We start from the raw sequence: 57,671 nt of genomic DNA, 5'->3' as shown, positions 1-57,671 counted from the left end.
ACCGTCGTGGAAAGCTCTCTTGCCATTTTTAGTTGTCATCCCGATTTCGATTTGGACGAAGCAAGTCATCCCCGGGCTGTTTGTCGGGCTGTTGGTTGGCAGTTATTTGATGACCCCGTCCTTGCTTGGCGGGTTGCGGACGATGCTTCATTACGTTGTTGACAACTTAATGCAGACGAACAACATTCGCATCATCATTTTCTTGTATGTGTTCGCCGGTCTTGTGAGCATGATCAAATACACCGGCGGAATCAAAGGATTTGTCCATCTCGTCAGCCAAAAAGTGAAATCGGCCAAAACCGCTATGCTGCTGACGTGGATTTCGACGATGGTGACGTTTAGCGACCCCGATTTTCGCATCGTCACCGTCGCGCCGATCATGAAGGCGCTGCGCAAACGGCTCGGGCTGTCGTCCCAGCAAATCGGCTTTGCCATTGAGGTGACATCCAACCCGGTTGTCGCGCTCATCCCAATTGCCACCGCGTTTGTCGGCTATATGGTGTCGGTCATCGATAAGGCGCTTGATACGGCCGGCATCGGCGCGGAGCCGTACATCGTGTACGTCCGAAGCATTCCGTTTAACTTTTTCTCGTATGCCATTATTGCCGTCGGGCTCTACTACAGTTTTTTTGTCTATTCGCGCCAAAAACAAGCAGCAGTAAGCGAAAAGCGGAAAGAGGCGCCGATTCGGAGCTGGAACGAGCGGTTGGCGCTCGAAATGGCGGAAGAACAGCGGCCGGCTGACCATGAACCCAATGAAGCGCAAGGGGAAGAAGGGGACGCGATGCAGACATGCCCGCGCGCCTACCAAAAAGAAACGCCGGTCAAGCCGTGGAATTTGATCGTTCCGCTTTCGATCGTGCTTGTCTTGACGTTGTTTTTAAGCTGGTGGGACGGCCGCCGGGGGGCAAGAACGTTTTGGCAGGCGTTTTTGCAAAGCGATGCGCTCGGCGCGATGTTGGAGGCGCTGTTGTTTACCGTCATCATTACAGTTGCTTTCTTCCTTTGGCAGCGATTTAAATTGAACGATTTGTTGACGCATTTTGTCAAAGGCGGCAATGAGCTGATTTCCGTCATTTTAATGCTGGCGCTCATTTGGGCGCTGTCGGCTGTGGCGGAGGATTTAGGGTTTTCGCAATACATTACGGGCCATGTCAAAGAATGGATTCCGCCGTTTTTCGTCGCCCCGATTTTGTTTTTGCTTGGCGCTGTCATTTCCTATTTCATCGGCTCGTCGTGGGGGACGTGGGGGATGTTGATGCCGCTTGGCGTAACGCTAGCGAGCCAGTCGGGAACGAACATTTTGCCGGTCATCGGCGCGGTGTTTGCGAGCGGGACGTTCGGGGCGTTTGCGTCGCCGCTTAGCGACAATACGGTGACGCTTTGCACCATTTTGGATTTGCCGGTGATGGAATACGCGCGAACGAAGCTGATTCCGTCGTTGATCGCCGCCGGCATCGCCGCCGTTTTGTTCGGCGCGACATCGTTTCTTTTGCATTAACGCCGTTATCGCCCTCTTTCGCCTTCCGTGATACACTAAAAGAAAAAAGAAAGGGGAACGCTGATGGGAGAGGCGGAACGGCGGCTTGAGGAGCTCGGCCAATGGCGGGAGGAAGATCCGAAAGAACGGCTCGAGCAGCTGAATGAGCGGCTCGCGGTGGAGGATGCGTATTATCGGGCCGCAGAAGATGAGAGGGCGCGCGAACGGTATTACCGCCATCTGCCGCTTGAAGGGGACGGATTGATGTTGTTTGTCCGCTATCATGAACTGGCGGCGCACACCCATAAGCGGCGGCTGCCGTATTTTTTCAGCAAGGATGAGTATTTGTACACATGGGTCGACTTGCACCCGGACGGAACGGTGCGCAGCTTGTATTCCGGCGAGCGGAAAGATCCACGAACACTGATCGTTCAAGATGTGGAAACGATGAAGCGGCGTTATGAAGAGTTTCGTCAACTGTTGAGAAGGACGAAAAATGGATGGGGCGATGTGCACGAGCGGGTGAACACGATCGAGCAGCAATGGAAATTCAATGCGGAACATGTTGTCCCGCAGTCGTGGTTTGGCGCCCGCGAACCGATGAAAGGCGATTTGCATCATTTATTCGTTTGCCAGCCGGAGTGCAATACGATGCGGTCGAATTTTCCGTACGCGGATTTCCCGTTTTACAATCCGGAAGATCCCGACGAGCAAATCCAAAACCGCTGCGGCGTCGTCCATAACGGCTATTTCGAGCCGGAATACGGCAAAGGGACGGCGGCAAGGGCGATGCTTTACTTTCTGCTTCGCTACCCGAAGGCGATCGCGAAATCATTCCGGCGCAAAATCGATATTCCGCTCCTTGTCCGTTGGCACGAACAATTTCCGCCAACGGTGTATGAGCATCATCGCAACAGCGCGATTTTCTTCATCCAAGGCAACCGCAATCCGTTCATTGATTTCCCGGAACTAGCGGGAAGGATGGTGTTTCCGTTTGAGGGGGCGCTGTGAAATGAGATTGAGGGCGGATGTCCGCTTTTTGTTTCCAAAGAGCGCCTAATCGTCCGAGAGCGGAAAAACAGCGTGATAATAGGCAGAAAAGCTGTCTCCGAAAAACGGTCGTTTCATTTCGGGAGACAGCTTTTTTGCGGCTAAACAAAGCGTGAGAGAGGTCAAGCGGAAATCGTTTGTTCATCCGTTGCCTGGCGGTCTGCTTGTTTGCGGAAGTACGTTGCGACAATCGGGCCGGAAATATTGTGCCAGACGCTGAAAATAGCGCTTGGAACGGCGGCGAGCGGCGAAAAATGGGCGGTCGCTAAAGCCGCACCAAGCCCAGAGTTTTGCATGCCCACTTCAATGGAAATCGCCTTTTGTTTTGGCGGCGACAGGCGAAACAGTTTGGCAAACCAATACCCAAGCAGCAAGCCCAATCCGTTATGAACAACGACAATAAGAAAAATCAGAAGCCCGCTTTTGGCAATGGCCGCTTGGTTTTGCCCGACGACGGCGGCGACGATGGCAACAATGGCGATGACCGAAACGAGCGGCAGCGCCGGGATGCACGCTTTTACTTGCTTTTGGAACAGCGCCTGGGCGATGAGCCCTAAAACAATCGGAATCAGCACGACTTTAACGATCGACCAAAACAAGGCGGCAGCGGACACCGACAGCCATTTTCCCGCTAAAAGCAAAATGAGCGACGGCGTCAAAATCGGCGCTAAAATCGTCGAAACAGAAGTGACGGCGACCGACAGCGCCGTATCCCCTTTCGCCAAATACGTCATGACGTTGGACGCCGTCCCGCCCGGGCAGCAGCCGACTAAAATAATGCCGAGCGCCACCTCACGTGAAACCGGCAGAAAGTAAGCGAGCAAAAACGCGACAAGCGGCATGATGAGAAACTGGGCAACGACGCCGATTAACACATCAAGCGGACGCTTGAACACCTCTTTAAAATCGTTCGCTGACAGCGTCAATCCCATGCCAAACATCACGATGCCTAGAAGCGGCACGATATACGGAGCGATCCACGTAAATGCGCTGGGAGCGAAAAAGGCGAGCGCTCCAAACAGAAGCACCCAGATGGCAAAGGTGTTGCCGACAAAGTTGCTGATTTTTCCTAGTGTGTTCATTGAGCTTCCTCCTTGAGCAAAGATGGGAAAGATATACAAAAGATTATATACACTTTTCAGAAAAATTCAACTGATGAGGTGGCGAATTTTGAAGAAATGATGACAATGAGGAATGATTGTGAAAAAAGTCACTCCTTTCTTCTTTGCTTATGGTATGATTGGAATTGAGAAGAAGAATCATTATTGAATCACAGGAGAGACGGATAGAAAAACAGGGGGAAATGATCATGGTGCTGACTGATTTGCATAAAGGGGAAACAGCGGTCGTCGTCCGTCTGGCCATTGAGCAGGAGGCACTGAAACAGCGTCTTCTTCATCTAGGGGTGAAAGAAGGGAAAACGGTGCGGTTGAAAGCCGCGATGCCGTTTGGCGGACCGGTGATGATCGAAATCGATGGACAGGCGATCGGCTTGCGGCGCAAAGAGGCGTCATCGATCGAGGTGAAATAAATGTCCTACATCGCTTTATTTGGCAATCCAAACACCGGCAAAACGTCATTGTTTAACTGCTTAACTGGGTCTTATGAATATGTGGGCAACTGGAGCGGGGTGACGGTCGAGAAAAAAATCGGAGTGCTCCGCCAGCACGGGGTTTCGGTGGTCGACTTGCCCGGCGTGTATTCGCTTCAGCCGCTGTCGCGTGATGAAGGAGTGGCGACCGATTTTTTATTGACCGAGCCGTGCTCAGCGATTGTCAATATCGTTGACGCGTCACAACTTCAGCGCAACTTGCATTTGACGGTTCAGCTATTGGAATTTGGCCGCCCGCTCATCATCGCTTTGAATATGGTGGATGTCGCTGAAAAACGCGGCGTCAAAATCGATGCCGCCAAGCTGTCACGCCATCTCGGCGTCCCAGTTGTTCCGGTCATCGCCCGAACGGGAAAGGGGACAAAGGAGTTATCGCGCACCATTTTGTCGGCAAAAGACGGACACCATTCCCGCATTTTTATTGATTACGGCGTTGAGGTGGAACGCGCGATCCGCCGCATTGCCGAGCAGCTGCCGGACGATGTGCCTGGAAACAAACGATGGGCGGCGTTGCAGTTCCTTGAAGGAAACGAGCGCATCGCCGCCTATTTGCGCGGGCGGTTGGATCTTTCTCCGCTTCTAGAAGCCCGCGCAGAGGCGGAACAGAAGCTCGGATCTTCGGTCGCCGAACAGATTTATGAGACGCGTGACCGCTGGATCGGTGAGGCGATCGCTGTTGCGGCGATCGCGCTTGAGAACAAACCGTTGACATGGACGGAAAAAATCGATGTGGTTGTGACAAACCGTTATGTCGGGCTGCCGATTTTTTTGGCGCTGATGTATCTCGTGTTTATGCTCACGTTTAACTGGCTTGGGACGCCGCTTGCCGATCAGCTTGACGCTTTCTTCTCAGGGCCGTTCACTGATTGGCTGTCCCGTCTTCTCGACTGGGCGGGGGCGTCGCCGTTTATCAAGGCACTCGTTTTGGACGGGATTGTCGCTGGGGTCGGCGGGGTGTTGGTGTTTGTGCCGCAAATTTTCATTTTGTTCTTTTTCATTTCTTTGCTTGAAGACTCCGGATATATGGCGCGCGTGGCGATGGTGATGGACCGGATGATGGAAGCGATCGGGTTAAACGGCAAGGCGTTTATCCCGATGATCATTGGCTTTGGCTGCAACGTTCCTGGAGTGATGGCGGCGCGCACGATCGAGCAGCCGAAAGAACGGCTGTTGACGATCTTGGCGCTGCCGTTTATGTCGTGTTCCGCCCGCTTGCCGGTGTACGCCTTGTTTGCCGGCACGTTTTTCGTCCGCGAACAGGCGCTTGTCGTCTTTTCGCTTTACGTGCTTGGCATTGTAGTGGCTTTGGGGCTCGCCAAGTTGTTCTCATCGACGCTCTTGAAAAACGAAAGTTCGCTGTTTGTCATTGAACTGCCGCCATACCGCGTGCCGCAGGCGCTCACGTTATGGCGGAGCACATGGGAGAAAGGGAAAGGATTCATCCGCAAAGCAGGAACCTTTATTTTCGGCGGTTCGGTCGCCATTTGGCTGTTGACGTATATCGGGCCGCATGGGGTCGGCGTCGCGATGGATGACAGCTTTCTCGCCGCCATCGGCGGCCTCATCGCTCCGTTGCTTGCCCCGCTTGGCTTTGGCGCCTGGCAGGCGGGCGCGGCTTTGATCACCGGCTTTTTGGCGAAAGAAGTTGTGGTGTCGACGATGAATATTATTTACCACGTTCATGAGGAGAATGGGCTGAAGCAGGTGATCGCCTCCCATTTCACGCCGCTGTCGGCGTTCAGCTTTATGGTGTTCGTCCTGCTTTATACGCCGTGTCTAGCGACGGTGGCGGCGATTCGCAAAGAAACCGGGTCGCGGAAATGGACGCTGTTGTCAATCGGATGCGCGCTGACGGTTGCGTATGTCATTTCGTTTGCCGTCTATCAGTTTGGGCATATGCTTGGTTATTCATGAAAGGAGAGAGAATCGATGATCGTGAATCTTGTGATCGGCGGAGCGATTTTTGCCTACGCCGGCTGGACGCTGGTTCGCCACGTGAAAAAAAGCGCCAAAGGGGCGTGCGCGTCATGCCATGTGGCTGACCATTGCCGAGGCAGCTGCGGGACGGAGAGGTAACCCGTTCAAGACGAACGGATTCCTGACGATGATCGGAATCCGTTTTTCTCATTTTCCGACGAAAGACTTTCGCTTCCATGTTGTAGGATAGCCAAAAAATAAGCGGGGATACAATGGGTAAGCTGCTTCAACGGACCATCCGTTTCAACGGGCTCTGGAGGACAAAAGATCAGGCCGCCCTTTGTTTTGGCTGTTGGGTGTTGTTGCCTCAATGATGGCCGAAACACCGGGGGTAGAAAGCTTTTTTCGTTCAACCGTTGAAACTCAAGGGAAGACCGTGAGTGTGGAGGATAAACTTTTGACAATACCTAAAAATTGAGGATAGCGAAAAGGCGGCTTTGGATCAAGGTTCGCACAGTTGTGTAAAAACAAAGCAGCAAAAAACGACGTTGTGGTCCTGTCATCCAAGTTTACTGGGTTGGCGATGGAATTTCACGCAATAATTGAACTTGACCCGGCTTTGGCCCGCTCTTTTCCTCACTCTTTTCCTCACTCTTTTCGTTTTTGGATGGGACGGATGTAACTCTCTAATTCGTGGGCAAGATGCTGGATGCAATCATTTCCTCGGAACTTGGCATCCTCGACAAGGTACACTGTGAAATTTTCCGCTTCTTTATTGGTCATCGTGAACTCATATCCATTCAAATCAAGGAACGTGACGAATACGGTTAAAGCCGTCCGCTTATTGCCGTTGTGGAAAATATGACCTGTCGCGATGGAATGGTAATAGCAGCAAGCCTTTTCAATAATCGAAGGGAACTGTTCCTCCCCGAACAATTTCGTTTTCGGTCTTTCCAACATCCACGCGAATTTATCGGGGAATTGGATCCCCGCTTGTTCTGCATCGTCGTACATTTCCATGACCGTGTAATGGATAAATATGATTTCTTCCGCTGTCAAATAATAAACCATGTTTTCCTCCAGCTGCTCCTTTATCTATATTTCAAGTTGCGCAGCGCTTCGTCATATTTGGAGATCGCGCGGTTCATCGCCATCGCGACTTCAGGACGGACTCCTTTTGGAATTCGGTTTGCGCGTTTCATCACGATTTCCCCTCGTTCCTTGTCGTAATATATTTCGATTTCATCGCCTTTATTTAGGTTTAGCATCGTGGCTAAATCTTTCGGGATGCTAACGGACAAACTATTCCCGACTTGGCTAATCCGACGTGTATACGTTTTGTCATTCTTGCTTCCCAACATTTCCGCGTCCATTTCTTTTTCATCTCCTTTCCATAATATGGACAAAAAGGACGTTTTTATCCATAAAATTATTACTGTACCCGTGGTGCTAGTTGAGCGTCAGCGCTCAACCAGCCCTAGTGTGACCAAGGAATAAGCCAACAAGATGCCATCGAGTGCCACTTCAAACCCGGCCATGGAATTCGCTCGAATGTCGGTGATCCGGTATTGGTCTACGAGAATCGAAAACACCGTCTCGATGACTTTGCGTTTTTTTTGGATCCATTCTTCCCATGCCTTGGATGGGCCGTGCTTTTGATTGTGTCGAGACGGTGTCCAGAACGCGACTTGGTGTTCTTCGTACAGCTTTTCTCGAAGAGCGTGGCTGATGTACCCTTTGTCCCCAAAGTTGTAGGGATGAGGGATTTGAGTCATCACCGTTTCAGCGGCTTTGACGTCGTGGCAGGACGCTTCCGTCACGACATAGCCCATGGCCAGCCCTTGATTGGTCACTTGAAGATGCAGCTTGAAACCGTAGTACCATTGCTTTTTGGAAGCACAATACCCCATATCTGCGATCCCTCGAAATCGCTTGACGCGCTGCATTCTCACGGGATGGCACAACGGAAGAGGCAAGCTGTCGACGACCGCATAAGCATGGTGTTGGCCACGTTTCGCCAGCTCATGACGGATCCATTTGATGGCGAAACCAAGCGCCCGGCAGCGGCGGTTGTATCGGGAGCGTTCAAGAAACGAGCCGTTTGTGAACAAATTTCCCGTGACAAAACGATGCCAGGCTCGTTCGGAAGAAAAGCCCAGCAGCTTCCCCAAAAGGTGAACCGCCATGACCACTTCGTCTTCTTGCTTGACCAAGTGACGGTTGCGGCGATGAAGATACATTTGAATCAACGACAGTTGGGCAGAAACAAAACAGAAAATAGCGGCATATTGTTTTTGAAGTTTGGCTGGATCTGTAGTAAAATGAAAGTGCTCTTGCATGGGGGATCTCTCCTTTCGAATGTTGGGTGACACTTTCATTCTACTGGAGATCCGCCAGCAAGGGCTATTTTTATGCTTGATCAAGTTTATCTAGCACCACGGGTTACTGTATAAACAATTATAACAATGATCTTCCGAAAAGCAATACGGAATAATAAAAAAGGGCTTTTTGTCTTTCAACGAGAAAAACGCATGCCGCATTTGCAGTCGGGGGATCATTCCATTGAGGGTAGGTTCTTTGTCACTATTCAATGGATATACATGACGCTGTTTTTGTCGTTTCTTGTTTCAAAGAATGACGAAAACGAAAAGAAGGAAACGATATTCATCAAAATTTGTTTGTAGTTAGGACGAACGGACTATTTACATGGAATGAAAAAAACGGTAAAAATAGAAGTGAGGACATTAGTTTAGAAAAAAGAGAAAATTCTGTTTATCAAGGGGACAGCATTATGGTTTACGATGGAATCATTTTGTCGTTGTTGATCGGCTGGTTTCGCGGCGGAAGCCTGAAAGGGTTGGCCAACATGAAATTGCGCGGCGGTTGGCTGTTCCCGATCTTATTGGCGGTGCAGTTTGTGGTTTTTTTCCTGCAAGAGCGGGTCGCATGGATCTCGAGCATGAGCAACGGCATTTTTCTCCTCGTCTACATCACCGGGCTCGCGTTTTTATGGCTCAACCGCCATCAGCCGGGGTTTTCGGTCATCTTCGCCGGCGTCTTGCTTAACTTTATCGTCATGGCCGTAAACGGCGGACGGATGCCGGTATCGATCGAAGCCGCCCAATTTCTCGGCCGCGAATACATCGAAGCGTTAAAAGCCGGTCTGTACGGCAAGCACCAGGCGATCACATCGGATACGCTTCTGCCGTTTCTCGGCGACATCATTCCGCTGTCTCCACCGTACCCGCGCCAACAAGTCATCAGTATCGGCGACGTCGTGATGAACGTAGGGGCGTTCTTGTTCATCCAGCATCTGATGCTCAGTGCACCGCGGCATGGGGCAGACGATGCTGAGAAAGAAACAACGGCCGCTCCTGCGAATCAATAAATTAAGGGGAGGAGTTTATTTATGAAATGGAAACAAACTCTTATTAACCTGTTGATTATTGGGTCTGTGATTGTTGCATTGACATCGGGTATGAAGCTTGTGTAATAATGATTGTGTAATAACGATTGAAATGACGAGGGGCTGAAAACTGCCTCTCTTAGCTTTTTTATAAATTTTGAATTACTGAGAGTGATTTTGAATGGGAAATCGTATATCGTCTATCGGTGTCAAACTCTATATTTTAGGGATTTCTTTACTGGGTCTCTTTGTTTATTTTTTTCATTTGACCGTCTCATTTTTTTCTTTGAGTGATTGGGTTTTGATTTATGTATTAACAGCTTCTGTTCTTATAGTGAATCGTTTTTTGATTTACCTTCCCCCAAAAGGGAACTCTATTTCTATGGATTCATCGATTTATTTGGCTTGTTTATTTGTTTTTAATTTACATATTACGTTACTTGTGTTGGGAATATTTAGTTTTATATATGCCCTATATAAAAGAAGCATTGAATTATGGAAGCATTTATTTAATTTTTCTATGTATTGTTTGATGATTATAAGTGCACATTATGTTTTTCATTTATCTGGAGGAACGGTCGGCACGATAAATATTACCAATATCTTTCCTTATATAATTTCTTTGTTTGTTTATTTTTTAGTAAATATACTGGTGCTATCTTGTTATTTTATTATTTCTTCACAACGTTTATTTAATGGTGTTCTCAATTTCGGATTATTAAAAGAAGTGGGAATGACCTATTGCATTACTCTAATTCTTTCGCTTGTTTTGTTATTTTTGTTGCAAGAGGCCAAATATTTTGGTGTTTTCTTGTTTACCATTTTAATCACATTTTTATCCATTGCCTTCCGGAAGCTTCTTTATTTATATCAGGAAAAAGCAAATCAAGTCAATCGCGACCATCTCACCGGCCTATACAACCACGGTTTTTTCAAAGAAACGCTCAAGGAGCAGTTTTCCGACTGCAAGCTGTTGAAACAGCCGTTGACCTTGGCATTTCTGGATTTGGACGATTTTAAAAAATACAATGACCGGAACGGGCATTTGCAAGGAGATCGTTTGTTGGCTTTTTTTGGGAAGCTGCTGCAACAAGCGGTGGAAGGGACGAACTTCACGGTCGCCCGCTATGGCGGCGAAGAGTTTGCCATTTTAATGCCCAACACGACGAAAGAAGACGCGTACGCGTTTTTAAACCGGTTGCGCAAAGAAGTGAACGATACATATTTTGACGGCGTCGAGCATATTCCGTACCGTTGCCTGTCGTTTTCGTGCGGCATCGCCGAGATGGAAAAGGATATGCATGAAAGCGATGAGCTCATCCACCGCGCCGATCAGGCGCTTTATTACGCGAAGGCGCAAGGGAAAAACAACGTTCAGTTGTATGATAAACATAATATGTGCTTGGATGAAATTAAGTTTAAACAAGACTTGGAAGCGCTCGAGCAGCAAGTGAAATTCTTTCTTTCGAAAGATGTCTATACATACCGCCATAGCAAACGGGTGTTTAAATATGCACTTGAATTTGGCAGCCGCCTTGACGAATTGACGGTCCATGAACGGCAGACGCTTGCCCTGGGAGCGATTATTCATGACATTGGAAAAATCGAAGTGCCCCGGGATATTTTAAATAAGTCTGGAAAATTGGAAAAGCATGAATGGGAGATCATTAAAAAGCATGTGACGTGGGGGCGCGAGATTGTGGCGGCGGAGAAGCGGTTTGATGAGTTGATTCCGCTTGTCGAGCTGCATCACGAACGATATGATGGAAAAGGGTATCCGTACGGGCTGAAAGGGGAAGAAATCCCGAAATTGGCCCGCATTTTGTGTATTATCGACTCATTTGACGCCATGACGACCGAGCGGCCGTACCAGCCGACGAAAACGTTTGAAGAGGCGCTTGAGGAAATCGAGCGTTGCGCTGGGACGCAGTTTGATCCCGTGTATGCGGCGAAGTTTGTCGCGTTTGTGCGCGAGCATTATTTGCCGCTTGCCGAGATGGAGCAACTGAATTAAGCGACAGAAGGCACTTGCCGATGGCAAGTGTTTTTATTTTGGTTTTGAATGTTTTTGAATGGTTTTTCTTATTTATTGAATGATATTGATAGAAAATGAATGTTTTTGATTGATTTTTTCGTTGTCTTGGGATATGATAGAGTTGTAAGCGATATCCCCGATGATCGGAGGTGGGAGTGTGCTGACAGAAGAACGTCACCGCCTCATTTTGGACCTGTTGGCGCAAAAAGGGGTTGTCAAGCTGCAAGAGCTCGTTGACGCGACCGGGGCGTCAGAGTCGACGATTCGCCGTGATTTGACGCAGCTTGAGACCGAAAAGAAACTGCGCCGTGTGCACGGCGGGGCGGCCTTGTTGCAGCAAAAACGCGAAGAATTAAGTGTGTCGGAAAAGTCGCTGAAATATATAGAGGAAAAGCGGCGGATCGCCGCCTATGCGGCCAGCTTGGTGCAAAAAGGAAACTGCATCTATTTGGACGCGGGAACGACAACGCGGGAAATGATTCCGCACTTGGCTGGCAAAGAGGTCATCGTGGTCACGAACGGCGTGATGCATGTCGAGCGGCTGCTTGAGCATAACGTCACGACGTATTTGGTCGGCGGCATGATCAAGCCGAAAACGAAGGCGTTGATCGGGCGGGGCGCCATCGAGTCGCTGCGGCAGTACCGCTTTGACCAATGCTTCATCGGCGCCAATGGCGTTCATTACGATTATGGTTATACGACGCCGGATCCGGAAGAAGCGCTGGTGAAATATACGGCGATGCAGCTGGCGCAACGTGCGTATGTGCTTGCTGACCATTCGAAGTTGAATGAAAGCTCGTTTGCGAAAATTGCGGATTTGCATGAAGCGGTGTTGATCACCGATGAATTGGATGAAGAGTGGAAAGATTTGTATCGAACTAAAACAACGGTAGAGGTTGTGGCTCCATGATTTACACATGTACGTTGAATCCATCTGTGGATTATATCGTTCACCTCGATGAGCTTCATGTTGGCGAACTGAATCGTTCGCTGAAAACGTTCACATTTCCAGGCGGGAAAGGGATCAACGTATCGCGCGTGTTGAAGCGTTTCGGTGTTGACAGCACGGCGCTTGGATTCGTCGGCGGGTTCACCGGCGGGTTCATTGAAAGCGAGCTTCGGAAAGAAGGCATTGCTTGCGATTTTGTTCATGTCCCAGGGCAAACGCGCATTAACGTCAAACTGAAAGCGGGGCGGGAGACGGAAATTAACGGTGAAGGCCCGATGATTGCCGATGACGATGCCGCGCAATTGATCGCGAAAGTCGGAGCGCTTTCGGCCGGTGATGTGCTTGTTCTCGCTGGAAGCGCGCCGACGTCGCTGTCGGCGGACATGTACGAGCGATTGGCGGCTCGAGCGGTGAAACGGCGTGTTCGTCTTGTTGTCGATACGAGCGGTCCGGCGCTCGAGGCGCTGCTCGCCTGCCGGCCGTTTCTTGCCAAGCCGAACCACCATGAGCTGGCCGAACTGTTTGGCGCCGCTGTGCTGACGAAAAAAGAAATCATCCTCTATGGCCGCCGGTTGGTTGAAAGAGGAGTGGAACATCTCATTGTGTCAATGGGCGGCGCGGGGGCGTTTTACTTCGGCCGGGAAGCAACGCTGTTTGCCGAAGCGCCAAAAGGAACGGTGAAAAATTCGGTCGGGGCGGGCGATTCGATGGTCGCTGGATTTTTGGCCGCCTGGGCGAGCGGAACATCCATTGAGGAAGCGTTTGCTTACAGTGTCGCCGCTGGAAGCGCGACCGCGTTTTCGGAAGATTTGTGTACGAAAGAGGAAGTGGAAGCGCTCGTCGACCGCGTCCATATCGTGCATTTATAAATTGAAAATAAAGGGGGATTGGGCCAATGAAGATTACAGATTTGTTGACAAAAGAAACGATGATTCTCGCGCTTCAAGCGAAGACAAAGGGCGAAGTCATTGATGAACTGGCTGAAAAGCTTGCCGAAGCGGGAGCGGTCAGCGATGTGGAAGCGTTTAAGCAAGCCATTTGGGCGCGGGAAAAACAAAGCACGACCGGCGTTGGCGACGGCATCGCCATTCCGCACGCCAAAACGGCGGCGGTCAAGCGCCCGGCGGTGGCGTTCGGCCGTTCAGTGGAAGGCATTGATTATGAGTCGCTCGATGGCAAGCCAAGCCATTTGTTTTTCATGATCGCCGCGCCAGAAGGCGGGGAGCAGACGCACCTTGAGGCGCTCGCCCGCTTGTCGTCGATGTTGATGGATGCATCGTTCCGTGCTCAGCTTGAAACCGCTTCAAGCGAGGAGGAGATTATCCGTTTGGTTGCCGCGAAAGAAAGCGAGCAAGAAGCTCCACAGCAAGCGGTGCGGGCAGGGAACGGGCGGAAAGTGTTGGCAGTAACCGCTTGTCCGACCGGAATCGCTCATACGTATATGGCCGCTGATGCACTGAAGGCGAAAGCAGCCGAAATGGGGGTATCCATCAAAGTCGAGACCAACGGCTCAGATGGAGTGAAAAACGCTCTCACCGCACAGGAGATTGAAGAAGCCGCGGCGATCATTGTCGCAGCCGATAAACAAGTCGACATGGACCGTTTTGACGGGAAACCTGTCATCCAAGTGCCGGTCGCTCGTGCGATCCGCGAGCCGGAGAAGCTCATCGAGCAGGCGCTCCGCCAAGACGCGCCGATTTATCGGGCAGGCGGTGCGGCGCGGGGCAGCGTGGGGGCGGCGAAACCGCGCACCGGTTTTTACAAGCATTTGATGAACGGCGTATCAAATATGCTTCCGTTTGTCGTCGGCGGCGGGATTTTGATTGCCATTTCCTTCACGTTCGGCATTAAAGCGTTTGACCCGAACGATCCGTCGTATCATCCGTTTGCCAAACTGTTAATGGACATCGGCGGCGGCAATGCGTTCGCGTTGATGGTTCCTGTGCTGGCCGCATTCATCGCCATGAGCATTGCCGACCGGCCGGGGTTTGCGCCGGGGATGGTCGGCGGTTTTCTGGCGGCGAACGGCGGGGCGGGTTTCTTGGGCGGATTGATCGCTGGCTTTCTGGCCGGGTATTTGGTCGTCGGGCTGCGCAAACTGTTCAGCCGCTTGCCGCAGTCGCTTGAGGGGATTAAACCGGTGCTGCTCTATCCGGTATTCGGCATTTTCCTCACCGGCGTCATTATGATGTATGTGGTCATCGATCCTGTCAAGGCGTTGAATGAAGGACTGAAACATTGGCTTTCCGGCATGGGAACAGCCAACTTAGTGCTGCTTGGTGCGGTGTTGGGAGGTATGATGGCGGTCGATATGGGCGGACCGATCAACAAAGCGGCGTATACGTTTGGGCTGGCGATGATTGAAGCTGGCAACTTTGCGCCGCATGCGGCGATTATGGCTGGCGGGATGGTGCCACCGCTCGGATTGGCGCTGGCGACAACGTTCTTTAAAAAGAAATTCACGAAAGCCGAGCGGGAAGCCGGAAAAACGTGCTATATCATGGGCGCTTCGTTCATTACCGAAGGGGCGATTCCGTTTGCCGCGGCTGACCCGGTGCGGGTCATTCCATCGATTATCGTCGGATCGGCTGTTGCGGGAGCGTTGACGATGTGGTTCCATATCGGGCTGCCGGCGCCGCACGGAGGGATTTTCGTCATCCCGATCGTCAAAGGCAGTGCATGGCTTTATATCTTGGCTATTTTGATTGGTTCCATCGTAACCGCATTGATGGTCGGGTTGTGGAAAAAAGAAGTGGAAGAATAATAGAAGAAGAGGCGTTTCGCCAAAGGCGGAGCGCCTTTTTTGTTATGGAGTTTGCTATTTTTCTTACCAAATTTTCATGACAATGGTCATTTATCATGATAAAATGAACGGTTGTAAATGAGAGGAGAACCCATGATGAACACGTTTTTGCAGCTGAATACGATTTTTATCAGCATATTGATTGAATCGTTGCCGTTCGTCGTGCTCGGGGTGTTTGTTTCCGGAGTCATTCAAATGTTTGTCAGTGAAGAGACCGTACAACGGTGGGTGCCGAAAAACCGCCTTTTGGCCATTGTTTATGCCACATTGCTTGGAGTGTTTTTCCCTTCATGCGAATGCAGCATCGTGCCGATCACCCGCCGTCTCGTCGCCAAGGGGGTGCCGCTTTACGCGGCCGTGCCGTTTATGTTAACGGCGCCCGTCATCAATCCGGTTGTGCTGTTTTCGACATATATCGCCTTCGGAAGCAGTTGGACGATGGTATTGTGCCGGGCGCTGTTCGCTTGCGCCGTCGCCGTCGCTGTCGGTGCCGTGATAGCGATTCGGCATGAAGGCAGCGAGTTGCGCCATGAACGGCGCGAGATGCCGATGATGCCCCGTACTTGGAAAGAGAAAATCGTCGGCACCCTGCGCCATACGATCGATGAATTTTTTGCGACCGGGAAGTATTTGATCATTGGGGCGTTCATTGCTTCGGTGATGCAAACGTATGTGAAAACGTCGGCGCTTGTGTCGATCGGCAATGGGAAAGTGGCGGCCTCTTTGGTCATGATGGCGCTCGCCTTCGTGCTGTCGCTCTGTTCCGAGGCGGACGCCTTTATCGCCTCGTCGTTTCAAAGCACATTTCCGTTTCACGCGCTGGCAGCGTTTCTCGTTTACGGGCCGATGCTCGATGTGAAAAATACGCTCATGTTGTTTCAGTCATTCCGCGCCCGGTTTGTGTGGAAACTGATTTCCTATATCACGTTGTTTGTGTTTGCCGGATCGCTATTGATCTAGCAAGGAGGTGGCGGCATGATTCGCATGTATATTTTGCTTGGGTTTGCGTTTTTGTTTTTTCATTTATATATTACTGGAGAGTTGAGCAAATACATTAATATGCGGTATTCGTATATTTCGTTTAGTGCGATGTTTGTGTTTGCTTTTTTAACGATCGTGCAATTTGTGCTGGCAAGCCGCAACGAGGAACCGCACGATCATGGGGAAGAATGCTGCGGCCATCATCATCATGAGCCGTCCGCGCGCTGGAAGCGGGCGGTGAATTACCTTATTTTTGTTTTTCCGCTTGTTTCCGCCTTCTTGTTTCCCGTTGCGACGCTGGATTCTGAAGTCGTAAAGGCGAAAGGGATTCATGTTCCTGGGATGGCGGCTGACAGCAGCGATCCGTTTGCCCAGCGGCAGTTTTTGCGTCCGGATACGAGCATGTATTATGGGCGGGATGATTATCAAAATGCCATGGAAAAAGAGCTGAAAAAATACAGCCGTCTCCCTCGCTTGGAGTTGAATGATCAAAATTATTTAAATGCCATGGAAACGATTTATCAGTTTCCTGGCGAATTTGCCGCCCGCGACATTGAATTCACCGGGTTTGTCTACCGTGAAGAAACGGCGCGCGCCAATGAGGCGTTTCTCCTTCGCTTTGGAATCATTCATTGTGTTGCGGATTCAGGGGTGTACGGGCTGCTCCTTCAGTTTCCAAAGACGGCGCCGCTTCAAAATGATGAATGGATTCATGTGAAAGGTACGCTATCCACCATGTATTACCAGCCGTTTCATATGACGCTTCCGTATGTAAAAGTGACGTCATGGGAGAGGGTGGCCAAACCGAAGGAGCCGTACGTATACCGCCAATTCAATGAATAAGAGCGAGCCGCGGACTGGCTCGCTCTTTTGGATAAAGTTGCGCTCATTCCTTTTGCCGCGCTTGTTTCACCATGGTGATTGCGCTTGTTTGGCTGAACGAATTGTCGAATGGGGAAAGGGCCGTCAACGCTTGGGCGGCATCGATCACCTCGCCGAGTTTCAAGCAAAGCAAGCGCTCCTCTTCCAATCCGCGCCGCCGCCATTCAGCCCATAGGCGGTCAAGCGCTTCTTTCGGCGTATCGTCCGCGAGGCGGAACGCCCCGTAATGCATCGGCACAAACAGCCGGGAGCGGCAGTCCAAAAACGCCTGCACCGCTTCTTCGGGTGTGGTGTGCTGCGGCCCCATGAACCATTCCGGTTCGTACGCGCCGATCGGCAAGAGCGCATAGTCGATGGAAAAGCGTTCGCCGATGTCGCGAAAGCCGCGGAAGTAGCCGCTGTCGCCGGCGAAGTAGATGGTGGGCGCGCCGTTTGATGTGATCACCCATCCGCCCCAATGCGACGTGTTCGTGTCCCACAGCGTCCGCCGCGTCCAATGCTGGGATGGAACAAACGTCAGCGACACATCACGGAAGACGACCGTTTCCCACCATGACAGTTCGGTGACATGGCGGTAGCCGCGGCGGCGGAACAAGCGGCCGAGGCCGACCGGCACGAACACGTGCGGATCGCCTTTTAAGCGGCGGAGGCTGCCGAAATGCAAATGGTCGTAGTGGCCGTGGGAGATGAGCACAACGTCCACGGGCGGCATCTTGTCAAGCGGAACGCCGGGAGCCGTCAAGCGTTTGGCCGCGCCCATCCAATTCGCCCAGACGGGATCGGTGACGATGGTGATGCCATTGAGTTGAACGACAAAGGTCGAATGGCCGACCCAACAGAGCTGCGGCCTGCCATTCGGCTCCTGAAGCCTCTCGTATTGAGGCGGTGAAACATGCGGCACGACGTAGGACAAATCTTTTTGTTTTTGTTTCCGCTCCCGCTGCCAGCGGCGGAAATCGGCCCATGTTTTGTGCGTCGAGACGCCGTCTAAGTTTTCATAGCGCTTGGCCAACGATTTCTCACTCCATTTTTTGTGTTATATTATTTAGAGTAGCAAACCTTTTTTGCGAAGTACAAAATGTTTGCCCAGGTGGTGGAATGTATGCTTCGTTCGTTTACAATCCGCACGGCAAAGCGGGATGAAATGATCGACATTACTTCATTCGTCGAGGAGACGGTGCGCCAGGCTAACGTGACGGAAGGGATCGCTGTCGTTTATTGTCCGCATACAACGGCTGGCATCACCATTAACGAAAACGCGGATCCAGATGTCAAGCGCGACATGATGCGCCGCTTTGATGAAACATATCCGTGGGAGCATCCGCTTGACCGCCATATGGAGGGAAACACAGCCGCCCATATGAAAGCGAGCACGGTTGGTGCGTCGCAGCACGTCATCATTCATGAAGGCCGCCTGCTCCTTGGGCGGTGGCAAGGCGTCTATTTTTGCGAGTACGATGGGCCGCGCCACCGGACGTTTTACGTGAAAGTCATTGGAGGATGAAACCATAATTATATTATGTGAATATTAAACATAAGGAAAGACGATGGCTGAATCATACCGTCAGCAAATGGGGAAAAGCATAGAAAAGACCCGGGCGAATCGTTTGCCCGGGTTTTTCTATTGGCAAAAAGCCGGCTGGCGCCGTTGCCCTTACGCCGGCGTCGTCAAAATGAGCGGTCCGTTTTTCGTAATGGCGATCGTATGTTCATATTGCGCTGAATACGAGCCGTCGATCGTTCGCGCCGTCCAGCCGTTCGGATCCATTTTGCTTTGCCATGCCCCCATGTTGACCATCGGTTCGATCGTGATGACCATCCCTTCCTTTAAACGCATCCCTTTTCCTTTTTCACCGAAGTGGGGGACATACGGTTCTTCGTGGATCGTCGGGCCGATGCCGTGTCCGGTGAAATCGCGGACGACGGAAAAGCCGTGCGCTTCGACGTACGTTTGAATGGCGTGGCCGATGTCGCCGATCCGATTGCCGAGAACGGCTTGCTCGATTCCTTTATAGAGCGACTGCTCGGTGACGTTAAGCAGTTTTTGCACGTCTTCACCGACGTCGCCGATGGCGTACGTCCAGGCGGAATCGGCGAGCGCTCCGCGCAAATTGACGACAAAGTCGATCGTGACGATATCGCCTTCTTTCAGCGGCTCGTTGCGCGGAAACCCGTGGCAAATTTCATCGTTAATGGAAGCGCATGTCGCATACGGATAGCCGCGGTATCCTTTTTGTTCCGGTTTGGCGCCGTATTTAGCCAAAAACGTTTCAACGAACCGGTCGATTTCCATCGTTGTGACGCCCGGTCCGATGCGTTTGGCGATCTCTTGATGACAGGCGGCCAAGAGTTTCCCCGCCTCGCGCATCAATTGAATTTCCCGTTCCGTTTTGACGTGAATCATGCAACTGTCTCCTTTTCCCTCGATGTGTTTCGCTTCGATAAGTATTGTAGCAAAAAGAACGGTGATGTGAAACCGCGGCAATCCATTCTGAACTGCGGATCGATTCCAAGATTTCACCTCAAAATAGGATGCGAAAGAGGCGAAGATGCTCAGGAAAAAGAAAGGCCCTTTGATGGGGCATACAGAATTTCGAGTGATTGATCCTTGCCTGCAAAAAGCTTTTCCAGCTCGCCTCTGCTATGTCAAAAGGCGGCAAACAGCTGTTTTTCTTTATCAGAAATCGTTGAGGAAGAAGGAGACGGTGCGAGCGGCAAATAAATCGACACCGTCGTTCCTTTATGTATTTCGCTTTCGATGCGAATCGTTCCGTTCATCGATTCAATGATGCGGTAGACGACCATCATCCCGAGCCCCGTGCCTTTGACGCCTTTCGTCGTAAAATACGGTTCGCCAAGCCGTTCGAGCTGTTCTTTCGTCATGCCAACGCCGGTATCGGCGATGCGGATGAGCACGCGTCCGTTGTCAATGGAGACGTATACTTGCAACGTCCCGCCGTTAGGCATCGCTTCGATGGCGTTTTTCATTACGTTGAGCAAACATTGACGGAATTTTTCGCGCTCACCGATGACGGAAAATGGCGCAAGCGTCGCTTGAATATCGACGCAGCTCATATTGGCGAGCGGGCGGAGGATGTCAATGACTCGCTCGATTTCGAGCTTCACGTTCAGCTTTTCCGGCGTCTCGGGCGCCGGCTTGGCAAACGTCAAGTAATCGGTGATGATCGCTTCAGCTCGGTCAAGCTCCTCAATGGCGATGCGCGCATACTGGCGGCGTTTGTCGGCAGCGAGCGGCTGCTCTTCGATCAGTTGGATAAACCCACGCGCCGCGGTGAGTGGATTGCGAATTTCATGGGAGATGGAAGCAGCTAAATGGGTGACGGCTTCCATTTTCTCGGCCCGAATCACTCGTTTGCGCAGCGCGATGTTATGGTGCACCATTTCCTGAAACGAACAAACGATGAGCATGCTGATGGGCTGTACAAACAAAAAGATAAGCGCAACGGAAGGCGGAGGAGAAACCGCAGCAGCCATCCACTCCGCTATGGCGACGGTCAACAGGCCAGAGCCGAAGCTGAGCGATACAGCGAACAGCGTGCGCTGTTTGGTTGGCAGCTCGACAAACCGTTTTGTCAATAAACTGCTTGTTGCAGCGATGGCGATGGAAACGACGACGGTGACGAAGACGCCAGCTCCGCCGAACAGCGAGCGGTAGGCGATCGATGTCAACGCTAAAACCGTCGCCGCCCCCGCTCCGCCGTACAAACCGCCAAGCCATAGAGGAATTTGCCGCAAGTCGAAGATGAAATCATTCTCTGTTCCGACCGGGAGGGTGATGCATAACATGATCACGACGGCGTAACAAATGGTCGGCAAATAAAGGCGGAATCGTTTTGGCCTCTTCTCCTGCTCCGTACAGAGGGGAACGAGGAACACCGGCAGAAGGATGAAAAACAAGTTGAGCAAAAAGTCTTTAAAAATATTCAGCATCGCGGCACCTTCTTTCCCATCGTCAAGCTGCATAACCAGAATTTCTACAAAAACTGCGAATATATTACATTGTAACCGGAAACCGACCCGCATGTTAAGGTCGAATTCATAGCCTTTTTTTGATATAAATCTTGTTTTTTCGACAAGAGCAGGAAAAAAGAACTATTTTTTGTTTATTTAGTAAAGTAGCGGTTTATTATTATCAAACTATTTTGTAATATTTTAATTGTATATATATTCTATCATAGTGAAGGAGGGGTTTTTCTGTCTAAGCGTTCGATCACTTCACTCGTTGCCGCGCTGTCGCTCGGCATCGGGCTGTGGGCATCTCCGGCGGAAGCGCCGAAAGCGGCTAACGCCCCCGGCATTCCGGCTGTGAAGCAAGGGGGACCGGTCGATTTTGCGATTGCCAATGAGGAAAAGCTGGCGGAAATGTTGAAACGGAGCGGAAAGCTTCGCGCTGATGCGACTCCTGCTGAGGTGGAACAAGCAGTGCGCGACTATTTGCGGCAAAAGGCGATTCATATGCCGCGAGGAAAAGGAGAATTATACGATAAAGAGGCAAAGCGCGCCGAGGCGATGCAGGACGGACAGCAGACAAATGGCGTGCTGAACGGGAAAGGGAAAAAGCTCGGACAATCGAAAACGGCTTCCGTGCCATCCGTCAAGCCGGAGCCATGGAACGGCGGCAAGCGGGTCGACCGTGTACTCGTTTTGCTCATCGAATATCCGGACTTTCCGCATAACAACATTCAGCCAACTGAAACGGATATGTATTATAAAGATTATACACGCGAACATTATGAAGATATGATTTTCGGCGGCGATGACGGCTATTACGATGGGCCGAATGGCGAGAAGCTTATCTCAGTAAAAAAATATTATGAAGAGCAATCAGGCGGCAGCTATTCCATTGAAGGAAAAGTGGCAGGCTGGTATCAGGCGAAGTATCCGGCTAAATACTATGGCGGAAATGTACCGGCGCCGGATGGCAATGACGCCAATCCACGGGCGCTTGTGCGCGAAGCGCTGGCGGCAGCCGCCCAGGACCCGACCATTGATTTGCGTGAGTTTGACCAAGAGGATCGGTATGATTTGGATGGCGACGGCAATTATCGCGAACCGGACGGTTTGATTGACCATTTAATGATCATTCACTCCAGCGTCGGAGAAGAATCGGGCGGCGGTTCGCTCGGCGGCGATGCCATTTGGTCGCACCGCTGGAATTTAGGATCGGTGTACCGCATTCCGAATACGACGACGGATGTGCCGTATTGGCGCGGTCAACTGGCGGCTTACGATTATACGATTGAACCGGCTGACGGGGCGGCGGGGGTGTTTGCTCACGAATACGGCCACGATTTAGGGTTGCCGGATGAATACGATACGATTTACTCCGGTTTAGGCGAGCCAGTTGCCTATTGGTCGATTATGTCAAGCGGAAGTTGGGCGGGACGCATTCCGGGCACCGAGCCGACCGGCTTCAGCGCCTGGGCGAAACAGTTTTTGCAGTCGACAATGCCCGGCAGCAACTGGCTGAGCGGAACGACCGTTGAGTGGAACGAAGTGACGCAAAACGGTGTTGAAGTCGTGCTCGATGAAGCGAGCACGAAAGGGACGAACAACGATGCCGTGCGCATCAATTTGCCGAAAAAAGAGACGGTCGTCACTATTCCGCCAAGCGGTGCGTATGCATATTTCTCCGGCAGTGGAAACAACTTAGATCATACGATGTCAACGACGATCGATTTGACGGGAGCGTCCAAGGCGACGCTGGCTTTTGATACATGGTATGCGATTGAGAAAGACTGGGATTATGGGGCGGTAGAAGTAAAACCGCATGGCAGCAACGAATGGACAACAATTCAAGGAAACATTACGACGACCAACAATCCGTACGGGCAAAACCCGGGCAACGGCATTACCGGTACGTCAAACGGCTGGGTGAAGGCGGAATTTGACTTGTCGGCCTATGCAGGACAAACGATTGACCTTCGCTTCCATTACATCACTGATGTAGCGGTGTCGGAAGCTGGGTGGTATGTTGACAACATTCAAGTGACGGCAGATGGCGCAGCTGTGCTTGCCGACGGCGCCGAAGGGGACAGCTCCTTTGTGATGACCGGCTTTGAAAAGAGTAATGGTAAGCGATACTCGGATCATTACTATTTGCTTGAATGGCGCAACCACCGCGGCGTCGATGAAGGGCTCGCCCATATTTTGCGCGGCGGCCGGCTCCTTTCGTACGATCCAGGTCTTGTCGTCTGGTATGTAGATGAAGGCTATGACAACAACTGGACGGGCGTCCATCCGGGCGAAGGGTTTCTTGGCGTTGTGGATGCCGACCAGCATACATTGAAATGGTCGGGCAACACGACAGCGTCGACTCGCTATCAAGTGCACGATGCGGCGTTCAGCCTGCAAAAAGGAGCCTCATTCCGCGTGGCGATCAATGGCTCACAGCTGATCGACAACGATACATCGCCGACGCCGGTGTTTGACGACAGCCGGTCGTATGACAATAAAGGGGCCGTTGACGCCGGCCGGAACGTGCCCAACTATGGCCTAAAAATCCGCGTCATCGGTGAAAGCGCTGACCGCACGGCAGCGCGCGTGTTGATCTACCGCTGACAACCTCCAAAGGCGCACGGAACATTTCCGTGCGCCGAGCATTTGTCGACACGGTTTGTCATCCCTTCGTCGAATTTGTTGATTTTTCTTTCCCCCTTTTTTCCGCTTTTTCCGTTTATAATCATAAGTAGGATTGGATGAGAAGGGGGAACAAACAGAATGGAATGGTATGAACAGCTGTCGGCGTGGATTGCCGAGAAGCAGCCGGTGCGTGTAAAAACCTATCAAGGGGAAGTGGTCGTGCTGCCGGTTAAGCTGTATCAGGACACCCGCAAATTGTTCGTTTACAACCGTCAAATGCGGCTGATGAATATTCCGTTGGACCGGATCATTTCCGTCGAGCCGACGCGCATCATCGGTTCCTTTGACCGTCGGGGAGAAGAGGTCATGGTACATACTCGTTGAACGGAGGGCACGCGTCTTTGGGCGCGTGTTTTTTGATGGTGGTCGGCTGTTTCTGCCTGCGGTCTGTTCTGTTGCGCTGGGCGCTATACCCAATGAAGGCGGCATTCGCGTTGCGATGTGCCAGGGAGCGGAATGGTTTTTGTTGCATAGGCAAAGACCATCTTTTAGAATGGAAAGGACGAACGACTGACCATAAGGGGGAAGGGACATGCATGGCAAACGGATTGCCTTGTGCGCGTCACGCAAACTGGACGAAATGACAACGCTTATTGAAAAGCAAGGAGGAACGGCCATCATTCGTCCGGCGCAAGGGACCGTCTTTTCAAAGGGAAGCGAACTGGGAGAGGAAATGCGAACCGTCATCGCCATGCGGCCGGACTGGATCGTATTTACGACGGGAATCGGCTTTGAGGCGCTGTTGGAAGCGGCCGACCGGGAGGGAATGGCTGCCCAATGGCATCGAACGATCAAGGAAGCGAACGTGGCTGCCCGCGGCTATAAAACGGTGGCAGCGTTGAAACAAATCGGCGTCACTCCGGTGGCAGTAAGCGAGGACGGGACGACGAAAGGGTTGATTGCTGCTCTTTATGGGCACGACTTTGCGGAAAAAAACGTTGTTGTACAGCTGTATGGCGACACTGCGCCAAGGCTTCGGCAATTTTTCCTTGAGCGTGGCGCGTCCTATACGGAACTACTTCCATACCGGCATGTCGCTCCGGATGAGAAGACGCTTGAGACGCTATACAATGAAGTTGTCGGTTGTGAGGTCGATGCCGTCTGTTTTACATCGGCGATGCAAGTCCGCTTTTTCTTTTCGTTCGCCCGCGAGAAAAAAGAGATCGCACCGCTGCTTGACGCGTTTCGCACCGATGTCGTGGCCTGCGCCGTTGGCAAAGTGACAAAAGAAGCATTGGAAGAAGAGGGAGTCGATCGCGTCATCGCCCCGGAACATGAGCGGATGGGAGCGATGATCGTGACGCTCGCTCGGTATTTTGATGCCCAAGCCCTTTAGGGGGCTTTTTTGTTTTATATAAATTGTTTATCCTATTATATAAAAAAACCCTTTATTTTAACGTGTTATATTACCCTGTTTAATAAAAAATTGAAACTGTTTATTTTTTTGTAACAGTTTTCCAACCATTTTTCGTTTATCATGAAAATGGAGGAATCGATGATGCATTCATTTTGCCATATGGGAGGCCCTGAAGGGGTGAAACTATGCGCTGGCTTGGCGCAATTAAAACAAGAGCACGGCCCGTTGCGCGCCCAAATGGAGCAGGTGCTCGCCGCAGCGGAAGCGATCGGCCAAGGGGCGGATGACCGCAACTGGCGTGGGCCGCTCGCCGATTTGAGGGAAAAAGTCGAATCGTTCGTCGCCGTTTTAGATCCTCATTCGGAGCGGGAAGAAGGCGTATTGTTCCCGATGATGGCCAAGTACATCGGGCGGACGACCGGCCCCATCGCCGTCATGGAATACGAACATGAACAGGCGAAAGCGCGTCTTTCGATGTTTTTGGAAAAAACCGCCCATTTGCCGGAAACGGTGGACCGCGAACAGGCGTTAACGCTCGCCGGCGCGGTGGTTGAGGCGCATCATATTTTGGATGAGCATTTCATGAAAGAAGAAAACGTGCTCTTCCCGATGGCCGAGCGGCTGTTGTCGGACGGGGAGAAAGAGGAGCTGTTTGCACGCATGAACGAGTGACGATGGAATGGAAAACGGGACGCTTCTTTGTATGGAGCATCCCGTTTTCTTCATGGCACGCGGATGAGTCGGGTTGGCGCCGGTCCGTGACGGAGAGGGACGGGAGGCGGATGAACGGCATCCCGTTTTTCGTGATAACGGTCTTGGTTGGGGACTTTATGCTGCCTGACATCCGCTTACTGGGCGCGGTCAAGCGAGTCGACGGATTTGGGCATCCGCTTTCGGTAGACGACGTAGCTGCGCTGCAAGTAGCGGAGCGGAAAGCTGAATACGTGAACGAGGCGGGTGAACGGCCAGACGGCGAACAAGCCAAACGCGGCGAGAATATGGATTTTGAACCAAAGCGGGACCGTTTCCATATAAACCGGGTCCGGGCGGAATGTGAGAAGGCCGCGGAACCATGGACCGATCGTCGTTCGGTAGTCAAAGCCATGTGAGTTGACGTTCAGCAATGTCGATGATAACCCGCTGGTGATCACGACAAGCAAAAATCCGAGCGCGACCCAGTCGCCGGTGCTGCTTGTCACCCGTACGCGCTTGACCGTCAAGCGGCGGCGAAAAAGGATCACGAAACCAGCGAGCGCCGCCAAGCCGGCCGGAATGCCGCCTGCCAAGGCGAGGGCGTGGTACATCTCTTCTGTCACGCCAAGCGCTTCGTAAAACGGCTCGGGAATGAGAATGCCCATCACGTGGCCGACAAACACGAACAAAATGCCCCAGTGGAACAGAAGGCTTCCAAGGCGCAACTGCCGTTTTTCGAGCAGTTCGCTTGATTTTGATGTCCAGCCAAACTGGTCGCGCTGGTAGCGCCAAATATGGCCGGCGACAAATAGGACAAGCGCCAAATACGGAACAATCACCCAGAGAAATTGGCTGGCCATGCCGTTGCACCTCCTTTCGGGAGCGGCGTCACGCCGAGTTGAGTGAATGTGTGATTGAGCGCGTCAAACAGCTGTGCATACGGGCTGCCTGCCGCTGCCAGCCGGTCGCCGATTTCGCGGATATGGCCGGCATAATCGGCGAGCAAGGCGGTCGTATGCTCTTGATCTGCATAGGCCATCCATTCAAGCATGAGCGGCAAGTAGTCGGGCAGCTCGTGATCGGAGACGGCGAATCCGGCCGCTTCGTAGCGCGCTTTTAAGGCGACGAGTTCGATTCCGCGCTCCCGCTGCTCGCCGTTTGTCATATACGTCAAGTACAAATTTGTTTTTTTGCCGAAATCGAATGTTTCGACATACTGCTCCATCCGCTGACGGGCTGGGATGAAGTTGATTTGTTCGGCAAACGCCAAAAGCGGTGCGCGAACGGCCTCATCGTCAAGCGAGCGGATGGCGTCTAGGCAGTCAGGAAGCGATTGGGCCCACTGTTCGTCCGGGTAAGACAACAAATACGATACACACAAAAAGACCGTTTGCTGTTGTTCGCTGTTCATCGTAAATCCTCCATTTCATTGTTGAAGGGGGCGGGAGCCCATACCCGTCAAGTTAGCGGTATAAAATTTTTAAGACGATACTCGTGTTCATCCCCGCAGTGAATGATGTGGATCACATCCATTATTGGGCATACCAAATACCCCTCCAGAAGAGGGGTATTTGGTATTTATATCCATATCTAATTCTACCATATCTCTAATTTCGTTAAGATATCTGATGCCGTTTCTTCCCCTTTCCTTCGACCTTTCTTGGCATGTTTTCGTAACAGGGAAAGGAGAGAGAAAAGGTTGATTTCCGCCATATGCGAACGCAAAAGCAACTGGTGCCAATACGATTGGAGAAGATCGAGCGCTTTCCGTTCACTGATTTCAATGTCTTCCTTTTGATGCCAATACATCCGAGCTTGAAACAGAAACGTCTGGGTGACCAAAATGGCAATCAACGTCCCGTATAAATGGCATTCGAAACGTTCTTTTTTCATCTCCTTGACTTTCTCCAAATCAAATACGGATTTCCAGGCTTTAAACAACAATTCAATTTGCCAGCGCAGGGAATAGAGCTCATAAACCTGTTGACCATCAAACGACTCTTGTGGTAAATTCGTCAGTAAGATGTGGTATTTCTTTTGTTCGAGGGTTTGGCGTGCCAGCGCCTTCCCTTTTCTTTTTTCCTTTTTCCGCACATACGCCATCCGTTTTTGCCATTCTTCCGCCGTCAGACGGCGGAAAACCAACCGTGGAACATACAAGCGTTCATGTCCGATGTATACATGTTCCATTTCCACTGATTCCCCTTCCTCTAATTGATTCCCAAGGGATTCCCAATCCCATTCCTTCCACTGGCCATTCTCCTTGATATACACTTTCATATCGGAACGGAGCCGAGTAATATCATACGCTCCGCGGGCGTCGATCTCGGCCAGTGCGGCAACGGAGAAAAAGCCCAAATCCCGAATACATAGGTCATTCGGTAAAATCGTATGCTGGGCATGATAGGCAAAACGAGCGTCCGAGTCATTGGCCGATTGAACGCATAGCTGAAGGCAGGCGCCGGATAACAAGTCATATTCAAACTGAATTTTCACCCCCGACGAAACGGAACCTCGATAGTCTTCCCCATAGTCAGCGGGAACCAAAAAGCTGGTTGAGTCCAAAATCCGCAGGCGGGTAAAACAAGTTCGATAGGTCTCCATGGCTGACAAAAGCAATGGACGTTGATGCAGGAGGAGAAGGAAAAACACTTCTCGCAAAAATGCCACGGCCCGATCGGTAAAACGCTGATTCAAGCCTTCGCTTGAAAGGGAACAGCCATGCCAGAGCGTCAAGGCCGCACACAACCGCTGAAGCGACTGTTTGGCCAGTGAGCCATCTCCCCATGCACAGAGAGTCAGAAAGGCTTCCGCCGTTAACGAACGCTGCCGCCGGATAAAGCCTGTTTTCCGTGCGAGACGGGTTAATTCTTCGGGAGAAAAGAGTTGACGAATGGTTTGAACCCATGCTTTCATTTGTTTTTCCATGAAAAAAATCCTTTCTAACGTGGAGTGTTCGTTAGAAAGGATACCATGTTTTTGACGATGCACAAAGACCAAAATTCTTAACTTGATGGGTATGGGGCGGGAGCCCCGCCTTCTCCCTTTACAGCGTGCCGCAGGCGCCCGGGCCGCCGGCGAACGCCAGCCCGCAGCTGCCTTGTTCCGCGTACAAGTCAGCGACTTCTTCGCGGTGCGATGCTGGAATGACGAACCGGTCTTCGTATTTGGCGATCGCGAGCAGGCGGTACATCTCTTCGATGTCTTCGCGGCTTAGGCCGAGCGATTCGACGAGGCGGATGTCCGGCTGTTTGTTCGTTTGTTTCGCCCGCATGTATGAGCGCATGGCCGCCATTTTTTTCAACGTCGTACGGATGTGCGCCGTATCGCCCGCCGTCAGCAAATTCGCCAAATACTCGATCGGAATGCGCATGTTGTCAATCGCGGGGAAAATGTCATTGGCGCTGGCGCTGCTTCCTTTTCCTTCGATTGTATTGATGATTGGGCTAAGCGGCGGAATGTACCATACCATCGGCAGTGTCCGGTATTCCGGATGGAGCGGCAAGGCGATTTTCCAGTCGACGATCATTTTGTAAATCGGCGAGCGCTGCGCGGCGGTGATCCATTCGTCCGGAATGCCGGCTTCTTTCGCGGCGGCGGCGACGGCTGGATCGTTTGGATCAAGGAAAATATCAAGCTGGGCGTGGTACAGCTGTTTCTCATCTTCGACGCTCGCTGCTTCTTTGACTTTATCCGCATCATACAGTATGACGCCGATGTAGCGAATGCGGCCGACGCACGTTTCCGAACAAATCGTCGGCATGCCGGCTTCGATGCGCGGGAAGCAGAGCGTGCATTTTTCCGCTTTGTTCGTTTGCCAGTTGAAATACACTTTTTTGTACGGGCAGCTTGTGACGCAATACCGCCAAGCGCGGCAGGCGTTTTGGTCGACGAGAACGATGCCGTCCTCGTCGCGTTTGTACATGGCGCCTGACGGGCAGCTTGAGACGCATGACGGATTGAGGCAATGCTCGCAAATGCGCGGCAAGTACATCATAAAGACGTTCTCGAATTCTGCCTGAATGGACTGCTCCATTTTGACGACGTTCGGGTCGCGCAACCCTGTGACGTGGGCGCCGGCCAGGTCGTCTTCCCAGTTCGGCCCCCATGACAGCTCCATCCATTCGCCGGTGATGCTGGATTTCGGCCGCGCCACTGGCTGGTATTGTTTTGACGGGCTGTTCGTCAACGTTTCATAGTCGTAATTCCACGGTTCGTAGTAATCGTCGATCGTAGGCTGGTACGGATTGTAGAACAAGTTGACGAGCCTCATCGCTTTCGAGCCGGATTTGAGCCGCAGTTCGCCGTTTTTCAACTCCCAGCCGCCTCTATACTTCTCTTGGTTTTCCCATTGTTTCGGATAGCCGATTCCGGGTTTCGTTTCAACGTTGTTAAAGTACATGTATTCAGCGCCGGGGCGGTTCGTCCATGTGTTTTTGCACGTGACGCTGCACGTATGGCAGCCGATGCATTTGTCCAAATTCATCACCATGCCGACTTGCGCTTTCATCTTCAAGCCAATCAACCTCCTCGAGTTTGCGGATGACGACGTACAGGTCGCGTTGGTTGCCCGTCGGTCCGTAATAGTTGAATCCGTAGCTTAACTGTGCATATCCGCCGATCATATGCGTCGGCTTTACGTGGATGCGCGTCGGGCTGTTGTGTGTGCCGCCGCGGTTGTTTGTCAGCTTCGTGCCCGGCACGTTAATATGGCGGTCTTGCGCGTGGTGCATAAACGCCATGCCGCGCGGCAGCCGGTGGGAGACGACGGCGCGGGCGACGACGACGCCGTTTTCGTTGAAACATTCGATCCAGTCGTTGTCGTTGATGCCGGCTTCGGCCGCATCATCTTTGTTCATCCACACGGTCGGCCCGCCGCGGAAAAGCGTCAACATCGGCAAGGAGTCGAAATACATGCTGTGGATCGACCATTTGTTATGCGGCGTCAAATAGTTCAAGATGACTTCCTTTCCGTTTTCTTTCGGGCGTTTGTTTGAAAACGGACGGTGCGGCAACACCGGCTTGAACGTCGCCATCGTTTCGCCGAACTCGTGCATCAGTTCATGATCGATGTAAAACGACTGCCGGCCGGTCAACGTCCGCCACGGGATGAGCCGTTCGACGTTCGTCGTAAACGGCGAGTAGCGCCGCCCGCCTTTTTCCGAGCCGCTGAACGCCGGCGAGGTGATGACCGTTTTCGGCTGGGCGGTGATTTGTTCAAACGTAAAGCATTCTTCCTCGCGTTCTTTCGCTAAATCGGCCAATTTCAAATCCGTCTTTTTCTCAAGCGCCTCCCACGCTTTGACCGCCATTTTTCCGTTTGTAGTCGATGACAGCGTCAAAATCGCTTCCGCCGCTTTTTTCGCTTCGCTGATATCCGGGCAGCCATCGGCGACCGAGGCGCGCCGGACAGTGCCAAGCCGGCGTTTCAGCTGTTCGTACTCGTCTTTCGCCGACCAGGCAATCCCTTTTGTGCCGATCGGCTGGCGGGCGACGTTCGGACCCAGGGCGGTCATTTGATCGTAAATGAGCGTATAGTCGCGCTCGATGACATGAATGTTCGGCATCGTTTTGCCCGGAATCGGTTCGGTTTCGCCTTTGCTCCAGTCTTTCACTTCACCGAACGGCTGCGCCAGCTCTTGCGCCGTATCGTGCAACAGCGGAGTGGCGACGACTTCTTTCATTGGCTTCAAGCCGGCTTGTTTCGCGACATCGGATACCGCTTTCGCGAGCGATTTGAAAATGTCCCAGTCCGAGCGCGCTTCCCAGAGCGGGGGCACCGCCGGGTTGAATGGGTGGACGAACGGGTGCATATCGGTGCTGCTTAAGTCATGTTTTTCATACCAGGTCGCCGCCGGCAGGACGACATCGGAGTAAAGAGCCGTTCCCGCCATGCGGAAGTCTAGGTTGACGAGCAAGTCGAGCTTGCCTTCCGGCGCTTCGTCGCGCCAGCGGATTTCTTCCGGGCGCAGGCTGTCTCGGTCATCGTTTAACAAGCCGTTCGTCGTGCCAAGCAAATGTTTTAAGAAATATTCGTGCCCTTTGCCGGAGCTTGAAATTAAGTTGGCGCGCCAGACGATCAAGTTGCGCGGGAAGTTGGCCTCATCGTCCGGGTCTTCAATGGCAAACTGCAGCTTTTTCTCTTTCAGCTGTTTCGCGACATAGGCGCCGATTTCTTCCGGTGTGCGGGCGCCGGCGTGAACGGCTTCGTTGTACAGCTCGATGCCGTTTTTGTTAAATGTCGGGTACGACGGCAGCCAGCCGAGCCGCGCGGCCAAGACGTTGTAATCGCCAGGATGCAAGTAGCGCGCTTTTTTGGCCAGCGGCGAGACGAGTTCGTCGACCGGCCGCTCTTCATAGCGCCATTGATCGGTCGCAAAGTAAAAGAACGACGTGCCGTTTTGCAATTTCGCCGGTCCGACCCAGTCGCGCGCCATGGCGATTGTCTGCCATCCTTCCGCTGGGCGCAGTTTTTCTTGCCCGACGTAATGCGCCCAGCCGCCGCCATTCACCCCTTGGGCGCCGACGAACAAGACAAGGTTCAAGACGGCGCGGTAAATCGTATCGGAGTTGAACCAATGGTTGATCCCGGCGCCGACGATGATCATGGACCGGCCGTTTGTGTCGATCGCGTTGTCGGCAAACTCGCGGGCGATTTTGACGACGAGATCCCGCTTGACACCGGTGATCGCTTCTTGCCATGCTGGCGTGAACGGCACCTCGTCGTCGTACGAGCGGGCGACTGTGCCGCCGATGCCGCGGTCAATGCCGTAGTTGGCCAAAACCAAGTCATAGACGGTCGTGACATACACGTCGCCCGCTTCGGTGTGCACTTTTTTCACCGGCACAGCACGCTCGATTGTTTTTCCACCGTCATCCGTGAAATATGGCAACTGAATCGGGAAGATTCCATCTTCGCTGCCTAAAAACGACAGGCGCGGTTCAATGGGCTGCCCCGTTTCCTCGTCGACGAGGCGCAAGTTCCATTTCCCCTTATCCTCCCAGCGGGCGCCGATCGTTCCATTCGGCACGACAAACGAGTCGGTGTTTTCATCATAGATGACCGGCTTCCATTCGGCATTGTTCGTTTGTTTGCCAAGGTCTTTCGCCAACAAGAAGCGGCCGGCCGTCCATGTGTCTCCCTCTTGTTTTAAAGTGACGACAAATGGAAAATCGGTATACGTTTTCGCATATTGTTCAAAATACGGGACGGTCCGTTTGACATAATATTCGTTTAAAATAACATGTCCCATCGCCATCGCCAAGGCGCCGTCCATTCCTTGTTTCACCGACAGCCAATCGTCGGCGAATTTTGTCGACTCGGCGTAATCCGGGCTGACGGAGACGACTTTCGTGCCGCGGTAGCGCACTTCGGCTAAAAAGTGAGCGTCCGGAGTCCGGGTGAGCGGGACGTTCGAGCCCCAGGTGATGATGTAGCCGGCGTTGTACCAGTCGCTTGACTCCGGCACGTCCGTTTGGTCGCCCCAAATTTGCGGCGAGGCTGGCGGCAAGTCGGCGTACCAGTCGTAAAAGCTTAACATCGGCCCGCCCATCAGCTGCATGAAGCGCGATCCGGCGGCATGGCTGACCATCGACATCGCCGGAATCGGCGAGAAGCCGATGTTGCGGTCCGGTCCGTATTTCACAACCGTATACAATAAGGAAGCGGCGACAAGCGTCAACGCTTCGTCCCAGCTGACGCGGACAAACCCGCCTTTTCCGCGCGCCTGTTTGTAGCGTTTTGCTTTTTCGCGGTCTTCGACGATGCTTTTCCACGCTTCAAGCGGATTGTTCGGATGAGCCGCGAGCGCCTCGCGCCACATGTCAAGCAAAACGCCGCGCACGTACGGGTATTTGACGCGCAACGGGCTGTACATGTACCATGAGAAGCTCGCGCCGCGCGGACAGCCGCGCGGTTCAAAATCCGGCATATCCGGCCCGGTTGACGGGTAGTCAAGCTGCTGCCCTTCCCACGTGACGATGCCGTTTTTGACATAAATGTTCCAGCTGCACGATCCTGTGCAGTTGACGCCGTGAGTCGAGCGGACGACTTTGTCGTGCTGCCAGCGGCGGCGGTAGGCGTCTTCCCAGGCGCGGTCGCCGTAAGTTGTTTCACTGTGGCCGTCGGCTTGGCGCTCAATCGGCCGAATATATTTGAAACGGTTGGCAAGCGGGGATCGTTTTCGTTTCATTTTGTTCAACTCCTTTACGCGTTCTGTACTTTTAACAATAACCATGATGCCAATAACACGATGTTAACTTTGTCACACTTCGCGGCATTGTCACAAATTCGTCAAAGAAACGAACAAATATTCTTTTCTGTGGTATAATGGGGAAAACGATAAAAGTTTGAGGGGATTTCGTTGCGATACTCCAGCCATGTCATTGCCACATTATGCCTCGGCGCGGCGGCGGCCGCGCATACAAAGCTGCCGTTTACCGCCGCCTATACGGCGGGGCTTGTCATCGGCAGCCTTCTTCCTGATATTGACGAGCCGTCGTCATACGTCGGCCGCCGTTCGTTCGGCGTCGCCGGCAAAGTGAAAGAAGCGTTCGGCCATCGCGGCATGACGCATTCGCTCATCGTCTGGGGGGTGCTTGCCGCCCTCGTCTGGCGAGATTCGGCGTCGCCGTTTGCCGCAGGGCTTGTGCTCGGCTACTTGTTTCACATTGTGGAAGATTTTTTTTCCGTCCAGGGAGTGCCGCTGTTTTGGCCATTTTCGTCCAAGCGGTGGAAAGTGCCGCTCTATCGGACGGGAAAAGGGGTGGAAAAAGCATTAGTTGGCGTTGCTTGGATCGGGTTCGTTTATTTTGGATTCAACGGCTTGTTTCACGAATGGTGGCGGTCATGGTTGTCGATGTGGTAACGGCGCCCGATAAAAAAAGATAAAAAAAAGGAAAAAAGAGGCGCGGCGGCGAATATGGTGAAAGAAACGAATTGACTAGATAAGGGGGAGAGGAAGATGAGCGAACAATACCCGGTGCTCCCTGGCGCCGAGCCGTTTTATGCCGAAAACGGGCCGGCCGGGGTGCTGCTCGTGCACGGGTTCACCGGCACGCCCCACAGCATGCGCCCGCTCGCTGAGGCGTATGCGAAAGCCGGCTACACGGTCTGCCTGCCGCGCTTAAAAGGGCACGGAACGCATTATGAAGACATGGAGCGGACGACGTTCCACGACTGGATCGCCTCGGTCGAAGAAGGATATGAATGGCTGAAAAAACGATGCCAAACCATTTTTGTCACCGGTCTGTCCATGGGTGGGACGCTGACGCTTTATATGGCGGAACGTTACCCGTCCATCCGCGGCATCGTCTTGATCAATGCGGCGATTGACATTCCGGCCATTCGCGCTGGGATGGCGGCCGGGGGTGAGCTGCCGAGGTATCTGGATTCGATCGGTTCGGATTTGAAAAATCCGGATGTGAAAGAGCTGGCGTACGAGAAAACGCCGACGGCTTCGCTTCTTCAGCTGGCTAGGCTGATGGAGCAAGTGAAAGGCGAACTGGAACGTGTGACATGCCCGATTTTAATTTTCGTCTCGAACGAAGACCATGTCGTGCCGCCTGAGAACGCGGACATCATTTTTCGCGGCGTCCACTCGTCAGACAAAGAGATCGTTCGGCTGAAAAACAGCTATCATGTTGCGACACTTGATTACGACCAAACGACGATTATCGAACGATCGCTGGAATTTTTCGCTAAGCATGCGGATTGAGTGCGTCTGTTCTGAGCCTTGTCCTGTCAAAACAGGGCAGGGCAATTTTTGTTGTCGTTATTTTTCTAAAAAAATAGGTGGCTGTTTTCGACGGCTTGTTCTAAACTAATGATAGTGAAAATGATAAAGGAGCTTTCAGTTGCATGATGATGGAACAAATTTCGTTGCTTATTCAAGAAAAGAGAATAATAGAGGCTCTAAACAAAGTAAAACCGTATTTGGAAAACGTAGGATTATTCGAGTGGCGGCCGCTCATGGCTTCGTGGGACGAGATCGAACCGTTTCGGACGCTCATCCGCCTGTTCGATTACGCGCTCATGTACCGGCATAGCGGGCTTGTCGCCCGGTACGCCCATCGGAAGTTCAACACGCTGCAGACGCTCGCTTGGGTGTGCGATGAGTGGCTCGAGAACCGCCGGCCGCTCGATGTGGAAGAGGCGCTCACCCCGCGTCTTACAGAAGCGCTCGAAGGCCGGGTGGAGGAGCCGAGGGAAGCGATCGCCCGGGCGGCGTTTGCGTTGGTGCGCGCTTTATTGGATATGCAGCGGATCGATGAGGCGCGGGAATGGATGGATGTGGTTGCCCGCTATGAGACGGTGCCGATGCATGACAAATGGGGCTATTTTTATATCGAAACCGGCGACCGGAAAAACGCGGAACAGGCGATTCGCGCCGGTCTCGACGACTCGGAGCGCGGCGATATGTGCTATTTGCTTCTTGCCGATTTGTACGCGCTTGACGGCCGCCACCACGAGGCGCTTGCCGTTCTGGAGGAAGGAGGGCAACGTTTTCCGCAAGTGCTGGCGTTTTACGCTGAGCGCGTGCGCCGCTTGCGCGATGTGCGTGCCTACCGCGAGGCGCTCGCGGCGATGGATGAACTTGACCGCCTGAATCCGCTTCATATGCATCGCCGTTATTTCGCCCATTTGCGCGCCGAACTGTATTACCAGCTTGACGAATGGGAGAAGCTTGAATCGCTTGTGAAAGCGGAGCCGCAGCTTGAAAAAACGCCGTACGCCCGCGCGCTTGGGCGGCAAGGGGAGCGGGCGGTTGCGCTGCCGCTTGTGCCGGTCGTGCAAAAGCATAACTATTGCGTGCCGGCGAGCCTGGAAATGATGCTTCGTTTGCTTGGCGCTCCGCGGACGCAAGATGAGGTGGCTCGGCATATTTTTGATGTGCGCGGCTCAAAGTTGTCGACGACGGTTCATTATTTGGAAGAGCTTGGCTTTGTTTGCCGCTTTTTCGTCGGCTCGCCGCTTCGTTGGAAGCGGCTGATTGATGAGGGCGTTCCGGTGCTGTTAAGCGTCGATTATGAACAGTCATCGCACGTGCAGGTGTTGTTTGGCTATGACGAGCGGCTTGGGGCGTTGTACGTGCAAGACCCGAATCTATTTGATCCGTTTGTCGTTTCCGAGGACGAGCTTGCCAAATGGTATGCAGGGACGCATTATTTGTCGATTGTGGCGCTTCCCCGGGAAAAAGCGGCGCTCGCCGCCGAGCTCCCCGAAGAGGAAGACCGCTATTTCCGCGAATTGCATGCGTTGGCCGAAAAGATGGATGAGGACGAGCAGGCGCATTTCGCCGTGTTTGTCGCCTTTTTGCGCAAGCATGAGCACATCCCGTACACATGGCTGTATGTCATGAAGCATTTCGGCAGCGACGAGGCGAAGCCGCTTGTATTGGAGTATACGGAACGAGTCTTGAACGAGTATCCGGAACATAACGACTTGCTGCTGATGGCGGCGAAAGCGTACGTCTACACACAAGAAATGGAGAAGGCCGAAGACGTTCTCAAACGGGTGAAAGGAAAGGCGCAAAGCCCGCTCTACCATTATTTGCGCGGCCGCATTGCCTTTTTTGCCAGCCGCTACGAAGAGGCGGCCCGCTATTTTCGCACCTCGCTCCAGTTGGACCCAGATCAGCCGGAAGTGTGGAGCTATTTCGGGCTCGCCTCGGCGTACGCCGGTCATATCGAAAAAGGGCTCATCTCTTCGCGCGTGGCAGTCAGCCTGTATCCGGGCGATTTGTTTATCGAAACGAATCACGGTGTGCTGTTGTTCCATGCGAAGCGGTTCGCCGAAGCGCGCGACTGGTTTGACCGTCTTGTGCGCCGCGAGCGGCGGGATGCCCAGCTTTGGTATGAGCGGGCCCGCTGCGACATGGAGCTTGGCCGAAGGCGCAAGGCGGAACGCGGCTTTTGCGTCGCGAAAGCGCTCGACCCGCAGGAACCGCACCCGTATTTGATGTTGGCTGACTTGTATGATGACGACGGCGATCGAGAAAAAGCGAAAATGGTGCTGGAAGAGGGATTGGCGGCCGCCTGGCGGTTGGCGCCGCTTTACGTCCGCCTTGGCGATCTCTATATGGAGGAAGGAGAGGCGGAACAAGCGGTTTCGTGCTACAAAGAGGCGGTCCGTCATGACCGCGATGACGTGTTCGCCCATCTCGGCTTGGCGGCCGCCCTTGCAGAACGCGGGGATATGGATGAAGCGCGTCGATATGTGATCGAGCAGCGCGCCCGTTTTGCCAACAACAGCGAATATTGGCTCAATGCAGGCAAATGGCTCATCGCCCACGGTTTCGCTGATGAGGGGGAAGGACGCGAGACGGCGCTGTCGTGGTTGGAAGAAGGGTTGCGTCTGGCTGAGTTTGAGGCGGAAGAAGCGTACGAGTTTTACCTTGATCAGCTGGCAACGCCGTCTTTAGAGGAACGCGGCCGGGCGTTTTTAGAGCAGCTTGTCTCAGCTCGCCCGACACTCGTTTCGGCCCATTCCGCTCTCGGCGCCCTTTATGAACGGCAAGGACGGCCGTCGAAGGCTATGGATTTGTACCGCGAAGCTGCCGCCATGGGCCATGCGCTTTCCCGCTTTCGGCTCGCGGAGCTGTGCGCCTCACTTGGACGCCACGAAGAGGCGAAACAACAGTATGAGACGTGTCTCAAAGCCGATCCATCGTTTGTCCTTTGCCATTTTCGCTTAGCTGCGCTCTATGAGGCAGAAGGAAACGAAGAGCGGCAGCATACGCATTTGCTTCAGGCGGTGCGCTTGGCCCCGAAGCGTGTCGATATGGAGCAGCTTGCCGCGATTGCGGAGCCTTCCGCGCTTCTCCGCGCGCTGGCTGATGCCCGTCCGCATGCAGGGGAGGCGTGGTATTACGACAGTCTTGGATATGTTTATGGAGCGCTCGGACGCCGCGATCAAGAAAAGGCGGCGGTCGAGAAGGCGCTTGCTCTTGACCCGGACCATCCTGAAGTGCTCCGCCATTGGGCGATGGTGCTGATCGCGGAAGGAAGCCAAAAAGAGGCGGCGAAACTGCTCGAACAGTTGATGGTGCGCCATCCGGACGATGAATCGTTGTACCCGTTGTATGTGGCTCTCTTTCCGAAAACGATGCGCGGCTTAGGGAAGCTGCGCCATCGACTCGAGCGGCTGAAGGCAAGCCGCGAGGCGAAAAGCGTGATGTATCGGAACACCGCCTCGGCTCTTTTCCCGTATTTTGGCGAGGAGCAGGGGGAGCATGACGAACCGGTGCGATGGTGGACAAAAGCGAAAGAATGGGTCGGCACCGTTGTCTTGTTTTCGATTGTGACCGATTTCTACGACGAAGCGATTCGCCTCAACCGCAGCGATGCGGAAGCCTACAGGCGGCTCGCCCGCTTATATGCCGCGCTCGAATTGGACAGCGATGCCGTGAAAACGTGGCGCAAAGCGCTCGCCCGCGTTTGGGATCCGTCTTTGGCGCAAGAATTTGTGGAATATTTATTGGCCGCCGATGAGGAAAGAAAACGCGAGGAAGCGAAGCGCTGGCTGGAGCGGCTGCTGGCTGATGACCCGGATGATGTCGACCTGCGCGTGCTGCAGGCGGTCGTTTGGCTTCAAGAAGGACAGCGCGAGAAAGCCAAGCGGCAGCTCGAGGAGATTGTGGCGGAAGAACCGCTCGCCCGTGAGGCGCTCATGTTGCTTGGCGAGCATTATATGGAAACGGGCCGCTATCAAGAAGCGGCGGCGCTTTGGGAGCGCTATGCCGATTGGTATCCTGAGGATGAAGAGTTCCATATGCAGCTTGCGGCTGTTTATGAAGAAGCGGGGCGCATCGATCAAGCGCTCGCGGCCATCGAGCGGTGCGTCCATATGGCCAACGATGCCCGGCTTCGCTACGAACGAGCCCGCTATCTCGCGTTGCTTGGACGCTTCGATGAGGCGAAAGAAGAGCTTCGGGCGGCGCTGGCGGCCGATGAAAGCGGGGAGCTGGCCGTCTTGGCAGCCGACGAGCCGGCATTTCACCGCTTGGAGCGGATGTGATCAATTGTTGCTTTTCTTTCGGTTGAAAGTTTGCTATTGTATGGAAAGAGAACAATCGACAGGCGAAAGGGAGGTGGACGCATGGAAGCGCCTATTGATTTGCTTGTGTATATGTCGCTTGTCGGCGCGCTATGGATCATCATGAAAGGACATACGAGCGCGCGCCGGATGGCAGGTTCGCTGTTTTATGAACCGGCGTTGGCCGCGGTTCGCGAGCATGAAGCAGAGGGAGGCGCCGAACGGGCGGCGCTTCCATGGCGCCCGCTGTTTTTGCCGCAACGGCGGAAAATTCCCGTTCGGGAACGGACAAGCCGAACGGATGAGGATGGAAGGCCCTTTCCTTTATGTTGAAACGGCATGATTTTGCAACATGATATTGAAGGAGGGCTTTTCATGAAAAAATGGGTATTGGTGCTGCTTGGCGCCGTTTTGCTTCTTGCCGGCTGCAACCGCAACGAACCGATCGACGAACATAGCCAAGGCATTTGGAACCATTATTTTGTCTATCCAATGTCGAAGCTTCTTTTGACGCTTGGGCACTGGTTTGGCGACAATTACGGCATCGCCATTATCGTGCTGACGCTCATCGTCCGCTTTTGCTTGCTGCCGCTCATTTTGAAGCAGTTCCGCGCATCGATCGCCATGCAAAAACTGCGCCCGGAGCTTATGAAGCTGCAAGAAAAATATAAAAGCAAAGACCCGGAAACGCAGCGCAAGCTCCAGCAAGAAATGATGCAGCTGTATCAAAAGCACGGCGTCAACCCGGCGAGCGGCTGCCTGCCGGTGCTCATTCAAATGCCGATTTTTATGGCGCTTTATTACGCGATTTCGCGGACGCAAGAAATTAAAACGCATTCGTTCTTATGGGTCGAGCTCGGCCATCGCGATCCGTATTTCATTTTGCCCGTTTTAGCGGCGTTGACGACGTTCATCTCGCTCCGCCTGTCGCCGTCGATGGCTGAAGAACAAATGCCGCAAATGGCGATGATGTCGTACATCATGACGGTCATGATTTTTATCGGCGCCAGCTCCGTTCCATCGGCGCTGTCGCTCTATTGGGTCGTCGGCGGCTGCTTCTCGATCATCCAGTCGCTCATTTTGCGCAGTCAGCTGAAAGCGGCGAAAACGGCGGAAAACAGCTGAAACCACATCGACAATCCCCTGTCCGCTTCGAGCAGGCAGGGGATTTGTTGTCTTGTCTGCTGTCCATATTGCTATGGTATAATGGTAGAAAAGCCCAACAAGATGTAGGCGGGATGAAAAAACAGCAACCCGACCATGCAGGAAGAGGAAAAGGAGTGAACGGGAATGAACAAGGCGCTCATTAACATCGACTACACCGTCGATTTCATCGCCGATCATGGCGCGCTTACATGCGGGAAACCGGGGCAGGCGATTGAAAAAGAGCTCGTGCGGGTGACGAAACAGTTTATTGACAACGGTGATTTTGTCGTCTTTGCCATTGACAAGCATGTGGCGGGAGACGACTATCATCCGGAAACGAAGCTGTTTCCGCCGCATAACATTGAAGGGACGGAGGGGCGAAAGCTGTACGGGGAGCTCGAGGCGGTGTATCAGGGGAACAAGCATAAAAACAATGTGTATTGGATGGACAAAACGCGCTACAGCGCGTTCGCCGGGACCGATTTGGAGCTGAAATTGCGGGAAAGAGGCATCACGGAAGTGCATTTGGTCGGCTGCTGCACCGATATTTGCGTTCTTCATACGGCGGTCGATGCGTACAACAAAGGATTTCGCATCGTCGTCCACCGGCGGGCGGTGGCGAGCTTCGACGCGGCGGGACACGAATGGGCGCTCCGCCATTTTCGCCATACGCTAGGCGCGGAAATAGTGGAATAATGGAGAAAACGTGATAGAATAGACGATGAACATTGTTTTATTCGGCGGCGCCGTCATTCGTGTGTTGGAGGTAGCAATTCATGAAGACATATGCTGATGACAGTTTGATGCTTCATACGGACTTATATCAAATCAATATGGTCGAGACGTATTGGGAAGATCGTATGCATGAGCGCCGCGCTGTGTTTGAAGTGTTTTTCCGCAAGCTGCCGTTTGGCAACGGCTATGCGGTGTTCGCTGGGTTGGAGCGCGTCATTCAGTTTTTGCAGCAGTTCCGATTTTCTGACAGCGACATCGACTATTTGCGCCAAGAGCTTGGTTACCGCGACGATTTTTTAGACTATTTGCGGACGCTTCGCTTCACCGGCACGGTCCGTTCGATGCGCGAAGGGGAAGTGGTGTTTGCCAACGAGCCGATTATGCGCATTGAGGCGCCGCTTGCGGAGGCGCAGCTCATTGAAACCGCCATTTTAAACATCATCAATTTTCAGACGCTCATCGCCACGAAAGCGTCGCGCATTAAGCATATTCTCGGGGATGAGCCGGCCTTGGAGTTCGGCAGCCGGCGGGCGCAGGAGATGGATGCGGCGCTTTGGGGCGCGCGCGCAGCGTATATCGGCGGGATTGAGGCGACATCAAACGTGCGTGCCGGGAAGCTGTTTGGCATTCCGGTCGCCGGAACGCACGCCCATTCAATGATTCAAGCGTATCAGGATGAATACACGGCCTTTTTGAAGTATGCACGCCGCCATAAAGACTGTGTCTTTCTTGTCGATACGTACGATACGTTAAAGTCCGGGGTGCCAAACGCCATTCGCGTCGCGAAGGAGCTGGGCGACCAAATCAACTTTATCGGCATCCGCATCGACAGCGGCGATTTGGCCTATTTGTCGAAAGAAGCGCGGAAAATGCTCGATGAAGCCGGATTTCCGAACGCGAAAATTTTCGCCTCAAACGATTTGGACGAAGATACGATTTTAAACTTGAAGTCGCAAGGGGCGAAAATCGATGTGTGGGGGATCGGCACCAAACTCATTACGGCGTACGATCAGCCGGCGCTCGGCGCCGTGTACAAAATGGTGGCGATCGAAAACGAACGCGGTGAGATGGTCGATACGATCAAAATCAGCGGCAATCCGGAAAAAGTGACGACGCCGGGGCTGAAGCGGGTGTACCGCATCGTCAACAAAATCAACCATAAAGCGGAAGGCGACTACATCGCCTTAGAGAGCGAAAACCCGCAGCAAGAAGAGCGGCTGAAAATGTTCCATCCGGTGTACACGTTCATCAGCAAATTCGTCACCAATTTCGAAGCGCGTGATTTGCATGTGACGATCTTCGACAACGGCCGGCTGGTGTATACGTCGCCCCCGCTTCCGGACATTCAAGCGTATGCGAAAGAAAGCTTGCGCTTGTTTTGGGAGGAGTACAAACGGACGCTCAATCCCGAGCAATATCCCGTCGATTTGAGCCAAGCGTGTTGGGACAATAAGATGGAAAACATCCGCAAGGTGAAAGAAAAAATTGCCGGCGCATCTTTAAGTGAATAACCGTCTTGGCTGCGGGGCAAGCGCATGGTGTCGCTTTGTGCGCGATCGACCGCCTTAACCGGTCCCGCGCGTTGCAACGCAAAGCGATATTCTTTTTTCCGCCGCAACAACAAAGGTGTCCCGAACGGCGCGGGACACCTCTTTCATGTATATAGATGCAACAAAGAAGTTTAACATATCCTTGACAGAAAAGTGGTTTGCCCATTTTTGACTGTCGAAGGCAAGCGTGTGGCTTGCCTCCGTCACGCCTTAGCGTGACGGAAGACCGAACAACGACTCGCTTCACAGACCCATTCATGGGTCTTTAAGCGGCGTTGTTCGGTCACTCGACAGTCGGATGCAATGACCGGCAAAGACGAAAAATGTTAAAGCTTTAAATTGCATCTATATAGACCGCTGACGGTTTTGGCTTGGCAGCTGTCGATCGAGTTCGTCAACGAGTTCGGCGAAATGATCTAAGACCCGCTCGATCGGTTCGGGGCTTGTCATATCCACTCCGGCACGTTTGAGCAGACGGATCGGGTCATCGGATGCGCCGGAGCGCAAAAATTGTTTGTACCGCTTCACCGCCTTGCCGCTTGCATCGGTTTGGATGCCGCTCACAATGGTGTACGACGCCGCGAGCGAAGTGGCATATTTGTATACATAAAAGGCGTCATAAAAATGCGGAATGCGCAGCCAGCCGCGCGCGGCGCCGGGATCGGCGGCGTACGCCGGGCCGTAATACGTTTTGAGCAAGCCAAGCCAAAGCTGGTTCAGTTCGTCCGCTGTCAGGCTGCCGCCTTGGCGCACTTTGTCATGAATGATCCGCTCAAATTCGGAATACATCACTTGCGTGTACAACGTGCCGCGGATTTGCTCGATTTGTTCGACGAGCAGGCGGAGTTTTTCTTCTTTTGTTTTTGCCTGTTTGTATAAATAATCGAGCATGAGCCATTCGTTTGCGGTCGAGGCGACTTCGGCGGTGAAAATCGAATGGCCGGAATAATGGTACGGCTGCGCGCGGTTCGTGTAGACGGAATGCATGGCGTGCCCAAGCTCGTGGGCCATCGTCAATACGCCATCAAGCGAACCGTTGTAATTGAGCAAGATGAACGGATGGGTGTCATACGCTCCCGTGTTGTAGCCGCCGGTATATTTTTTCGGGCGCGGGAAGACATCAAGCCATCGCTCTTGAAACGCTCGGTGCACCTGTTTGATATAGTCGGCGCCGAGCGGCTTGAGCCCTTCGACAATGAACGTTTTCGCTGTTTCAACTGGGATCGATTTCGCCGTTTCGCCGACAAGCGGCACGTACAAATCATAGCTGTGAACGCGGTCAAGCCCGAGCGCGCGCCGCCGCAATTCGATATAGCGGTGCAGCGCCGGCAAATGGCGGCGGGTGGCGGCGATTAAGTTGTCGAACACTTCCTTCGGGACATCGTCGGCGGCCAGCGCGGCGGCCAGGCCGGATGGATAGCGGCGCACGTTCGCATACAATTCATCCGCTTTGACCGAGGCGTACAGCGTCGCCGCGGCGGTCTGCTCGAGCGCCTCATAGCTTTTCGCTTTCGCTTCAAACGCCGCCTTTCGATAGCGGCGGTCCGGGTGCTCGAGCATGGCGGCGTATTGGTCGTCGGTCAATGTCACCGTTTTTCCGTTCGGCATCGTGACAGACGGCGGCTCGTAATCGCCGCGGGCGGCGTGGTCATAAATGTTCTCCGCCTCGCCGAGCGCCGGCGATAGTTTCGCGAGCAGCCGTTCTTCGCGTTTCGTAAGCGTATGCGGCTTTTGCTCGCGCAACTCATGGAAGTAATAGCGGTACGCTTTCAGCTCTTTGCTCGTTTGGAGCTTCTTGAGCGTCCGCTCGGGTAGGGCGAGCAGTTCCGGCTCGATGAACGCTGTTTTCGCCGCATATTGGGCGGCGAGCGCTTCCACTTTTGCCCCAAGCCGGGCCGCTGCCTCGTCTTCAATGTTCAGATCGCGTTTTAAATGGGTGTAAAGCGACAGTTTTTCGAGCTTGCGGGCCGTTTGTTCGTTGAGGGCGAACAGTTTGGCGATCGTCTTTGCATCATCGAGTTTTCCTTCAAACGCCGCCAGTTTCGGCAAGGCGTTTTGCACCGCCTTGTAGTCGTGCATCCACTCGGCTTCGGATGGATAAATGTCGGCTAGGTTCCATTCGTATGCGGTTTCGGCGGCTGATGCCGGCCATGGGGAGGCGAAAAGAAGCACAGCGGCGAGCCCAAGAAGCCAGCGCTTCATATCATCACGTCCTTTCCGTTTTTTCCTCTTGTTGGTAGTATGCGCAAGCGGAACGATTTTAGCCAAAAATAAAGAAAGGGAGACAATCAATGGAACGAATTCGGTTGGCGGACGATTTGACGTTTTCCCGCCTCATTCACGGCTGTTGGCGGCTTGCGGACTGGGGCTATTCGCGCGAGCAGCTGCTCGGGCTCATTGAATTTTGTCTTGAGCGCGGCATTACGACGTTTGACCATGCTGATATTTACGGCGACTATACGTGTGAATCGCGCTTTGGCGAAGCACTGGCGTTAAAGCCAAGCTTGCGCGGTCAGATCGAGATCGTGACGAAATGCGGCATCAAGCTGCCATCGAAGTACGGGATGAAATTATACGATACAAGCAAAAATCATATCATCGCTTCGGTTGAGCAATCCCTTCGACACTTCCATACCGATTATATTGATGTATTGCTTATCCACCGCCCGGATCCGTTTATGAACCCGGAAGAGGTGGCCGAGGCGTTTCTCCAACTCAAGCAGGATGGAAAAGTGCGCTATTTTGGCGTTTCCAACTTTAAACGTTCGCAGTGGGAAATGCTTCAGTCGTATTTGCCGTTTCCGCTCGTGACCAACCAAATCGAAGTATCGGCGTATCGGTTGGAAAATCTTGAAGACGGCACCGTTGACCTTTGCCTTGAGAAGCGCATTCCGCCAATGGTATGGTCGCCGCTCACCGGCGGGGCGATTTTTTCCGCTGACGATGACCGGGCGGTGCGGTTGCGCGGGACGCTTGAACAAGTGCGGGGTGAGGTGGGCGCTGAGACGATCGACGAAGTGTTGTACGCGTGGCTTCTCGTTCATCCAGCGCGGATGATGCCGATTGTCGGCTCGGGAAAACGAGAACGCATCGAGCGGGCGGTGCGGGCGTTGTCGCTTCCGCTTTCCCGCGAGCAATGGTTCGCTATCTTACAAAGCTCCATGGGGCATGATGTGCCGTAAGGGGAGAGGACGATGAAGGTCATTATCGCGGAAAAGCCGGACCAAGGGGCGACGCTCGCCTCGATTTTTCGGACGAAAAAACGGCAAGGCTATATCGAAATTTTGCCGAATGACTTGTTTCCCGACGGGGCGTATATGACATGGGCGATCGGGCATTTGTTCCAGCTCGCCCCGCCGGAGCGGTATCGGCCGGAGTGGAAGCGGTGGACGCTCGGCACGTTGCCGATCATCCCGGAACGGTTTGAGTATGAGATCGAAAAAGCGAAGGCGAAACAGTTCAAGGTTGTGAAAGAATTGCTGCGAAAGCCGGAAGTGACGGAAATCATCCATGCCGGCGACGCGGGGCGCGAAGGGGAGCTCATTGTGCGCAACCTCATCCGCCTAAGCGGCGTGAACAAGCCGATGAAGCGGCTTTGGCTGTCGTCCTTGACCCCGAAGGCGATCGAGGAAGGGTTCCGCCGCCTGCTTGATGAACGGACGACGCGCCCGCTCTATGAGGAAGCGTACGCTCGCGCCTGCGCGGATTGGCTCGTCGGCATGAACGCCTCGCGCGTGTACAGCCTCTTGCTGAAGGAGCGCGGGATGAACGATGTGTTTTCCGTCGGGCGCGTGCAGACGCCGACATTGGCGCTGATCGTCCGGCGTGAGCGGGAAATTGAGCAGTTCCGCCCTGAACCGTTTTGGGAAGTCGTCGCCTCGTTTGTCATTGGCGACAAGCGTTATGAAGGAAAATGGACGGATAAAAACGGCCAAACGCGTCTTGGGGACGAGGAGATGGCGAAAAAGATCGCTGCCTTTTGCCAAGGAAAACGGGCGGAAGTCGCCGACGTCCACACGGAGCGGAAAACGTATCAGCCGCCGCTGTTGTTCAACTTATCGACGCTGCAAGCGACAGCGAACAAGTTGTATCGCTTCTCGCCGAAAAAGACGCTTGATGTGCTGCAGTCACTCTACCAAAAAGGGATCGTTTCGTATCCTCGTTCCGATTCGATGCATGTGACGAAAGGGGAAGCGGAAACGTTTCCCGCCATTTTGCAAAAGCTGTCCTCGTTTCCGGCGTACGCTTCGTATTTTCCGTTGCCGCAGCCGTCGATTTTACAGAATAAACGTTATGTAAACGAGAAAAAGGTGACGGACCATTACGCCATTATCCCGACCGAGCAAGTGGTGGATCCCGAGAAGCTGTCAGCCGACGAACGGAAGGTGTACGATTTGGTCGTCCGCCGCCTAATTGCCGCCCACCATCAGGCGGCGGTCATCGATTATACGACCGTCACGACGCTCGTTGACGGCCGGGCCCGCTTTGTTTCGAAAGGAAGACAAGTCGTCGAGGAAGGATGGCGCGCCGTCATCCGTCCGCATGAGGAGGAGAAAGATGCTGCGCTGCCTCCCCTTGAGCGAGGGGAGGCGGGGAAAGCGGCCGCTGTCAAGGTGAAAGAAGGGAAGACCGAGCCGCCGAAACGGTATACAGAAGGCGAACTCATCACCTTGATGAAAACGGCGGGAAAATTTTTGGACGATGAGGAACTGGAAAAAGTGCTCGCCAAAACGGAAGGGCTTGGCACGGAAGCAACAAGGGCGGCGATCATTACCATGCTGAAAGAGCGGAAGTATATTGAAGTGAAAAAGAACCTCGTGTACGCGACCGACAAGGCGAAAGTGTTGATCGAGGCGCTTGGCGGCACGATCCTCGCCTCGCCGGAAATGACGGCGAAATGGGAGCAGCGCTTAAGCGAAATCGGCGAAGGGAGCGCCTCGCCCGCCGCCTTTATGGAACAGGTAAAAAAGTTGGCGCAAAAAGTGGTCACTGACGCCATCGCCGCCGCGCCGAATTGGAATTTCAGAGGGGTTGACGCCGCCTCGATCCAGCGGACAAGGAAGAAAAAAACGATGGGCGAGAAGCTTGGGCCGTGCCCGCTTTGCTGCGGGACCGTCATCGACAAAGGAACGTTGTACGGCTGCGACCAGTACGCGAAAACAAAATGCCCGTTTACGATCTCCAAACGCATTCTCGGCAAATCGATTTCGGCGGCCAATGTGAAAAAACTGCTTTCTCAAGGAAAAACGAATGTCATCAAAGGATTCAAAAAAGGCGAGAAAACGTTTGACGCCATACTCGTTTGGGATGAAAACGAGAAGAAATTATCGTTTCAGTTTCCGAAGCGATGACGAAAGCAACACGAGTGGGGGACGGGAGGTTTGGCGAAAAAGCGGACCGATGGCGGACCGCCGATCTGACCTCCTTTTTCTCAAATGATGAACCGAATCGGATCAAATGGGAACGATTTTCGTTTTTATTAACCGTAATAACATTATGTAAAGAATGAGTTCCCCCTGGCTCCCTGAAGGCGGGTCAATGACGGGGCAAACGACGGCAGGCGGCAATGCGGCCAGGGCGGTCTGGATAATCGGTGAACACACCGTCCACGCCCATGGCGCATAGGCGAGCGAGATCGTGTGGTTCATTGACGGTATAGACGTGAACCATGAGCCCGCGGCCATGGGCGGCGCGCACCCACTCTTCGGTGACGGCTGAGAGCGGCAAGCCGATGCCATCGGCATAGACGGCGATTTGTTGCAACAGCTCGTCGCGGCCACTTCGCGCTTCCTTTTCGCCGACCAATTGAATGAGCGGGACGCCGCGCGGGATGAGCGGGCGGAGCGCCTGCAAACTTTCTGGATGGAACGATTGAAACATGACGCTTCCGCGCTGGAGAACGCCGTGTTTTTGCAATAGGCGGGCGACCGCCCGTTCGATGCCGGGCTGTTTCGTTTCGACGTACAATGGAACGTTTACACGTTCCGCTTTCAGCATCCGAACCACCTCATCAAGCGTCGGAACGCATTCGCCGGCAAAGCGTGGATCGAACCACGATCCGGCATCCAATTTTTTGAGCTCACGCAATGAAAAATCGCTGACCCGCCATGGCGACCGGTGCGGGTAAACCGTTTCGACATTTGTCGTCCGGGCGAGCGTCGCATCATGCAGGACAACGAGCTTCCCGTCTTTCGTTGCGCGCACATCGACTTCGATATAATCGGCATTCATGAGGGCGGCGAGGCGGTAGGATGAGAGCGTATGCTCCGGCGCGTGTCCGGACGCGCCGCGGTGGGCGATGACGGCGGTTTTCGGCTGGCTGGGTGGCTGCCAGGCAGCCGCGGCCGCTAAGACGATCGGCAGCGATAACAAAAACAATGCGCAAAGATAGATGCGAAAAACCGTGATCCGGCGCATAGACATCTCTCCCCTTCCAGTATCATATCAGGAAAACAAGTGTTAGGGGAATAACGGGGTGATATAGTGGGGAAAGGGTGCTTGTACCGATAGTGTCGCACATCAAGCAAAAGAATATTCAGGTTGATGCATAACGTGCACCATCATGCCGCATACTGTAAACGACAACAAAACGTTGGGCTATAGCCAAGCGGTAAGGCAACGGACTTTGACTCCGTGATGCGCTGGTTCGAATCCAGCTAGCCCAGCTGAATCGCCGGACGGGGCTCGTTCGTCCCGGCGGCCAAAACGGCTTCCGCCATGTTGTGCGGGGCCGTTTTTTCGTTCGCCGGAAAGCGGGGACGAGAACATCTTTTTATCGTTTTCAGCGGCCCCGCAAGGACACGCATCCGATGCCCGAGCAGAAGCAGCGCCGCAAAAAAATGTGGTGTCGGCAGGATTTTGACGAATGGTGGCGAATGAAAAAAAACGAAAGGGGAGAGGATCATGAAAACAGCTGATTTATGCGATCAATGTTTAGATGAGTTGCAAGTGTGCGAACTTTCGTTTCAATCGTACGGCGGAAAACGGATGTTTTCCGGGCCGATCGCGACGGTCGACGTGTTTGAGGACAACGTCCTTGTCCGTGAAGCGCTCGAGACGGTGCCGCCGGGGACGGTGCTCGTGGTCGATGGAAAAGGCTCGCGCCGCGTGGCGCTATTAGGCGACCGGTTGGCGCAAATCGCCTGCGACCGGGGGCTTGCCGGCATCATCATCCACGGCTGCATTCGCGATTCGGCGGAAATCGGCCGCATGCCGCTTGGGGTCATGGCGATCGGCACGTGCCCAGTGAAAAGCAAAAAAGAAGGAAAAGGCGCCCGCGACGTTGTGCTCGAGTTCGGCGGCGTCCGCTGGGAGCCGGGCGCATACGTGTACGCCGATGCCGACGGCGTTGTCGTCGCCAACAAAGATTTGTTGGCGAAAAATGGTTGACGGCTGCGGTCGAGTCTCGTTCAATACAACGAACAGGTTGAGGCGATGGAGATGGAATGGCAGGAAGTGCGTTCATTGTATCCAAATCAATTTGTGAAATTACAAGTATTAAAGTCCCATTTAGAGGGAGATCAAGAAATCATTGAAGAGGTGGCTGTTATCGGAACGGTTTCGGACAAGGATGCAACTCGTGAGTTGCTGCAATCGAAAGGGAATCAGCTTGTTTATCATACTAGCCACAAGGAGATTGTTTTAAAAGTTCGGGGAGCGATTGGCCTGAGAGGGAAATTTCATTATGCAGATTGAATATCGTGAAGGCTTGCTGTTTGCATCGATCGAAATCGTTTATCAAGGAAGGTCTAAGTTGATTCATAATATGGTGATTGATACTGGTGCGGCGAAAACAGTGATTTCTCAAAATGCAGTAGAAGATATTCATTTGCGGGTAGAGCCGGGCGATCGTATTGTGGCTTATTACGGAATCGGTGGGAAAGAGTACGCGTTTACAAAAAAATTAGACTGTATTCAGCTAGATTCTTTCCAGCTAAGAGAGTATGAAATTGATTTTAGCGGGATGGACTATGAGGGGATTAACGGTTTGTTAGGATTGGATATATTGCTGGGCGCTGGATTTGTCTTAGACCTGGACAAGTTGGAGATGTATCGTTCTGGTTGAAATGGAACGCCCGCTCGAAATGCCAAAAAGAAGGAAAAGGCGCCCGCGACGTTGTGCTCGAGTTCGGCGGCGTCCGCTGGGAGCCGGGCGCATACGTGTACGCCGATGCCGACGGTGTTGTCGTCGCCCGCGAAGATTTGTCGGCAAGTGTGAGTAAAATATTTGTGGGTGACATTCCGAAATGATCCCCGACGAGGGTTGCGAACTTTTGTTCGCGACGCTCGTCGGGGCCACCAAGCGAAGCGCGGTAGAAAAAAGCAAATGTCATGCAAAAAGGACTCTCTCCCTGCTATGATGGTGATTGTCAACATCAACCGAAAACAGGAGGGAGAGAGTCCATGAAACATCTTACCACAGAATGGCCTTTATTAAAAGAGCTGGAGGAACAATTAGTCAGAACTCTTCAAAAGGTGTTCGCGGTCTTGTTGGCGGCCCTTTTGGAGGAGATCGATCAACAACTGGCGGAAGCGCGGGACAAGCGCCGGTATCAGCTGAAAGACAAACGGCCGACTACGATCCAAACGCTGTTTGGAGAAGTGACGTTTCGACGGAACTACTACTATGACCGGCAAACGGGGAACTATACCTTCTTGCTGGATGCCGAATTAGGCTTTGATGGGGCCCGATCGATCAGTCCTTGCCTCGAGGAAACGGCGGTCGAGTTGGCCGTCGAGTGCTCTTCCTACCGCAAAGCGGCTCGTACGCTGGAGTCGATCGTGGGGTATGCGGTCATGAGCCACGAGGCGATTCGCCAACTGGTGCTGGAGGCCCCTGTCTCGCTGCACCGCCCTGTTTCCCAACGGCACGGCCGGGTGCTGTTTGTGGAGGCGGATGGACTGTTTATTTCCCGCCAGGGGAAAGGGAAACGGGCGAAAGAAGAGAAAATCCTGGCGGTTCACGAGGGATGGAAACGAAACGGTTCGCAGCTCGAGCTCGTGAACCGGCGCCACTACCTCCATGAAGGGGAGGGAGACGTGTGGGAACGGTTCGAAGAGTGGCTGATGAACGAATATGCCTATGATCCGTGCCGGGACCTGTTGATCATCAACGGCGACGCGGCGTCGTGGATCACGGCCTGCCGGGAGTATTTTGGGAAGCGGGCGTGCTTTCAGCTGGATCGATTTCATGTGGCGCGGGAGCTGCGTCAGTGTCTGTCCGGCCATCCGCGTTGGCGGGAGGTGCGGAAGAAGCTGGCGAAACAAGACGAAGAGGGGCTTCTCGTGGAGCTGAACAGCGCGGTCGGCACGTTGGAGGACGAAGCGAAAGAGAAGCAGATGGCTGCCATGATCCGCCGGATCGAGTCGATGCCGGGATGCATCCGGGACTATCGGGAGTGGCTGTCGGAGCAAGGGGTGGAGACGACCGGCATGCGTCCGATGGGCCACGCCGAGAGCGTGATGAGCCGGTTTGCGCATCGGGTGAAATCCCGCCGCAGCTGGAAAGACCAAGGGCTTCGGGCGTTTCTGAGGGCGATGGCGGCCCGAATCGACGGGATTTGGCGGAGAAATGGGCAGTTGGTGGAGGAAGAAGAGACCCGAACGGCGGCCTCGGCCTCAACAAAGTCCAAGCGGATCGAACAGGCCAAACGGAAGGCCGGACGGTTATGGGCAGATGTGGTGCGTCAGAATCTACCGTGTCTGCAGCGGTCATCCGGGACACCGATCCATCAAGCGTTGTCGGCGCTCCGGGATGGTGGTTGGGTGTAAAAAAATGGAATATCGTATCATCGCCTCAAGATGAGGGATGAGAGTCCGAAAGCGCTTACGATATGAATTCCTGAAAATGGTTCGCTAACTAGTGATTGACAACGCCCGTAGTGAACCGAAAAAATGTTCTCCACAAAGTCTTGACTGACTCTGTCGGCAAAAAACGGTTGACGCCTGCCATCAAGTTGTACTACGATGAGAACGGATGCTTGTTCCATGACAAGATCAATAGGCGAGAAACAGACAAGGTGCCTAAGCCTGCTTTAGGGTTTGGGTGAAAAGGGAAGCCCGGTGAAAATCCGGCACGGTGCCCGCCACTGTGATGGGGAGCTTTGCGGCAGCAAGTCACTGAAGGATGCTTCGGGAAGACGCCGTCAAGCGATGATCCTAAGTCAGGAGACCTGCCTTGTTTGGATCGGACGGATGCCTACGGGACTATAGGCAGACGTGCGGGAGAATGATGGCTACATTGGGCCTGTTTGGGCCGTTTACGGCTTTCGTATACATTTTTCTGCACCTCTGCTGTAGAGGTGCTTTTTCTTTTGCCGAAAACCTGCCCGTCTGTCTGCGTCTAAATTCTATCATTCTAGCCAAAAAGGGGGGGATTCGGTGGCGACATGGGATTTGCGGGGAATGAAGCATCATGTGCTCATTTGCAACGGAGGGACGTGCCTCCGCCATGGCGGGGATGATGTGACAACGGCGGTGCGCGAGGAGATCGCCCGTCTCGGGCTTGACGACGCTGTCCATACAACAAGGACGCGCTGCAACGGACGATGCCAAGACGCGTGCGTGATGATCGTCTATCCGCAAGGCATCTGGTATCGACAGATGACGCCGGAGCGGGCGAAGGAGGTTGTGCGCGCCCATTTGGGTGAGGGGGTTCCGATGCGGGAGTGGGCGACGTATGAATACGAAGGCGAATTGGTGTTGACGCCAGCCGGCGAACGGGAGGCGCCAAGCGGAAAACGGAAAACGGAACATGCTGCGAAAGGAGTGAAGGGATAAATGAAGAGAGCGGTTCGATGGAGCGGAATGGCGGCTTTGTTCGTTTCTTATTTTTTGTTGACGAATGAAAATGAAGCGTATGCCATGCACATTATGGAAGGATTTTTGCCTGTCAAATGGGCGCTGTTTTGGTGGCTGTTGTTTTTGCCGTTCTTTGTGTTCGGATTGCGGCGGCTTGTGCATACGCTGAAGCAGCACCCCGAACATAAGCTTCTGATGGCGTTAGCTGGCGCGTTTACATTTGTATTGTCGGCGTTGAAAATTCCATCCGTCACCGGCAGCAGCTCGCATCCGACCGGGATCGGCTTCGGCTCGGTTTTGTTTGGACCATGGGTGATGGTGGTGATCGGCACAGTCGTTCTTCTCTTTCAAGCGCTGCTTCTTGCCCACGGAGGAGTGACGACGCTTGGGGCCAATGCGATGTCGATGGCGATCGTCGGCCCGTTCGTCGCGTACGGAGTGTATCAACTGTGCCGAAAAGGGGCGGTATCCAATCGAGCGGCTTTGTTTCTTGCCGCTTGTTTGTCTGATTTGGCTACATATGTCATGACGTCCCTGCAGCTTGCCCTGGCGTTTCCGTCTCCTGATGGGGGAGTCACCGCCTCGTTTTTGAAATTCGCCGGCATTTTTGCCATTACTCAAGTGCCGTTGGCGGTGACGGAAGGCATCATAACGGTAATCGTCTGGAACTGGCTTTCCTCCTATCAAGCTTCTCCGCTGTTCCAAAAGGAAAAGGGGGCGTAATGCGATGAAGAAAAATGGCTTGCTCGTGTTGCTGGCTGCTTTGCTTGTCATCATTCCTCTTTGGTGGGCGCGCGGATCGGAATTCGGTGGAACGGACGATCAGGCGGAAAAAGCCATTCAAACGCTCAACCCGCATTACCGGCCGTGGTTTGAGTCGATCTTCACCCCTCCAGGCGGCGAAGTCGAAACGCTTCTGTTCTCGCTGCAAGCCGCGCTTGGCGCCGGCGTGATCGGCTACGTCGTCGGGTTGTACAAAGGGCGTTCGGAGCGGAAAAACAGCCATGATTCGCGAGTTTGACCGTTGGGCGTATGACAACCGGCTGCGGGCATGGCGGGCGGAGTGGAAGCTGATCGTGGCGTTTGTTATGCTTGCCGTTGTCATGATGGGCGGCTGGCGCGAACAATGGCTTGTGCTCATCGGAATGGCGTATTGGATTGTCGCTCGTGCACGAGTGCCGTTTTCCGTGTATGGAAAAGCGATGCTCGCCGCCTCCGTTTTTTTAGGGCTCAGCCTGCTGACGCTCGTTGTGTCCGTGTCGGTTCCTTTTCAAATAACTTTCATCGACAGCCAGCTGCAGCCGGCTGCAAAGCTCGCCGTCCGCTCCCTTGCCGCCTGGTCGTGCTTGTTTTTCCTTCTCATTACGACGCCGGCGCCGGACTTGATTGCGGTGCTGAGGCGAATGCGGCTGCCGGCGGCGCTCGTGGAACTTTGCTTTCTTATGTATCGCTTTATCTTTTTGCTCGAGCAGGCGGCCGCAGAGCTGATGCTAGCGTTGCGGGCCCGCAGCGGGGGAACGCATTGGCGGCATGGCGGGATGCTGATGTACCAACTATGGATGAAAACGTGGCAGTCGTATGAAGCGTTCAGCCGTTCGCTTGCGGCGCGTGGAGGCGTCGCGTCGGCTGGGCATACGCATCAGCGGGAAAAAGCGCATGTGCCTCTTGTCGATGTTGCGGCCGGCATCATCATGGCCTTGCTGCTTGGGTGGGCATGGCGGAAAGGGTGAAAACGTTGCTGCTGCGAATGGAACGAGTGAAATACGCTTATCAAGCAGAACGGTACGTGCTGAATGGGATTGATTGGGAAATTCCAGAGCGAAAAAAATGCGCCTTGATCGGGCCAAACGGCTGCGGCAAAACGACGTTGTTTCTTCATTTGAACGGGCTGCTGCGGGCGCAGGAAGGAGCGGTGTATTGGAAAGGGCGCAACATGTATGAACGCGGCGCTGATTGGACGCAATGGCGGCGTGAAGTCGGCATCGTCTTTCAAAACCCGGAGCATCAAATCCTCGCCCCGCTCGTGCGTGATGAATTGGCGATCAGCTTAGTCCATGCCGGAATCGATCGAGAAAAAATGGGGGAGGCGCTTGCCGCGATTACGGCGGAATACCACCTTCAATCTTGGCTGGACCGCCCGACCCATCAATTCAGTCTCGGACAGAAAAAATGGCTGACGCTCTGCTGTACGATGGCGGCCAAGCCGGACTTGCTCGTATTGGACGAACCGACCGCCTATTTGGATCAGCATCAGACAAAGCAGTTTCTCAAACAAATTGACGCCATTCACCAGGCGGGGACGACTGTGTTGATCGCCACCCATGACATGGATTTCGTCTGGCAGTGGGCGGATGTCGTCGCGGTCATGCACGAAGGACGGATCGTGATGCAAGGGGCACCCGAAGACGTATTCGCCGACCGCCAGCGGCTGTTGGACATTCGCTTGGATGTTCCGCTGTTCGTGCGGCTTTGGCAAGCATGGCGGCCAGAGGAAAAGATCGTCCCCCGATGTGTTGCGCCGTGAAAGGGACATGAGCGGCGAATGGAGTGTGAAAAATGGGTGCTAGTCGGCAAAAGGAGGGATCATGATGAGCGGCAAATTGCTCATTGTCGGCTTCGGCCCGGGAAGCGTCGACCATATGACGAAACGGGCTCGGGAAGCGATTGAAGAAAGCGACGTCATCATCGGCTACAAAACGTACATCGAACTTGTGCGCGATCTCATTGCTGGAAAAGAGATCATTAGCACGGGCATGACCGAAGAAGTGAGCCGCGCCCAAGCGGCGGTGAAGTGGGCCGAGCGCGGCAAAACGGTTGCCGTCATCTCCAGCGGCGACGCCGGGTTGTACGGCATGGCGGGGCTCGTGTATGAAGTGTTGATCGAAAAAGGGTGGACGAAAGCGAGTCCGATTGAAGTCGAAGTCATCCCCGGCATTTCCGCGATTCATTCGTGCGCGGCGCTGCTTGGCGCCCCGATTATGCACGATGCCTGTACGATCAGTTTGAGCGATCATTTGACGCCGTGGGAGCTGATTGAAAAGCGGATTGACGCCGCGGCGGCGGCCGATTTTGTCATTGCGTTGTACAATCCGAAAAGCGGGCGGCGCACTCGGCAGATTGTGGAGGCGCAGCGCATCCTGCTTCGCCACCGGTCTCCGGAGACCCCGGTCGGTCTGGTAAAAAGCGCGTATCGCGAGCGTCAGCATATCGTTCTCACCGACTTGGCGCATATGCTGGACCATGAGATCGGCATGTTGACGACGGTCATTATCGGCAACTCGACGACTTTTGTTTACGATGGGCTCATGATCACGCCGCGCGGCTACCAGCGCAAGTATCAACTAGCAGCCGCCGTCCAGCCGCTCAAACCGCATGAACGGCTGCGCAAAGAGGCAGAGCCATGGGCGCTCGACCAGACGAAGCCGCTGAGAGAGCCGGACGAAGAAAACGGAGAAGCGTTTCGGCCGTTTGTCGCGGCTGCCTCCGCTTTCGGGGACGAGAAAGACCGCGGTTTTGCCGCCGTAGCGGTTTTGCCGCCAGCTGTGGACGCGGCCGAGAAGGAAGCTGGATTGGCGCC

General features: G+C 53.5%; 49 protein-coding genes, 1 tRNA gene, 2 pseudogenes and 1 riboswitch (2 of these 53 only partly in view). Of the genes and pseudogenes, 38 read left to right on the top strand and 14 right to left on the bottom strand.

The window, feature by feature from the left end; all coding sequences use genetic code 11:
* Both QWV57_RS09345 and QWV57_RS09340 read left to right on the top strand, forming a co-directional pair.
* Positions 1–1,501, top strand: partial view of a Na+/H+ antiporter NhaC family protein gene (locus QWV57_RS09345; protein WP_015374941.1) — the 3' portion only. Its footprint begins 5 nt before the window's first position; 1,501 of the gene's 1,506 nt are visible here — the last part of the coding sequence; its start codon lies beyond the left edge, outside the window; the stop codon is at positions 1,499–1,501.
* 63 nt (positions 1,502–1,564) lie between these two features.
* Positions 1,565–2,491, top strand: coding sequence for an endonuclease I family protein (locus tag QWV57_RS09340; protein WP_015374940.1), 927 nt, complete (start codon positions 1,565–1,567; stop codon positions 2,489–2,491).
* 161 nt (positions 2,492–2,652) lie between these two features.
* On the opposite strand, the gene QWV57_RS09335 is transcribed toward QWV57_RS09340, so the two are convergent.
* Positions 2,653–3,612, bottom strand: a complete 960-nt coding sequence (locus QWV57_RS09335) for a bile acid:sodium symporter family protein (protein WP_015374939.1) — start codon at positions 3,610–3,612, stop codon at positions 2,653–2,655.
* Between the two features lie 227 nt (positions 3,613–3,839).
* On the opposite strand from QWV57_RS09335, the gene QWV57_RS09330 reads away from it, so the two are divergent.
* The 3 genes from QWV57_RS09330 to QWV57_RS09320 are packed head-to-tail and all read left to right on the top strand — an operon-like array spanning position 3,840 to position 6,218.
* The gene (locus QWV57_RS09330; protein ID WP_015374938.1) at positions 3,840–4,061 is read left to right on the top strand and encodes a FeoA family protein; all 222 of its coding nucleotides are present in this window, start codon (positions 3,840–3,842) and stop codon (positions 4,059–4,061) included.
* Positions 4,062–6,056, top strand: coding sequence for a ferrous iron transport protein B (feoB, locus tag QWV57_RS09325; protein WP_129446931.1), 1,995 nt, complete (start codon positions 4,062–4,064; stop codon positions 6,054–6,056). It begins immediately after the preceding gene.
* Between the two features lie 15 nt (positions 6,057–6,071).
* A complete protein-coding gene (locus QWV57_RS09320) occupies positions 6,072–6,218 on the top strand; it encodes a FeoB-associated Cys-rich membrane protein (RefSeq protein ID WP_129446929.1) in 147 nt (48 codons plus the stop codon).
* Between the two features lie 489 nt (positions 6,219–6,707).
* On the opposite strand, the gene QWV57_RS09315 is transcribed toward QWV57_RS09320, so the two are convergent.
* The 3 genes from QWV57_RS09315 to QWV57_RS09305 form a co-directional block, all read right to left on the bottom strand.
* A complete protein-coding gene (locus QWV57_RS09315) occupies positions 6,708–7,130 on the bottom strand; it encodes a type II toxin-antitoxin system death-on-curing family toxin (protein WP_129446928.1) in 423 nt (140 codons plus the stop codon).
* Positions 7,131–7,150: 20 nt separating this feature from the next.
* Positions 7,151–7,432 (bottom strand): AbrB/MazE/SpoVT family DNA-binding domain-containing protein, encoded by a 282-nt coding sequence (locus tag QWV57_RS09310; protein ID WP_049626673.1) that lies wholly within the window; start codon positions 7,430–7,432, stop codon positions 7,151–7,153.
* Between the two features lie 87 nt (positions 7,433–7,519).
* On the bottom strand, positions 7,520–8,398 hold the full coding sequence (locus QWV57_RS09305) for an IS982-like element ISGsp1 family transposase (RefSeq protein WP_014195983.1): 879 nt from the start codon (positions 8,396–8,398) through the stop codon (positions 7,520–7,522).
* 452 nt (positions 8,399–8,850) lie between these two features.
* Here QWV57_RS09305 and QWV57_RS09300 point away from each other — a divergent pair, with 452 nt between their 5' ends.
* The 7 genes from QWV57_RS09300 (at position 8,851) to QWV57_RS09270 (ending at position 17,076) form a co-directional block, all read left to right on the top strand.
* Positions 8,851–9,447 (top strand): DUF5317 domain-containing protein, encoded by a 597-nt coding sequence (locus tag QWV57_RS09300; protein ID WP_094238747.1) that lies wholly within the window; start codon positions 8,851–8,853, stop codon positions 9,445–9,447.
* Positions 9,448–9,646: 199 nt separating this feature from the next.
* Complete coding sequence (locus tag QWV57_RS09295) at positions 9,647–11,479, top strand: diguanylate cyclase (protein ID WP_301099572.1); 1,833 nt, start codon at positions 9,647–9,649, stop codon at positions 11,477–11,479.
* Between the two features lie 178 nt (positions 11,480–11,657).
* Entirely contained in the window at positions 11,658–12,410 is a 753-nt protein-coding gene (locus QWV57_RS09290; protein ID WP_081132609.1) for a DeoR/GlpR family DNA-binding transcription regulator, read from the top strand.
* Positions 12,407–13,318 carry a 1-phosphofructokinase gene (pfkB, locus tag QWV57_RS09285; RefSeq protein ID WP_081132608.1) on the top strand — a complete coding sequence of 304 codons (912 nt, stop codon included), beginning with the start codon at positions 12,407–12,409 and terminating at the stop codon, positions 13,316–13,318. The genes QWV57_RS09290 and pfkB overlap by 4 nt, the downstream gene beginning before the upstream one ends.
* Positions 13,319–13,344: 26 nt before the next feature.
* A complete protein-coding gene (locus QWV57_RS09280; protein WP_129447007.1) occupies positions 13,345–15,213 on the top strand; it encodes a PTS fructose transporter subunit IIABC in 1,869 nt (622 codons plus the stop codon).
* A gap of 132 nt (positions 15,214–15,345) precedes the next feature.
* The gene (locus QWV57_RS09275) at positions 15,346–16,212 is read left to right on the top strand and encodes a permease (protein ID WP_129447006.1); all 867 of its coding nucleotides are present in this window, start codon (positions 15,346–15,348) and stop codon (positions 16,210–16,212) included.
* A gap of 15 nt (positions 16,213–16,227) precedes the next feature.
* Positions 16,228–17,076: a TIGR03943 family putative permease subunit gene (locus tag QWV57_RS09270; protein WP_060787902.1), complete on the top strand. Its 849-nt coding sequence runs from the start codon at positions 16,228–16,230 to the stop codon at positions 17,074–17,076.
* Between the two features lie 43 nt (positions 17,077–17,119).
* Here the strand turns inward: QWV57_RS09270 and QWV57_RS09265 are convergent, their stop codons facing one another.
* Positions 17,120–18,127, bottom strand: coding sequence for an MBL fold metallo-hydrolase (locus QWV57_RS09265; RefSeq protein WP_013523837.1), 1,008 nt, complete (start codon positions 18,125–18,127; stop codon positions 17,120–17,122).
* A 90-nt stretch (positions 18,128–18,217) separates the two neighbouring features.
* On the opposite strand from QWV57_RS09265, the gene QWV57_RS09260 reads away from it, so the two are divergent.
* Complete coding sequence (locus QWV57_RS09260) at positions 18,218–18,619, top strand: secondary thiamine-phosphate synthase enzyme YjbQ (protein ID WP_013145243.1); 402 nt, start codon at positions 18,218–18,220, stop codon at positions 18,617–18,619.
* Between the two features lie 150 nt (positions 18,620–18,769).
* Here QWV57_RS09260 and map read toward each other — a convergent pair whose 3' ends face one another.
* Positions 18,770–19,519 (bottom strand): type I methionyl aminopeptidase, encoded by a 750-nt coding sequence (gene map / locus QWV57_RS09255; RefSeq protein WP_013145244.1) that lies wholly within the window; start codon positions 19,517–19,519, stop codon positions 18,770–18,772.
* Between the two features lie 242 nt (positions 19,520–19,761).
* Entirely contained in the window at positions 19,762–21,066 is a 1,305-nt protein-coding gene (locus tag QWV57_RS09250) for a sensor histidine kinase (RefSeq protein ID WP_060787947.1), read from the bottom strand.
* Between the two features lie 264 nt (positions 21,067–21,330).
* On the opposite strand from QWV57_RS09250, the gene QWV57_RS09245 reads away from it, so the two are divergent.
* From QWV57_RS09245 to QWV57_RS09230, 4 genes are all read left to right on the top strand, one after another.
* Positions 21,331–23,697 (top strand): immune inhibitor A domain-containing protein, encoded by a 2,367-nt coding sequence (locus tag QWV57_RS09245; RefSeq protein WP_060788106.1) that lies wholly within the window; start codon positions 21,331–21,333, stop codon positions 23,695–23,697.
* Between the two features lie 159 nt (positions 23,698–23,856).
* Positions 23,857–24,102, top strand: a complete 246-nt coding sequence (locus QWV57_RS09240) for a hypothetical protein (protein WP_060788105.1) — start codon at positions 23,857–23,859, stop codon at positions 24,100–24,102.
* Positions 24,103–24,310: 208 nt separating this feature from the next.
* Positions 24,311–25,114 carry a uroporphyrinogen-III synthase gene (locus QWV57_RS09235; protein ID WP_015374922.1) on the top strand — a complete coding sequence of 268 codons (804 nt, stop codon included), beginning with the start codon at positions 24,311–24,313 and terminating at the stop codon, positions 25,112–25,114.
* 162 nt (positions 25,115–25,276) lie between these two features.
* Positions 25,277–25,807, top strand: a complete 531-nt coding sequence (locus QWV57_RS09230) for a hemerythrin domain-containing protein (RefSeq protein ID WP_015374921.1) — start codon at positions 25,277–25,279, stop codon at positions 25,805–25,807.
* 176 nt (positions 25,808–25,983) lie between these two features.
* Here QWV57_RS09230 and narI read toward each other — a convergent pair whose 3' ends face one another.
* The 5 genes and pseudogenes from narI to QWV57_RS09205 all read right to left on the bottom strand — a co-directional run.
* Complete coding sequence (gene narI, locus QWV57_RS09225) at positions 25,984–26,688, bottom strand: respiratory nitrate reductase subunit gamma (protein WP_015374920.1); 705 nt, start codon at positions 26,686–26,688, stop codon at positions 25,984–25,986.
* Positions 26,664–27,239 (bottom strand): nitrate reductase molybdenum cofactor assembly chaperone, encoded by a 576-nt coding sequence (narJ, locus tag QWV57_RS09220; RefSeq protein WP_060788103.1) that lies wholly within the window; start codon positions 27,237–27,239, stop codon positions 26,664–26,666. The genes narI and narJ overlap by 25 nt, the downstream gene beginning before the upstream one ends.
* Positions 27,240–27,424: 185 nt before the next feature.
* Entirely contained in the window at positions 27,425–28,756 is a 1,332-nt protein-coding gene (locus tag QWV57_RS09215; RefSeq protein ID WP_190300095.1) for an IS4 family transposase, read from the bottom strand.
* A gap of 118 nt (positions 28,757–28,874) precedes the next feature.
* On the bottom strand, positions 28,875–30,344 hold the full coding sequence (narH, locus tag QWV57_RS09210; protein ID WP_060788102.1) for a nitrate reductase subunit beta: 1,470 nt from the start codon (positions 30,342–30,344) through the stop codon (positions 28,875–28,877).
* Positions 30,337–34,020 (bottom strand): annotated as a pseudogene (locus QWV57_RS09205) (nitrate reductase subunit alpha); the annotation flags it as partial. The pseudogene QWV57_RS09205 and the gene narH, both read right to left, overlap by 8 nt.
* A 171-nt stretch (positions 34,021–34,191) precedes the next feature.
* Here QWV57_RS09205 and QWV57_RS09200 point away from each other — a divergent pair.
* The 7 genes from QWV57_RS09200 to QWV57_RS09170 all read left to right on the top strand — a co-directional run bounded on the left by QWV57_RS09200 (position 34,192) and on the right by QWV57_RS09170 (position 43,255).
* A complete protein-coding gene (locus QWV57_RS09200; RefSeq protein ID WP_015374917.1) occupies positions 34,192–34,695 on the top strand; it encodes a metal-dependent hydrolase in 504 nt (167 codons plus the stop codon).
* Positions 34,696–34,791: 96 nt separating this feature from the next.
* Positions 34,792–35,544: an alpha/beta hydrolase gene (locus tag QWV57_RS09195; RefSeq protein ID WP_015374916.1), complete on the top strand. Its 753-nt coding sequence runs from the start codon at positions 34,792–34,794 to the stop codon at positions 35,542–35,544.
* A gap of 143 nt (positions 35,545–35,687) precedes the next feature.
* Entirely contained in the window at positions 35,688–39,845 is a 4,158-nt protein-coding gene (locus tag QWV57_RS09190) for a bacteriocin-processing peptidase family protein (protein ID WP_129446757.1), read from the top strand.
* Positions 39,846–39,926: 81 nt separating this feature from the next.
* The gene (locus tag QWV57_RS09185; protein ID WP_015374914.1) at positions 39,927–40,196 is read left to right on the top strand and encodes a hypothetical protein; all 270 of its coding nucleotides are present in this window, start codon (positions 39,927–39,929) and stop codon (positions 40,194–40,196) included.
* A 42-nt stretch (positions 40,197–40,238) separates the two neighbouring features.
* On the top strand, positions 40,239–40,988 hold the full coding sequence (gene yidC, locus QWV57_RS09180; RefSeq protein ID WP_129446758.1) for a membrane protein insertase YidC: 750 nt from the start codon (positions 40,239–40,241) through the stop codon (positions 40,986–40,988).
* A 165-nt stretch (positions 40,989–41,153) separates the two neighbouring features.
* Positions 41,154–41,705, top strand: coding sequence for a cysteine hydrolase family protein (locus QWV57_RS09175; RefSeq protein ID WP_015374912.1), 552 nt, complete (start codon positions 41,154–41,156; stop codon positions 41,703–41,705).
* 80 nt (positions 41,706–41,785) lie between these two features.
* Positions 41,786–43,255, top strand: a complete 1,470-nt coding sequence (locus QWV57_RS09170; protein WP_015374911.1) for a nicotinate phosphoribosyltransferase — start codon at positions 41,786–41,788, stop codon at positions 43,253–43,255.
* Between the two features lie 384 nt (positions 43,256–43,639).
* On the opposite strand, the gene pepF is transcribed toward QWV57_RS09170, so the two are convergent.
* The gene (gene pepF, locus QWV57_RS09165) at positions 43,640–45,496 is read right to left on the bottom strand and encodes an oligoendopeptidase F (protein WP_301099536.1); all 1,857 of its coding nucleotides are present in this window, start codon (positions 45,494–45,496) and stop codon (positions 43,640–43,642) included.
* Positions 45,497–45,585: 89 nt separating this feature from the next.
* Here pepF and QWV57_RS09160 point away from each other — a divergent pair, with 89 nt between their 5' ends.
* Both QWV57_RS09160 and QWV57_RS09155 read left to right on the top strand, forming a co-directional pair.
* Complete coding sequence (locus tag QWV57_RS09160) at positions 45,586–46,476, top strand: aldo/keto reductase (RefSeq protein ID WP_020756606.1); 891 nt, start codon at positions 45,586–45,588, stop codon at positions 46,474–46,476.
* Positions 46,477–46,488: 12 nt separating this feature from the next.
* Positions 46,489–48,645, top strand: coding sequence for a DNA topoisomerase III (locus tag QWV57_RS09155; RefSeq protein ID WP_301099531.1), 2,157 nt, complete (start codon positions 46,489–46,491; stop codon positions 48,643–48,645).
* A gap of 184 nt (positions 48,646–48,829) precedes the next feature.
* Here the strand turns inward: QWV57_RS09155 and QWV57_RS09150 are convergent, their stop codons facing one another.
* On the bottom strand, positions 48,830–49,711 hold the full coding sequence (locus QWV57_RS09150; protein ID WP_190300123.1) for a glycerophosphodiester phosphodiesterase family protein: 882 nt from the start codon (positions 49,709–49,711) through the stop codon (positions 48,830–48,832).
* Between the two features lie 176 nt (positions 49,712–49,887).
* Here QWV57_RS09150 and QWV57_RS09145 point away from each other — a divergent pair.
* From QWV57_RS09145 to cobJ, 12 genes and pseudogenes are all read left to right on the top strand, one after another.
* Positions 49,888–49,959: transfer RNA gene (locus QWV57_RS09145), tRNA-Gln, on the top strand.
* Between the two features lie 238 nt (positions 49,960–50,197).
* The gene (rraA, locus tag QWV57_RS09140; protein ID WP_081212809.1) at positions 50,198–50,683 is read left to right on the top strand and encodes a ribonuclease E activity regulator RraA; all 486 of its coding nucleotides are present in this window, start codon (positions 50,198–50,200) and stop codon (positions 50,681–50,683) included.
* 51 nt (positions 50,684–50,734) lie between these two features.
* Complete coding sequence (locus tag QWV57_RS09135; RefSeq protein WP_008880145.1) at positions 50,735–50,989, top strand: hypothetical protein; 255 nt, start codon at positions 50,735–50,737, stop codon at positions 50,987–50,989.
* Positions 50,979–51,359, top strand: coding sequence for a retropepsin-like aspartic protease (locus QWV57_RS09130; protein ID WP_008880146.1), 381 nt, complete (start codon positions 50,979–50,981; stop codon positions 51,357–51,359). The genes QWV57_RS09135 and QWV57_RS09130 overlap by 11 nt, the downstream gene beginning before the upstream one ends.
* Positions 51,360–51,376: 17 nt before the next feature.
* Positions 51,377–51,544, top strand: a pseudogene (locus QWV57_RS09125) (RraA family protein); the annotation flags it as partial.
* A gap of 153 nt (positions 51,545–51,697) precedes the next feature.
* Positions 51,698–53,065, top strand: a complete 1,368-nt coding sequence (locus QWV57_RS09120; protein ID WP_015374689.1) for an ISLre2-like element ISGsp3 family transposase — start codon at positions 51,698–51,700, stop codon at positions 53,063–53,065.
* Positions 53,066–53,294: 229 nt separating this feature from the next.
* Positions 53,295–53,488: riboswitch (cobalamin riboswitch) on the top strand.
* Between the two features lie 186 nt (positions 53,489–53,674).
* Positions 53,675–54,073 carry a (2Fe-2S) ferredoxin domain-containing protein gene (locus QWV57_RS09115; protein WP_011231300.1) on the top strand — a complete coding sequence of 133 codons (399 nt, stop codon included), beginning with the start codon at positions 53,675–53,677 and terminating at the stop codon, positions 54,071–54,073.
* A complete protein-coding gene (locus QWV57_RS09110) occupies positions 54,074–54,817 on the top strand; it encodes an energy-coupling factor ABC transporter permease (protein ID WP_020754781.1) in 744 nt (247 codons plus the stop codon).
* Positions 54,818–54,821: 4 nt separating this feature from the next.
* The gene (locus QWV57_RS09105; protein WP_011231298.1) at positions 54,822–55,115 is read left to right on the top strand and encodes an energy-coupling factor ABC transporter substrate-binding protein; all 294 of its coding nucleotides are present in this window, start codon (positions 54,822–54,824) and stop codon (positions 55,113–55,115) included.
* Positions 55,099–55,824 (top strand): energy-coupling factor transporter transmembrane component T family protein, encoded by a 726-nt coding sequence (locus tag QWV57_RS09100; protein ID WP_011231297.1) that lies wholly within the window; start codon positions 55,099–55,101, stop codon positions 55,822–55,824. The genes QWV57_RS09105 and QWV57_RS09100 overlap by 17 nt, the downstream gene beginning before the upstream one ends.
* A 5-nt stretch (positions 55,825–55,829) precedes the next feature.
* On the top strand, positions 55,830–56,618 hold the full coding sequence (locus QWV57_RS09095) for an energy-coupling factor ABC transporter ATP-binding protein (RefSeq protein WP_011231296.1): 789 nt from the start codon (positions 55,830–55,832) through the stop codon (positions 56,616–56,618).
* A 64-nt stretch (positions 56,619–56,682) separates the two neighbouring features.
* Positions 56,683–57,671, top strand: the 5' portion of a protein-coding gene (gene cobJ, locus QWV57_RS09090; protein WP_083509277.1) for a precorrin-3B C(17)-methyltransferase. The gene runs 793 nt beyond the window's last position; only the first 989 of its 1,782 coding nucleotides appear in the window; the start codon lies at positions 56,683–56,685; its stop codon lies beyond the right edge, outside the window.

The sequence above is a fragment of the Geobacillus zalihae genome, assembly GCF_030414215.1.
Classification (GTDB): Bacteria; Bacillota; Bacilli; order Bacillales; family Anoxybacillaceae; genus Geobacillus; species Geobacillus zalihae.
Note: the sequence above shows the minus strand (reverse complement) of the source record. Positions and strands in the feature narration are given on the sequence as shown.

What these genes read in the sequence shown, in the direction of transcription:
- QWV57_RS09155 (WP_301099531.1), top strand. Translation starts at nt 46,489, where the DNA reads ATGAAGGTCATTATCGCGGAAAAGCCGGACCAAGGGGCGACGCTCGCC.
- map (WP_013145244.1), bottom strand. Translation starts at nt 19,519, where the DNA reads ATGATTCACGTCAAAACGGAACGGGAAATTCAATTGATGCGCGAGGCG.
- QWV57_RS09280 (WP_129447007.1), top strand. Translation starts at nt 13,345, where the DNA reads ATGAAGATTACAGATTTGTTGACAAAAGAAACGATGATTCTCGCGCTT.
- QWV57_RS09250 (WP_060787947.1), bottom strand. Translation starts at nt 21,066, where the DNA reads ATGCTGAATATTTTTAAAGACTTTTTGCTCAACTTGTTTTTCATCCTT.
- QWV57_RS09340 (WP_015374940.1), top strand. Translation starts at nt 1,565, where the DNA reads ATGGGAGAGGCGGAACGGCGGCTTGAGGAGCTCGGCCAATGGCGGGAG.
- QWV57_RS09310 (WP_049626673.1), bottom strand. Translation starts at nt 7,432, where the DNA reads ATGGACGCGGAAATGTTGGGAAGCAAGAATGACAAAACGTATACACGT.
- QWV57_RS09300 (WP_094238747.1), top strand. Translation starts at nt 8,851, where the DNA reads ATGGTTTACGATGGAATCATTTTGTCGTTGTTGATCGGCTGGTTTCGC.
- QWV57_RS09150 (WP_190300123.1), bottom strand. Translation starts at nt 49,711, where the DNA reads ATGCGCCGGATCACGGTTTTTCGCATCTATCTTTGCGCATTGTTTTTG.
- QWV57_RS09175 (WP_015374912.1), top strand. Translation starts at nt 41,154, where the DNA reads ATGAACAAGGCGCTCATTAACATCGACTACACCGTCGATTTCATCGCC.
- QWV57_RS09130 (WP_008880146.1), top strand. Translation starts at nt 50,979, where the DNA reads ATGCAGATTGAATATCGTGAAGGCTTGCTGTTTGCATCGATCGAAATC.
- QWV57_RS09170 (WP_015374911.1), top strand. Translation starts at nt 41,786, where the DNA reads ATGAAGACATATGCTGATGACAGTTTGATGCTTCATACGGACTTATAT.
- QWV57_RS09230 (WP_015374921.1), top strand. Translation starts at nt 25,277, where the DNA reads ATGCATTCATTTTGCCATATGGGAGGCCCTGAAGGGGTGAAACTATGC.
- QWV57_RS09100 (WP_011231297.1), top strand. Translation starts at nt 55,099, where the DNA reads ATGATTCGCGAGTTTGACCGTTGGGCGTATGACAACCGGCTGCGGGCA.
- QWV57_RS09320 (WP_129446929.1), top strand. Translation starts at nt 6,072, where the DNA reads ATGATCGTGAATCTTGTGATCGGCGGAGCGATTTTTGCCTACGCCGGC.
- QWV57_RS09260 (WP_013145243.1), top strand. Translation starts at nt 18,218, where the DNA reads ATGCTTCGTTCGTTTACAATCCGCACGGCAAAGCGGGATGAAATGATC.
- QWV57_RS09240 (WP_060788105.1), top strand. Translation starts at nt 23,857, where the DNA reads ATGGAATGGTATGAACAGCTGTCGGCGTGGATTGCCGAGAAGCAGCCG.
- QWV57_RS09135 (WP_008880145.1), top strand. Translation starts at nt 50,735, where the DNA reads ATGGAATGGCAGGAAGTGCGTTCATTGTATCCAAATCAATTTGTGAAA.
- QWV57_RS09235 (WP_015374922.1), top strand. Translation starts at nt 24,311, where the DNA reads ATGCATGGCAAACGGATTGCCTTGTGCGCGTCACGCAAACTGGACGAA.
- QWV57_RS09330 (WP_015374938.1), top strand. Translation starts at nt 3,840, where the DNA reads ATGGTGCTGACTGATTTGCATAAAGGGGAAACAGCGGTCGTCGTCCGT.
- QWV57_RS09195 (WP_015374916.1), top strand. Translation starts at nt 34,792, where the DNA reads ATGAGCGAACAATACCCGGTGCTCCCTGGCGCCGAGCCGTTTTATGCC.
- yidC (WP_129446758.1), top strand. Translation starts at nt 40,239, where the DNA reads ATGAAAAAATGGGTATTGGTGCTGCTTGGCGCCGTTTTGCTTCTTGCC.
- QWV57_RS09295 (WP_301099572.1), top strand. Translation starts at nt 9,647, where the DNA reads ATGGGAAATCGTATATCGTCTATCGGTGTCAAACTCTATATTTTAGGG.
- QWV57_RS09185 (WP_015374914.1), top strand. Translation starts at nt 39,927, where the DNA reads ATGGAAGCGCCTATTGATTTGCTTGTGTATATGTCGCTTGTCGGCGCG.
- QWV57_RS09110 (WP_020754781.1), top strand. Translation starts at nt 54,074, where the DNA reads ATGAAGAGAGCGGTTCGATGGAGCGGAATGGCGGCTTTGTTCGTTTCT.
- narI (WP_015374920.1), bottom strand. Translation starts at nt 26,688, where the DNA reads ATGGCCAGCCAATTTCTCTGGGTGATTGTTCCGTATTTGGCGCTTGTC.
- QWV57_RS09305 (WP_014195983.1), bottom strand. Translation starts at nt 8,398, where the DNA reads ATGCAAGAGCACTTTCATTTTACTACAGATCCAGCCAAACTTCAAAAA.
- QWV57_RS09215 (WP_190300095.1), bottom strand. Translation starts at nt 28,756, where the DNA reads ATGGAAAAACAAATGAAAGCATGGGTTCAAACCATTCGTCAACTCTTT.
- QWV57_RS09120 (WP_015374689.1), top strand. Translation starts at nt 51,698, where the DNA reads ATGAAACATCTTACCACAGAATGGCCTTTATTAAAAGAGCTGGAGGAA.
- narJ (WP_060788103.1), bottom strand. Translation starts at nt 27,239, where the DNA reads ATGAACAGCGAACAACAGCAAACGGTCTTTTTGTGTGTATCGTATTTG.
- QWV57_RS09275 (WP_129447006.1), top strand. Translation starts at nt 15,346, where the DNA reads ATGATGAACACGTTTTTGCAGCTGAATACGATTTTTATCAGCATATTG.
- feoB (WP_129446931.1), top strand. Translation starts at nt 4,062, where the DNA reads ATGTCCTACATCGCTTTATTTGGCAATCCAAACACCGGCAAAACGTCA.
- QWV57_RS09160 (WP_020756606.1), top strand. Translation starts at nt 45,586, where the DNA reads ATGGAACGAATTCGGTTGGCGGACGATTTGACGTTTTCCCGCCTCATT.
- pfkB (WP_081132608.1), top strand. Translation starts at nt 12,407, where the DNA reads ATGATTTACACATGTACGTTGAATCCATCTGTGGATTATATCGTTCAC.
- QWV57_RS09190 (WP_129446757.1), top strand. Translation starts at nt 35,688, where the DNA reads ATGATGATGGAACAAATTTCGTTGCTTATTCAAGAAAAGAGAATAATA.
- pepF (WP_301099536.1), bottom strand. Translation starts at nt 45,496, where the DNA reads ATGAAGCGCTGGCTTCTTGGGCTCGCCGCTGTGCTTCTTTTCGCCTCC.
- QWV57_RS09105 (WP_011231298.1), top strand. Translation starts at nt 54,822, where the DNA reads ATGAAGAAAAATGGCTTGCTCGTGTTGCTGGCTGCTTTGCTTGTCATC.
- QWV57_RS09335 (WP_015374939.1), bottom strand. Translation starts at nt 3,612, where the DNA reads ATGAACACACTAGGAAAAATCAGCAACTTTGTCGGCAACACCTTTGCC.
- QWV57_RS09270 (WP_060787902.1), top strand. Translation starts at nt 16,228, where the DNA reads ATGATTCGCATGTATATTTTGCTTGGGTTTGCGTTTTTGTTTTTTCAT.
- rraA (WP_081212809.1), top strand. Translation starts at nt 50,198, where the DNA reads ATGAAAACAGCTGATTTATGCGATCAATGTTTAGATGAGTTGCAAGTG.
- QWV57_RS09315 (WP_129446928.1), bottom strand. Translation starts at nt 7,130, where the DNA reads ATGGTTTATTATTTGACAGCGGAAGAAATCATATTTATCCATTACACG.